At 56.0% G+C, this 57,671-nt stretch carries 45 protein-coding genes and 3 tRNA genes; 13 read left to right on the forward strand and 35 right to left on the reverse strand.

The genetic code is table 11. From position 1 onward, the window contains the following. Window positions 1–542 precede the first annotated feature (542 nt). The 3 genes from HZS80_RS14285 (at window position 543) to HZS80_RS14295 (ending at window position 3,100) form a co-directional block, all read left to right on the forward strand. A complete protein-coding gene (locus tag HZS80_RS14285) occupies window positions 543–1,397 on the forward strand; it encodes an SDR family oxidoreductase (protein ID WP_035564383.1) in 855 nt (284 codons plus the stop codon). A 202-nt stretch (window positions 1,398–1,599) separates the two neighbouring features. Beyond that, window positions 1,600–1,848, forward strand: coding sequence for a helix-turn-helix domain-containing protein (locus HZS80_RS14290; protein WP_035564802.1), 249 nt, complete (start codon window positions 1,600–1,602; stop codon window positions 1,846–1,848). Then, window positions 1,841–3,100, forward strand: a complete 1,260-nt coding sequence (locus HZS80_RS14295; RefSeq protein WP_179916471.1) for a type II toxin-antitoxin system HipA family toxin — start codon at window positions 1,841–1,843, stop codon at window positions 3,098–3,100. The genes HZS80_RS14290 and HZS80_RS14295 overlap by 8 nt, the downstream gene beginning before the upstream one ends. Before the next feature lie 66 nt (window positions 3,101–3,166). Here HZS80_RS14295 and argA read toward each other — a convergent pair whose 3' ends face one another. The 3 genes from argA to HZS80_RS14310 all read right to left on the reverse strand — a co-directional run bounded on the left by argA (window position 3,167) and on the right by HZS80_RS14310 (window position 6,652). Continuing rightward, window positions 3,167–4,483: an amino-acid N-acetyltransferase gene (gene argA / locus HZS80_RS14300; protein ID WP_179916472.1), complete on the reverse strand. Its 1,317-nt coding sequence runs from the start codon at window positions 4,481–4,483 to the stop codon at window positions 3,167–3,169. A gap of 212 nt (window positions 4,484–4,695) precedes the next feature. Next, the gene (locus tag HZS80_RS14305; protein ID WP_179916473.1) at window positions 4,696–5,961 is read right to left on the reverse strand and encodes an inorganic phosphate transporter; all 1,266 of its coding nucleotides are present in this window, start codon (window positions 5,959–5,961) and stop codon (window positions 4,696–4,698) included. A 10-nt stretch (window positions 5,962–5,971) separates the two neighbouring features. Beyond that, window positions 5,972–6,652, reverse strand: coding sequence for a TIGR00153 family protein (locus HZS80_RS14310; RefSeq protein ID WP_035564387.1), 681 nt, complete (start codon window positions 6,650–6,652; stop codon window positions 5,972–5,974). Window positions 6,653–6,789: 137 nt separating this feature from the next. Between HZS80_RS14310 and HZS80_RS14315 the strand changes: the two genes are divergently transcribed. After that, window positions 6,790–7,704: a CYTH domain-containing protein gene (locus HZS80_RS14315; RefSeq protein ID WP_179916474.1), complete on the forward strand. Its 915-nt coding sequence runs from the start codon at window positions 6,790–6,792 to the stop codon at window positions 7,702–7,704. Window positions 7,705–7,768: 64 nt separating this feature from the next. Continuing rightward, complete coding sequence (locus HZS80_RS14320; protein WP_035564391.1) at window positions 7,769–8,653, forward strand: ion transporter; 885 nt, start codon at window positions 7,769–7,771, stop codon at window positions 8,651–8,653. A gap of 13 nt (window positions 8,654–8,666) precedes the next feature. Here the strand turns inward: HZS80_RS14320 and HZS80_RS14325 are convergent, their stop codons facing one another. Next, on the reverse strand, window positions 8,667–9,290 hold the full coding sequence (locus tag HZS80_RS14325) for an L-threonylcarbamoyladenylate synthase (protein ID WP_035564393.1): 624 nt from the start codon (window positions 9,288–9,290) through the stop codon (window positions 8,667–8,669). A gap of 102 nt (window positions 9,291–9,392) precedes the next feature. After that, a complete protein-coding gene (locus tag HZS80_RS14330; RefSeq protein WP_179916475.1) occupies window positions 9,393–10,307 on the reverse strand; it encodes a PHP domain-containing protein in 915 nt (304 codons plus the stop codon). Window positions 10,308–10,457: 150 nt separating this feature from the next. Here HZS80_RS14330 and HZS80_RS14335 point away from each other — a divergent pair, with 150 nt between their 5' ends. Together HZS80_RS14335 and mnmC are read left to right on the forward strand one after the other, a co-directional pair. Further along, window positions 10,458–10,757 carry a YciI family protein gene (locus HZS80_RS14335; protein ID WP_035564396.1) on the forward strand — a complete coding sequence of 100 codons (300 nt, stop codon included), beginning with the start codon at window positions 10,458–10,460 and terminating at the stop codon, window positions 10,755–10,757. A gap of 157 nt (window positions 10,758–10,914) precedes the next feature. Further along, window positions 10,915–12,942 (forward strand): bifunctional tRNA (5-methylaminomethyl-2-thiouridine)(34)-methyltransferase MnmC2/FAD-dependent 5-carboxymethylaminomethyl-2-thiouridine(34) oxidoreductase MnmC1, encoded by a 2,028-nt coding sequence (gene mnmC, locus HZS80_RS14340; protein WP_179916476.1) that lies wholly within the window; start codon window positions 10,915–10,917, stop codon window positions 12,940–12,942. Window positions 12,943–13,228: 286 nt separating this feature from the next. Here mnmC and HZS80_RS14345 read toward each other — a convergent pair whose 3' ends face one another. The 13 genes from HZS80_RS14345 to ccmA all read right to left on the reverse strand — a co-directional run bounded on the left by HZS80_RS14345 (window position 13,229) and on the right by ccmA (window position 28,932). Continuing rightward, on the reverse strand, window positions 13,229–13,504 hold the full coding sequence (locus tag HZS80_RS14345; protein ID WP_035564400.1) for a YheU family protein: 276 nt from the start codon (window positions 13,502–13,504) through the stop codon (window positions 13,229–13,231). Continuing rightward, window positions 13,504–15,537 (reverse strand): NAD-dependent DNA ligase LigA, encoded by a 2,034-nt coding sequence (gene ligA, locus HZS80_RS14350; protein WP_179916477.1) that lies wholly within the window; start codon window positions 15,535–15,537, stop codon window positions 13,504–13,506. Before ligA ends, HZS80_RS14345 begins: the two co-directional genes overlap by 1 nt. Before the next feature lie 155 nt (window positions 15,538–15,692). Next, entirely contained in the window at window positions 15,693–17,555 is a 1,863-nt protein-coding gene (zipA, locus tag HZS80_RS14355) for a cell division protein ZipA (RefSeq protein ID WP_179916478.1), read from the reverse strand. 649 nt (window positions 17,556–18,204) lie between these two features. Further along, on the reverse strand, window positions 18,205–21,699 hold the full coding sequence (smc, locus tag HZS80_RS14360; protein WP_179916479.1) for a chromosome segregation protein SMC: 3,495 nt from the start codon (window positions 21,697–21,699) through the stop codon (window positions 18,205–18,207). Between the two features lie 24 nt (window positions 21,700–21,723). Further along, on the reverse strand, window positions 21,724–22,962 hold the full coding sequence (ccmI, locus tag HZS80_RS14365; protein WP_179916480.1) for a c-type cytochrome biogenesis protein CcmI: 1,239 nt from the start codon (window positions 22,960–22,962) through the stop codon (window positions 21,724–21,726). Next, window positions 22,959–23,429: a cytochrome c-type biogenesis protein gene (locus tag HZS80_RS14370; RefSeq protein WP_179916481.1), complete on the reverse strand. Its 471-nt coding sequence runs from the start codon at window positions 23,427–23,429 to the stop codon at window positions 22,959–22,961. The genes ccmI and HZS80_RS14370 overlap by 4 nt, the downstream gene beginning before the upstream one ends. Continuing rightward, window positions 23,420–23,947, reverse strand: a complete 528-nt coding sequence (locus HZS80_RS14375) for a DsbE family thiol:disulfide interchange protein (RefSeq protein ID WP_179916482.1) — start codon at window positions 23,945–23,947, stop codon at window positions 23,420–23,422. Before HZS80_RS14375 ends, HZS80_RS14370 begins: the two co-directional genes overlap by 10 nt. After that, window positions 23,944–25,953, reverse strand: a complete 2,010-nt coding sequence (locus HZS80_RS14380; protein WP_281372598.1) for a heme lyase CcmF/NrfE family subunit — start codon at window positions 25,951–25,953, stop codon at window positions 23,944–23,946. The genes HZS80_RS14375 and HZS80_RS14380 overlap by 4 nt, the downstream gene beginning before the upstream one ends. 52 nt (window positions 25,954–26,005) lie before the next feature. Continuing rightward, window positions 26,006–26,515, reverse strand: a complete 510-nt coding sequence (gene ccmE, locus HZS80_RS14385) for a cytochrome c maturation protein CcmE (protein WP_179916483.1) — start codon at window positions 26,513–26,515, stop codon at window positions 26,006–26,008. Beyond that, complete coding sequence (gene ccmD, locus HZS80_RS14390; RefSeq protein WP_179916484.1) at window positions 26,512–26,703, reverse strand: heme exporter protein CcmD; 192 nt, start codon at window positions 26,701–26,703, stop codon at window positions 26,512–26,514. The genes ccmE and ccmD overlap by 4 nt, the downstream gene beginning before the upstream one ends. After that, window positions 26,703–27,470: a heme ABC transporter permease gene (locus HZS80_RS14395; protein WP_008957502.1), complete on the reverse strand. Its 768-nt coding sequence runs from the start codon at window positions 27,468–27,470 to the stop codon at window positions 26,703–26,705. Before HZS80_RS14395 ends, ccmD begins: the two co-directional genes overlap by 1 nt. Before the next feature lie 14 nt (window positions 27,471–27,484). Beyond that, window positions 27,485–28,198: a heme exporter protein CcmB gene (gene ccmB, locus HZS80_RS14400; RefSeq protein WP_179916521.1), complete on the reverse strand. Its 714-nt coding sequence runs from the start codon at window positions 28,196–28,198 to the stop codon at window positions 27,485–27,487. Window positions 28,199–28,284: 86 nt separating this feature from the next. After that, window positions 28,285–28,932 carry a cytochrome c biogenesis heme-transporting ATPase CcmA gene (ccmA, locus tag HZS80_RS14405; protein WP_035564414.1) on the reverse strand — a complete coding sequence of 216 codons (648 nt, stop codon included), beginning with the start codon at window positions 28,930–28,932 and terminating at the stop codon, window positions 28,285–28,287. 196 nt (window positions 28,933–29,128) lie between these two features. Here ccmA and HZS80_RS14410 point away from each other — a divergent pair, with 196 nt between their 5' ends. The 3 genes from HZS80_RS14410 (at window position 29,129) to HZS80_RS14420 (ending at window position 31,392) form a co-directional block, all read left to right on the forward strand. After that, the gene (locus HZS80_RS14410; protein WP_035564416.1) at window positions 29,129–29,533 is read left to right on the forward strand and encodes a LexA family protein; all 405 of its coding nucleotides are present in this window, start codon (window positions 29,129–29,131) and stop codon (window positions 29,531–29,533) included. Next, on the forward strand, window positions 29,533–30,159 hold the full coding sequence (locus HZS80_RS14415; protein WP_179916485.1) for an IMPACT family protein: 627 nt from the start codon (window positions 29,533–29,535) through the stop codon (window positions 30,157–30,159). The genes HZS80_RS14410 and HZS80_RS14415 overlap by 1 nt, the downstream gene beginning before the upstream one ends. Before the next feature lie 183 nt (window positions 30,160–30,342). After that, complete coding sequence (locus tag HZS80_RS14420; RefSeq protein WP_179916486.1) at window positions 30,343–31,392, forward strand: IS110 family RNA-guided transposase; 1,050 nt, start codon at window positions 30,343–30,345, stop codon at window positions 31,390–31,392. Between the two features lie 279 nt (window positions 31,393–31,671). On the opposite strand, the gene HZS80_RS14425 is transcribed toward HZS80_RS14420, so the two are convergent. From HZS80_RS14425 to HZS80_RS14435, 3 genes are all read right to left on the reverse strand, one after another. Further along, window positions 31,672–32,994 carry a sodium ion-translocating decarboxylase subunit beta gene (locus HZS80_RS14425; RefSeq protein ID WP_035564418.1) on the reverse strand — a complete coding sequence of 441 codons (1,323 nt, stop codon included), beginning with the start codon at window positions 32,992–32,994 and terminating at the stop codon, window positions 31,672–31,674. A gap of 10 nt (window positions 32,995–33,004) precedes the next feature. After that, entirely contained in the window at window positions 33,005–34,825 is a 1,821-nt protein-coding gene (gene oadA / locus HZS80_RS14430; RefSeq protein WP_179916487.1) for a sodium-extruding oxaloacetate decarboxylase subunit alpha, read from the reverse strand. A gap of 91 nt (window positions 34,826–34,916) precedes the next feature. Then, window positions 34,917–35,174, reverse strand: coding sequence for an OadG family protein (locus HZS80_RS14435; protein ID WP_035564423.1), 258 nt, complete (start codon window positions 35,172–35,174; stop codon window positions 34,917–34,919). Between the two features lie 138 nt (window positions 35,175–35,312). On the opposite strand from HZS80_RS14435, the gene HZS80_RS14440 reads away from it, so the two are divergent. Next, a complete protein-coding gene (locus HZS80_RS14440) occupies window positions 35,313–36,308 on the forward strand; it encodes a tRNA dihydrouridine synthase (protein ID WP_246362105.1) in 996 nt (331 codons plus the stop codon). 198 nt (window positions 36,309–36,506) lie between these two features. On the opposite strand, the gene HZS80_RS14445 is transcribed toward HZS80_RS14440, so the two are convergent. From HZS80_RS14445 to HZS80_RS14485, 9 genes are all read right to left on the reverse strand, one after another. Beyond that, window positions 36,507–36,583, reverse strand: a tRNA-Arg gene (locus HZS80_RS14445). A 50-nt stretch (window positions 36,584–36,633) separates the two neighbouring features. Then, window positions 36,634–36,710, reverse strand: a tRNA-Arg gene (locus tag HZS80_RS14450). A gap of 63 nt (window positions 36,711–36,773) precedes the next feature. After that, window positions 36,774–36,866, reverse strand: a tRNA-Ser gene (locus HZS80_RS14455). A gap of 121 nt (window positions 36,867–36,987) precedes the next feature. Then, the gene (gene csrA / locus HZS80_RS14460) at window positions 36,988–37,176 is read right to left on the reverse strand and encodes a carbon storage regulator CsrA (protein ID WP_007111501.1); all 189 of its coding nucleotides are present in this window, start codon (window positions 37,174–37,176) and stop codon (window positions 36,988–36,990) included. A gap of 193 nt (window positions 37,177–37,369) precedes the next feature. Continuing rightward, on the reverse strand, window positions 37,370–38,620 hold the full coding sequence (locus tag HZS80_RS14465) for an aspartate kinase (RefSeq protein WP_179916488.1): 1,251 nt from the start codon (window positions 38,618–38,620) through the stop codon (window positions 37,370–37,372). 96 nt (window positions 38,621–38,716) lie between these two features. Continuing rightward, a complete protein-coding gene (gene alaS / locus HZS80_RS14470) occupies window positions 38,717–41,326 on the reverse strand; it encodes an alanine--tRNA ligase (protein ID WP_179916489.1) in 2,610 nt (869 codons plus the stop codon). 224 nt (window positions 41,327–41,550) lie between these two features. After that, the gene (locus HZS80_RS14475; protein ID WP_179916490.1) at window positions 41,551–42,015 is read right to left on the reverse strand and encodes a regulatory protein RecX; all 465 of its coding nucleotides are present in this window, start codon (window positions 42,013–42,015) and stop codon (window positions 41,551–41,553) included. A gap of 24 nt (window positions 42,016–42,039) precedes the next feature. After that, complete coding sequence (gene recA / locus HZS80_RS14480; RefSeq protein ID WP_035564432.1) at window positions 42,040–43,113, reverse strand: recombinase RecA; 1,074 nt, start codon at window positions 43,111–43,113, stop codon at window positions 42,040–42,042. Between the two features lie 110 nt (window positions 43,114–43,223). After that, window positions 43,224–43,751 carry a CinA family protein gene (locus HZS80_RS14485; protein ID WP_035564434.1) on the reverse strand — a complete coding sequence of 176 codons (528 nt, stop codon included), beginning with the start codon at window positions 43,749–43,751 and terminating at the stop codon, window positions 43,224–43,226. 83 nt (window positions 43,752–43,834) lie between these two features. On the opposite strand from HZS80_RS14485, the gene mutS reads away from it, so the two are divergent. Together mutS and fdxA are read left to right on the forward strand one after the other, a co-directional pair. Continuing rightward, complete coding sequence (gene mutS, locus HZS80_RS14490; RefSeq protein ID WP_179916491.1) at window positions 43,835–46,396, forward strand: DNA mismatch repair protein MutS; 2,562 nt, start codon at window positions 43,835–43,837, stop codon at window positions 46,394–46,396. A 166-nt stretch (window positions 46,397–46,562) separates the two neighbouring features. Beyond that, window positions 46,563–46,886 (forward strand): ferredoxin FdxA, encoded by a 324-nt coding sequence (gene fdxA, locus HZS80_RS14495; RefSeq protein WP_007111508.1) that lies wholly within the window; start codon window positions 46,563–46,565, stop codon window positions 46,884–46,886. 506 nt (window positions 46,887–47,392) lie between these two features. On the opposite strand, the gene eno is transcribed toward fdxA, so the two are convergent. From eno to gltB, 5 genes are all read right to left on the reverse strand, one after another. Further along, window positions 47,393–48,682 (reverse strand): phosphopyruvate hydratase, encoded by a 1,290-nt coding sequence (eno, locus tag HZS80_RS14500; protein WP_035564438.1) that lies wholly within the window; start codon window positions 48,680–48,682, stop codon window positions 47,393–47,395. 81 nt (window positions 48,683–48,763) lie between these two features. After that, window positions 48,764–49,615, reverse strand: a complete 852-nt coding sequence (kdsA, locus tag HZS80_RS14505) for a 3-deoxy-8-phosphooctulonate synthase (RefSeq protein WP_179916492.1) — start codon at window positions 49,613–49,615, stop codon at window positions 48,764–48,766. Between the two features lie 12 nt (window positions 49,616–49,627). Then, entirely contained in the window at window positions 49,628–51,283 is a 1,656-nt protein-coding gene (locus HZS80_RS14510) for a CTP synthase (RefSeq protein WP_035564441.1), read from the reverse strand. Window positions 51,284–51,546: 263 nt separating this feature from the next. Next, window positions 51,547–52,965, reverse strand: a complete 1,419-nt coding sequence (locus HZS80_RS14515; RefSeq protein ID WP_179916493.1) for an FAD-dependent oxidoreductase — start codon at window positions 52,963–52,965, stop codon at window positions 51,547–51,549. Window positions 52,966–53,001: 36 nt separating this feature from the next. Beyond that, entirely contained in the window at window positions 53,002–57,444 is a 4,443-nt protein-coding gene (gene gltB / locus HZS80_RS14520; protein ID WP_179916494.1) for a glutamate synthase large subunit, read from the reverse strand. Window positions 57,445–57,671 lie beyond the last annotated feature (227 nt).

Raw genomic sequence — 57,671 nt, forward strand, 5'->3', positions numbered from 1 at the left:
CAGCACGGTGGGTTTTGGCAATAACGGGCTTGCGAAAGCCAACTTGCACGGGGCGAATGATCAAAAAGTGCTCGCTGGCGGTGATAGGGAAAGTGTCGGCGCCGGCTTCACGGATTCAGGTGCTTGATATAGCGCTTATAAAAGTTAGTGCTTTTAAAGCCTAGCTCTTTTAAAATCGAGCACCTCTAAAACCGAGCACCTTTAAAACATAGCGCTCTTTCTATTATTGTCAATTTATGCGCGCCGCCATTTAAAAACCCAACCATTTACTTAACATAGGTTATTTATTTATCAGAATTGGCTTATTACCTTAACGCTTTTTATCGAAACTCAGCTAAATCCCTGAAATCAATAAAAGACCATTCATTAGCGTGGCTTGCTTGTTTCTACGCCTTTGGTCTACGTTAAATATTGGTGAGTATTCGAGGAGTGAATATTCGCTGTTTGCCTTAGGTGTTAACCATCAATGTTAACCATCAGTCATAAGTAGTAACCATCCGTTTGAACGACACACATCCGTGCTAACAATGGAGTGACCGCACATGAGTGATCATAAGCAACCTCCCCAGCATCAAGATAAGCAGCCGGGCGATGAGTACGCGATGCACCCGGAGCCTGAGTACATTCGCGAAAGCTACCGCGGCACTGACAAGCTGTTAGACAAAGTCGCGATTATTACCGGCGGCGACAGCGGCATTGGTCGTGCCGTGGCCGTTCACTATGCCCGCGAGGGCGCGGACTGTACGATTGCCTATTTAGACGAAGATAAAGATGCCGAAGAGACCAAACGGTTAGTCGAAGCGGAAGGCCGCCGCTGCTTGGTATTAAAAGGCGATGTCGCTGAACCAGAATTTTGCCGCGATATTGTTAAGCGCACGCTCGATCACTTCGGCAAGATTAATATTGTGATCAATAATGCCGCGGAGCAGTACGATTGGGGGGATATTACCGAGATCCCCGATGATCAGCTGCTGCGTACGTTTCAGACCAACATTTTCAGCCATTTCTATCTCACTAAATCTGCCCTGCCGCATCTCGACAAGGGCGATACGATCATCTGCACGTCCTCTATCAATGCCTTTAAGGGCAACGATACGCTGATTGATTACACCGCTACCAAAGGCGCTATTCAGGGGTTGGTGCGCTCGCTGGCGATGTCGCTAATGGATCGCGGCATTCGTGTTAATACCGTGGCACCGGGGCCGGTTTGGACACCGCTGATTCCGGCAAGCTTTGACGAGGAGAAGGTAGCGTCCTTTGGCGGCCAAGTGCCGATGAAACGCGCCGGGCAGCCCAGTGAAATGGGGCCTGCTTATGTTTATCTGGCAAGCGAGGAGTCGTCCTACATGAGCGGCCAGACCATGCACTTGAATGGTGGCGTGATTCTTAACACGTAAGTGCTTACCTCAGAGCCAATCTACCAAGGGCGGCTTCGTCGCCCTTACAGACGTATCTTAGCCCCTCTAACTTCCCGTTCGGGAATATTTTCTTCTTCAGCACTACTCCCAAGGCTAAAAATTACCGGACGGGAATAATTACTGGGTTTTGTCCCCAGGCATGGTCTATGATTACCGTACGGTAATTTATTGGACTATTGCTATGACCGCGCCTGTAGAAAATGCTAAACGTATACGCAGCAGTGAAGAGTTAGGCAAGCTGGTTCAACAAGCTCGGCGCGAGCAGTCATTGCTGCAAAGTGATATCGCCGGGCTTGCGGGTACCGGCAACCGCTTTATTGTCGATCTTGAGCGCGGAAAACCCACATTACAACTGCAAAAAGTGCTCGATGTGCTAGATCTAATGGGGTTGGAGGTAGTTATACGTCGTAAGGGTAGTCACCATGACTGACCATAGCGAAGCGCTCGACCTGTTCTGGGGGAAGCTGCATATAGGGCGTTTGCATAATACCCGGCCGCTGCGGTTTGAATATACCCATGAGTGGCTAACTAATAGCCAAGCGAATAGCCTCTCCCCCCAATTACCGCTGACTCAACAGCAACATAGCGGTGATAGTGTGTTGGCGTACTTCGAGAATTTACTGCCTGAGGGTGAGCTACGCCGCTATATTGAGCTACGCCATCACACCACCACTATTTTTGGTCTTTTAAGGTCGATTGGGGGCGATACAGCAAGTGGCTACACCCTGCTCCCGCAAGGTGAAATACCCCAACCCGCTAGCTATCGCGAGACCCACTGGGAAGCGATCAACGACTTTCTGCATAACGAAAGCCAGGGGGAATTAACGGGACAGCTTGCACCTCAAGCGCGAATTTCATTAGCGGGCGCCCAAAGTAAATTGCTGTTAATGATACTCGCCGATGGCAGCCCGGCGCTTCCTGAAGGAGCCGCTCCTTCAAGTCATATTTTGAAACCTGATATTCGTGGTTTGAAAGGGGTTTGGTGCTCGGCACTTAATGAAACGTTCTGCATGCAGTTAGCGTCCACGCTAGAGCTCGGGGTGGCCGAAGCCACTTTCCAACCTGAAACACGCGCTTGTTTGGTCAAGCGCTATGACCGTTTTTACGATAGCCATGGCAACTTACAGCGTTATCACCAGTTAGACGTTTGCCAGTTAGCAGGTACGCCTTCCACCCTTAAGTACGAAAGCGACGGTGGACCCAACCTCATAGAGTGCCGACAGTTACTTCAGGAGGCGGGCGTCCCAGCAAAGGATTTACTGCTTTTCGTTCAGTGGTTTTTTTTCAATTTGTTTATTGGCAATAACGATAGTCATGCTAAAAATCTTTCTATACTACAGACGCCACAGGGCATTCAATTAGCGCCTTTTTATGACTTAATGTGCACAACGCTCTATAGCGGTCTCTCAAATCGCTTTGCATTTCAGGTGGCAGGCATTGATAAGCCGGGTAGCATTGAACGCCAGCATCTGGCGTCTCTCGCCCAGACGTTGGGATTTAAACCTGCTTACTTCATGCGTATAGGAGCGCGTATCGCCGATGAAATGATCAGCGTTTTGCCTTCTGTCGTAAGAGCACTGCAGGAGGTCGCGATGCCAGGGACTGAGCATGTTTTGTTGGAGCGCCTGTCTCAGCGCATTAAGCAAAACTGCCAAAAAATGACCAAACGCTGGATGACTTAAGCACTCGGGCACTCCAACCACTCATTATCTACTACTCATCTTCTACTACTTACTATTCACCGCGTCCTACCCCGTCAACGTTTTCACCAATACCTTCGATTTACGGGCGTGGTTATAGGTTTCGCGTTTCAGCGGGGGCAGGTCTTCCAGGCTGGCCGCTCGGAAGCCGCGCTCTACAAACCAGTGGGCGGTGTGGGTGGTCAGCACGAACATTTCGTTTAAGCCGCGCTGGCGGGCACGGCGCTCCATGGCTTCCACCAAGCGCTCGCCGCGCTCGCCGCCACGGTAGCTGTCGTGCACGGCTACGCAGGCGAGTTCGGCAATACTGGTATCGGGGAAGACATGCAGCGCGGCGCAGCCGATTACCATGCCGTCGCGCTCGATCACCATGTAATCATCGATTTCGTGCTCCAGGCGCTCCCGGGAGCGGGCAACCAGCATGCCCCGCCGCTCTAGCGGCTCCAGCAGTTCCAGCAGGCCGGCCACATCGTTGAGCGTCGCCGGACGCAGCTGTTCGTAGCGGTGCTGGGTAATCATGGTACCCACGCCATCACGGGTGAACAGCTCACCCAGTAAGGCGTCATGGTTGTGCCAGGAGAGCAGGTGCGTGCGCGCCACGCCTTCCCGTGCGGCGGTGCAGGCGGCCTGTAAATGGCGGGCTAACTCACTGCCAGGAACGGCATTGGTTAAACGCGGCTCGGCTTCTGCTGGCGAGAGTTGGCGCAGCAGTGCGCCGTGCTCATCTTCTAACCCTTCCGACTCACCGAGCAGAATCAGCTTGTCGGCTTTCAGCGCCACGGCGGCGTGCTGGGCGACTTCAGAGGCGTCCAGATCGAACACTTCGCCGGTACTGGAGAAGCCCAGCGGCGGCAGCAGCACCAGCGAGCCTTTTTCCAGCAGGCCTTGAATCGCGCTGGCGCGCACCCGGCGTACTTCACCGCTGTGGTCGAAGTCGATGCCTTCACGCACGCCAAGCGGCTTGGCGGTGACCAGGTTGCCAGAGATGACGCTCAGCTCTACACCGTGTAGCGGCGTGCTGGGTAGGCCTAATGAAAGCCGCGCTTCCAGCCATAGCCGCTGATGGGCGGCGACCTGCTCTACGTGGGCCATCACGGCGCGATCCGCTACCCAGCGACCGTCGATTCGCGTGGGCTCGACGCCCGCAGCGGTTAGCGAGTCATTCACCTGGGGGCGAATACCAAACACCACGACTAAGCGTACACCTAGGGTATGTAGCAGCGCCAAGTCTTGAATCAGCTGCTCCCCGCGGCCAGATGCCATCGCTTCGCCTTCAATTAAGATGACAAAGGTTCGCCCCCGGTGAGCATTAATGTAGGGGGAGGCATTACGAAACCAATCAACAAAGGGGAAGCGCGTATCCAAGGGCCGCTCTCCGGCAGCAGGTGAAAGAAAAATCCGACGTTTAACATATCTAGTCGGGTTACTTTACCAGAGCACCAAAAACAGCGGCACCTTCTAATGCAAATCTGCTCAATCTAATGCAGATAAACATGAAGATGCCGCTGTTATTTTATTGCTTGGGTGGTTCTTAATGCGTTCGAGCGTTGGCGTACTGCTTGGTTGCTAGCTATTTATTAGCCGAACATGCCTTTGAACATAAAGAAGAACAGAATCGCGAGACCTGCCCCTGCGGGCAGTGTAATCAGCCACGACGCTGCAATTGTACCGATAACACGCAGGTTGAGGGCTGCCATGCCACGGGCAAGACCAACACCTAAAATCGCACCCACCAGCGTGTGGGTGGTGGAAATAGGTAGGCCAGTGCCCGAGGCCAGCACCACCGTAGTAGCGGCTGCCAGGGTAGCGGCAAAGCCACGGCTGGGAGTCAGCTCCGTAATCCCAGTGCCCACGGTCGCGATGACCTTATGACCGTAGGTGACCAAACCCACCACGATGCCGCTGCCGCCAAGTACCAGCACCCACCAAGGCACCAGGGCAGAGCCACCAATTTCACCGCCGGTTTGCACCACGCTGATGACAGCAGCCAGCGGGCCAACCGCATTCGCTACGTCGTTTGAGCCGTGGGCAAAGGCCATGGCACAGGCGGTGAAGATCATCAGCACGCCGAACACACGCTCAACGTTGGCATAGCCAAAATGATCATTGGTGTTGTGTTCGAACTTGATACGCCGTTGCAAAATCAAGCCGATGCCCATAATCACCAGGCCCAGCAGTATCGACAATAGCAGGCTCTGGTTGAAGGTTAGATCCAGCCCCACATGGGATAACCCTTTGGTCAGCGTGACCATCGCAACGATGAAACCGACCAGAAATACATAGCCGGGCACGTAGCGTTTGGCGGCCGTGAACGGGTTGGCATCCTCGAAGATCAGGTGGTGTACCGATTTGAACAGGACGAAACCAATGGTGCCTGCCAACAAGGGGGAGACCACCCAGCTAGCCGCAATCGTGCCCACGGCGCCCCAATCCACAGTGGCTGGGCCTAGACCTGCTACCGCAAAGCCCACAATCGCGCCGACAATCGAGTGCGTCGTGGAAACCGGCCAACCTTTCATAGACGCGGCAAGCAGCCATGTTCCCGCCGCCAGCAGTGCCGCCAGCATGCCGTATACCAACAGCTGCGGATCATCTTGCAGTAGTTCGGGGTCGATAATACCTTTACGAATCGTATTGGTAACCTCGCCACCGGCTAACCAGGCGCCGAGAAATTCAAAAACAACAGCGATCAAGATCGCTTGTTTGATGGTGATCGCTTTCGACCCCACCGAGGTTCCCATCGCATTGGCGACATCATTCGCACCAACGCCCCAGGCCATAAAGAAGCCAAACAAACAGGCCAGGATAATGAAGATTTCACCGTACTGGGCAATAATCAGCATGAAGATCCCCTTAGCGGGCGGTCAGTATCTGCAGACGGCTACCCACACGCTCAGCGCGATCGGATAGTTCGCCAACCCATTCAATGATTTTGTAGAGGAAGATCACGTCCACAGGCGGTAACTGGCTCTCAAGCGAGAACAGTTGGCGACGGATCGTCACTTGTTGATCGTCGGCTTGGTGCTCAAGGGTGTGCAGTTCACGGATCATGTTCTGCATGACGTCGGAGACGTTTTTTCCAAAGCCGGACTCAAGCAGATCCTTGAGTTCTTCCAGTGCCTGGCGGGCTTGGGCAACACAAGCAACACTGGTACGGATGTAATCGCGCATTGCATCGGCCAGTTCATCCGGCACGCGCATTTTACGCCCTAACATAATGCCGGTAATGTCACGCACCTTGTTGGCGATCTTGTCCTGCACGCTGATCAAATCAAGCAGATCGGAGCGCGACACCGGAAGAAACATGGTGTTAGGCAGGTTCAACCGCAGCTCTGTTTTCAGCGTATCGGCGTCATGCTCTAAGCGGGTGACGTTTTCGCGCAGTTCAGCCGCTTTGTCCCAGTCATCAGCCAGCGTTGCTTCAAAAAACGGCAACAGCTGATCGGCACATTCATTGGCCTTGACGATATGGGCCAATAACGGCTGGAATGGCGAGCGGCCAAACATCGAAGAAAAAGGATTGGAGGTAACCATAATGCCTTTTAGCCTGTTTTCGGGAAGCCTGGAAATGGCGGCGCCAGTATAAAGAGTGCGCCCGCCGCCGTCATGAAAAGTTCATAAATGTAATCAAATATTCATTTAAATGTCACGATAACGAGGTGGCGAGCGTCATGAAAAACCTAAACCCCATGGAAGTGGAACTTAAACTGGCCCTTGCCCCTGCAGGGCCTGCGGCGCTTACGCAACACCCGCATCTCGCCTCATACCCTGCGCGTAAACAGTCGCTGACTAACACCTACTTTGATACCCCCCAGGGCGACCTGGCCAAAGCACGTATTGCGCTGCGCTTGCGTCAGGTAGACGGCCAAGTGCTACAAACGGTGAAAACCGCAGGCCAGGGCGGCGGCGGATTATCTCAACGACAGGAGTGGGAGTGGCAAGTTCCTGACCACGAACTGGATCTGGTAGCTCTTGCCGACCTGCTCCCCTTTCAGGGCCAGCTTAGCAGCGTGCTACATGCCCTCGCCCCCCAACTCAGCACCGATTTTACGCGGCGCAGCTGGCAGCTAACCGATGGCTTAGTAAACCCAGGCGCAATAGGCCAGCGCAGTCATATCGAGCTGGTGCTGGATGAGGGCGAAATTATCAGCGGTGGCTACCGCACGCCCATCCGCGAGGCAGAACTGGAATTAAAGGACGGCGACCCGGAAGCGCTGTGGGCATTGGCACTGACACTTTCAGAACAGGTGCCGCTGCGCCCTTCAGATAGCAGCAAAGCATCTCGTGGCAATGCACTTAGCAACCAGCACTGGCCACTTCCCGAAGCGCACTCCCCGGCTGAGTGGCTACACCGCGCAACGCTGGCGCTGGATGCCTACCACGACAGCCAGCAGGCAAGCTTTCTAAGCGATGCCCAACAGGCGTTAGCCACTCTCGCTGACCACCCAGCGCTGGATGCCGATGCCCGCGTGTACGCTCAGGCGTTACCCGGCGGCTTAGATGCCCATGGACAGCCCAGCACGGCTTACGGTAACGCTGCGTTGGCACTGGCCCATCGCTTGGCGTACCAAACCGAGCTACGCTAACGGCTTAATGCCATTTCAGGACTGTTTTTAAGGACCGAATTGAGGCCCACTTCAGGATGATGCGATGAATTTAAACTTAACCCCCGGTGCGGAAGGCCTACGCGCTCAACTGTTTCATATTATTTTCGAATCCGACACACCGGGCGCTAAAGCCTTTGATATTGCCTTGATCGGGGCTATTTTGTTGAGTGTCGCGGTCATCCTGTTGGGTAGTATCGAGATTTACGCCGAACGCTACGGGCCCATTTTCTTCTACATCGAGTGGGCATTAACGATACTGTTCAGCTTAGAGTTGTTAGTTCGCATTTACTGCCTTGAGCGCCCCTTGCTCTATCTAAAAAGCTTTTATGGAATCGTCGACTTAATCGCTATTTTACCCACTTGGCTAGTGCTACTGGTCCCTGGCGCTCATGGCCTGGTGATTGTTCGCTTGCTGCGAGTGCTGCGTATTTTCCGTATTTTGCGACTCATGGAATTTGTTGGCGAAGCCAGCCTGCTACTCGACGCGTTAAAACGCAGCCTGCGTCAAATACTGCTGTTTTTCTCTGCCATTTTCATGGTGGTCACGCTGTTCGCGGCGTTGATGTACACCATTGAATCACCGGAAGCGGGCTTCACCAGTATTCCTATGTCGATGTACTGGGCGATCGTTAGCATGACCACCGTGGGCTACGGCGACATCGTCCCCGCCACTGCGTTGGGTAAAGCGATTACCATGATCCTGATGCTGCTGGGCTACTCGATTATTGCTGTGCCCACCGGGGTATTCTCCGCTCAGGTGATCCGCTCAATACGCGAGGATCGTTACTCGGAGGAAGCCTGCCCCGGCTGCGGTTACGACCGCCATGAGAAGCGGGCCCGTTACTGCCTGCGCTGCGGCACTTGGCTAGACGAAGACAGCGAAGACCCGCGTAAAAAAGACGATAAAGATGAGTCCGCTTCTGACTAGCTTGCGCCTAACGCTAAGCCTGGAAGGGCGTGATATCACCGCGTCCTTCGCGAATGATTTTAGGCGGCAGCTCGCGCAGGTCGATAACGCTGGTGGGGTCTAGATGGCAAGCGCCGCCATCGATAATGGCATCCAGATGCGCGCCAAAACGCTCGCGGATCTCCTCCGGGTCGTTCATGGGAAAATCATCGCCCACCGGAATGAGCGTCACGCTCATCAACGGCTCCCCCAAGGCTGCCAGCAACGCATGCGTAATGCGGTGATCCGGCACGCGTACACCAATGGAGCGGCGTTTGGGGTGCAACAATAGCCGCGGCACTTCTGAAGTAGCATCCAAGATATAGGTGTACGGCCCCGGCGTATGCGCTTTCAACAACCGGAAAACGTCGTTATCCACCTTAGCGTAGGTGCCGATCTCTGATAAATCGGAGCACACCAAAGTGAAGTTGTGTTTATCGTCCAGTGAACGCAGCCATTTAATCTTCTCAATGGCTTTCTTCTCACCCAGGTGGCAGCCCAAGGCATAGCCTGAATCGGTGGGGTAAGCCACTACGCCGCCTTTACGAATGATTGCAATCGCCTGATCAATCAGCCGCTTTTGCGGGTTTTCCGGGTGAATCTGGAAATATTGGCTCATAAAACTACTCCTTTCATAGCTCACTGTCTTAGCGGTTCCTACAGCATAGCTGACCTTAGCTGGTGATAACTTAAGCTGACGAGAACTTAAGCTAACGAAAACTTAGCCATTCGCTAACAGACCGGGGGCGGCATCGCGTAGATGCACCAAGCGCGGATGCTGCCATATCGGGGGCGCTGCCGTGCGCGGTACCAAGCTCATACTGCCGGGTGCTGCATGGCTGCCGGGAAAGTGAAAGTCGCTGCCCAAGGAAGCGTATAACTCACGCTCGACCAGCTGGCGCGCCAAGTCACGGGTGCTATCCGGGTTCTGCTGGCCGCTAACCAGCTCAACCGCTTGGCCGCCCGCCGCCTGGAAGGTATCCATCAACAGCCCACGCTTGCGTCGAGTGAGGCCATGGCGCAATGGATGGGCGATCACGGCAACGCCGCCTGATTCCACAATCCAGCTCACGGCTTCGCTGATTTCTGGCCAGTGGGCTTTGACATCGCCCTTCTTGCCGCTGCCTAGGTAGCGCTTAAAGGCACTTGCCCAGTCGGGCACCACTCCTTCAGCTACCAAGGCACGGGCAAAATCCGGGCGGCCTAGGGGGCGGTCGCTGCCTGCGTGAAGGCGCGCTTTTTCTAGGGCGTCGGGTAAACCTACTTTTTCCAGTCGTTCGGCAATGACTTCCGCACGCTGGATACGCGCCTCACGCTGCTGAATCAAGCCTTCCACCATCGGCCCCTGCAAGCCGCCGGGCATCAGCGCCACGACATGAATATTGACTCCTTGCCAGCGTGTGGATAACTCACAGCCAGGGATAAGACATAGCCCTGCTTGCTCGGCGGCGCGGCCCGCTTCTTCAATGCCGTCCATGGTATCGTGATCGGTAAGCGACATATGCGTCAGCCCGCGCTCGGCGCACAGTGTTACCAGCTCAGTGGGCGATAGCGCGCCATCAGAAGCGGTGGAGTGCATGTGCAAATCAACCGGGTAACGCTGATCGGCATCAAAGGTATAAGGAAGTCGAGACATAAGCATGACGCCGTGTGAGCAGTTTGTCAGAATGCGCTTTTCAGCTGTGAATAAATCGTTCGCAATGGGTAAGATATGGTGCGCGCATCTGTCTGCGCGGTCAATGAACGCTCACTTTTCATCCCCTTCTTTTCAAGGAGTTATATCCACATGCTGTACGCCATTATGAGTGAAGACGTGCCCAATAGCTTAGAGCGTCGTTTAGCGGCTCGCCCTGATCACCTCGCCCGCTTGGAAGCGCTGCGTGACGAAGGCCGGATAGTTTTAGCTGGCCCTCACCCTGCCATCGACGCTGAAAATCCCGGCGATGCTGGCTTTTCCGGCAGCTTGGTCGTGGCGGAGTTTGAGAGCCTGGAAGAGGCTAATGCATGGGCGGATGCCGACCCATACATGATTGCGGGGGTCTATGCCAAGGTAATTGTTAAGCCGTTCAAGAAAGTTTTGCCTTGACCCCAATAGTCGAGTGTGGAGGGTCCGCCCGCTTTTTCACAGAGCCTGTGGAAAACTCTGTGCAAACCCGGCGGACGCTTTGCGCTAAGCCAGAGCCAGCGCCGACGGCGACAAATTGATCATTTTTTAACCACTTCTTCATTAAACGGATATCTGCGTGACCCAACGTTCCAATGCTTTGCCTGCCCTCGCGGCGTTAACCACGCCTCTACTTACCTGGAACGAGGGAGCACCCCACGCAACCGCATTTGATGACATCTATTTCACCCGTGGCGATGGGCGCGCTGAAACCGAACATGTTTTTCTGGGTGCCAACCATCTTCCCCAGCGCTTTGCTGAGTGGAAAGCAGCAAGGCCGTTCGTCATTGGTGAAACCGGCTTTGGTACCGGGCTGAACATACTCTGCGCTTGGGCTTGTTTTGAGCAGCATGCAGCGCCCAATGCGCGGCTGCACCTGTTATCCACAGAGAAGTTTCCTCTTGAGCATGAGGCGCTGGAACAGGCGCTTAGTGCTTGGCCTTCGCTAGCGGCTTATGCACAGGTGCTATGCGCCCAGTGGCCCGCTGCCGTGAGCGGCATTCACCGCCTGCACTTAACCGAGCGCGTCACGCTTGACCTGCATTTCGGCGATACCACAGAGCGCCTGGAGCAGCTAGATGGCCAAGTCGACGCCTGGTTTTTAGACGGTTTTGCGCCTTCTAAAAACCCCGATATGTGGCAGCCAGCGCTATTTAACGCCATGGCCGCCCGTTCACGCCCCGGCGCGACATTCGCCACCTTTACCTGCGCAGGTATCGTTAAACGGGGATTAAAAGCCGCAGGCTTTAGCTGGAAGAAAGTGCCAGGCTATGGTCGCAAGCGGGAAATGCTCGCGGGCAGTATCGAAACGCCGCCTGAGGAGCAGCGCCGCCAGGCAACGCCCTGGTTTACCCCACCGCCCGTGGCAGCCGTAAAGCACGTTGCGATAGTCGGTGCTGGGCTGGCGGGCAGCACGATGGCGGCAGCGTTAGCGCGGCGCGGTATTCAGGTAACGGTTGTTGAGCGCGAAGCCCCCGGCGCGGGCGGCTCAGGCAATCGCCAGGGCGCGCTGTATGTAAAGCTGGCTGCCGAGACTAATCACCAGAGCCGTGTTTACCTTGCCGGGCTGCTGTACAGCCAGCGCTGGCTTACCCAACAGCTATCCACACAGTCGTTGTCCACATCCCCTTTATGGCAGCCCTGCGGCGTGGTGCAGTTGGCGAGTAGTGATAAAGAAGCGCGCCGCCAGCAGCGTTTTATTGAACAACACCCGCTGCCCAGCGACGTTGTCACTGCGCTAAACAACCCGGCGCTAAGCGAAGCAACGGCCATGCCCATTGACGCACCCCATGGGCTGTTTTACCCACAGGCGGGATGGGTTCAGCCCAAGGCACTATGTGAGCACTTACTTAGTCAGCCAGGAGTGACTTTCCAGCAGGGTGACGTTAGCTCCCTTACCCGCACAGCCGCCGGGTGGCAGCTCAATCTAGATGATGCCAGCACGCTTAATGTCGATCAGGTGGTGATTGCCAGTGCGCATTTGGCTGACCGCTTTGCGCAAACCAGCGAACTGCCGCTGCAGTCGGTCCGCGGCCAGATTAGCGAGCTAAAACTACCCGATGGGGTAGCAGGCCCAACCCGTGTGGTATGCGCCGGAGGCTATGTAGCGCCTGCTCTGGATGGCGTGCTGACGTTTGGCGCCAGCTTTGTACCCAATAACGCAACCACCGATGTAACCGCCGACGATCATCAACGCAATATTGATGAGCTGCGTCAGACATTGCCCAACTTAGTCGCCGAGCTGGAAAAAGCCGGTAGTGAATTAACGCCTGAACACCTTCAAGGTCGCGCGGCGGTGCGTGCGGCCAGCCCTGACAAAACCCCTTATGCAGGGCCTGTGCCGTTAGCAGAGGCGTGGCAGGCCGACTATGCGCGGCTAGCTAAAGATGCTACTCGGGTGCCAGAGACGCCAGGCGAGCACTACCCAGGCCTGTGGATATCGACGGCTCATGGCTCACGCGGGCTAGCCAGCGCGCCGCTATGCGCCGAGGTGATTGCTTCAAGAATGTGCGATGAACCGATGCCGCTGGAAGCGCCCCTGGTCGATCACCTGCACCCAGGGCGACGCATTATCAGCGCAATTATTCGGAGCGAGAACGCTCAATAGGCAAGCTTGAGATTGCCGCGTCGCTACGCTCCTCACAATGACAGGACTCGATGCTTCAGCTAAATGTCATCGCGAGCGAAGCGCGGCGATCTCGGATTTGCCTGCCACTGCCAGCAAAGTTCGCCGCGTCGCTACGCTCCTCGCAACGACAGGACTCGATGCTTCAGCTAAATGTCATCGCGAGCGAAGCGCGGCGATCTCGGATTTGCCTGCCACTGCCAGCAAAGTTCGCCGCGTCGCTACGCTCCTCGCAACGACATACCGGGAGGCTTTTCGCAAGATGCGTCTAAAAATCACCCTCTTCCTCGTCATCGGCGATATCTCGGCCAAACGAGCGCCACCGTGCTAGGGTCATGACTTCGGTCATCTCCAGCTCAAGGTCATGGGCGATGATCAGTTCGTTACGCTCAAGCTGCTTTTTGAGCTCGGCTACCCAGCCATGCATGCCCTCGCCCGTGGTATCGGTCGTGTCGTAACCCTGGCGGGTCACAAACGCCTCAAGCAGGGCATCGAGGGTTTCCGGTGGCAGCATTCTTGCGGGTACTTCAATAAAACGGCTCATTAACTCTGCTCCCACTCTGCCAAACGTTCCATAAAGGTCGCTTCATCGATCACTTCTACACCCATCTGCTCGGCTTTGGTTAGCTTACTGCCTGCGGCTTCGCCAGCGACGAGACAGGTAGTCTTCTTCGACACGCTGCCCGCTACCTTCGCCCCTAATGCCTGCAAGCGTGCCTTGCCCTCATCGCGGGTCATACTTTCAAGCGAGCCCGTCAATACCCAGGTCTGTCCTTCCAGCGGCGTTGGGCCTTGGGTAACGACGGCTTCCTGCCAGGTAACTCCGGCATCAATCAGCGCGGCAATGGTTTCCTGGTTGTGTGGCTGGCGGAAAAAAGTATGCACGTGGGCGGCGACAATCGGGCCGACATCGTTGACTGCTTCCAGCGCTGCCAGTTCCGCCGTTTGGACGGTTTCAAGCGTGCCAAAGTGATTAGCAAGGTTGGCCGCTGTGGCTTCGCCTACTTCACGGATCCCCAGCGCGTAAATAAACCGCGCCAGGGTGGTCGATTTGGCTTTTTCAAGCGAGTTGACCAAATTATTGGCTGACTTCTCTCCCATCCGCGGCAGGCTTTTTAGCTGCTCAACACTCAAATGAAACAGGTCCGCCGGGGTTTTGACCCAATCCAAGTCGACCAGTTGCACAATCAGTTTCTCGCCCAGGCCGTCGATATCCAGCGCCTTGCGGCTGGCGAAGTGCTTCAACGCCTCTTTGCGCTGGGCGGCGCAGTAGAGGCCGCCGGAACAGCGCGCCACCGCTTCGCCATCAACGCGCTCAATATCCGACCCACATACCGGGCAGTGTTCAGGAAAAACAATGGCCCTGGCATCCGCAGGCCGCTGTTCAACATGCACTCTAACTACCTGAGGGATAACGTCGCCAGCTCGGCGGATGGAGACTGTATCACCAATCATCACGTCCAGGCGGGTGATTTCATCGGCGTTATGCAGCGTGGCATTGGAGACCGTCACGCCTGCCACGGTGACCGGTTCAAGCCGCGCCACCGGCGTGATTGCCCCGGTACGGCCAACCTGGAACTCGACATCGTTAAGCGTGGTGACCTCTTCCTGAGCAGGATACTTAAACGCCACCGCCCAACGTGGCGCGCGGGCGACAAAGCCCAGCTCACGCTGGTAGCGCAGGTCATTCACCTTGATCACCACGCCGTCGATATCAAAGCCAAGCGCATCGCGTTTTTCGCCCAACTGCTCGCAGTAGTCGGCGACAGCTTGTGGGCCTTTGACAACTTTTAGCTCTGCACTGGCGCGAAATCCTAACGTGGATAACCGTGCCATTAGTTCGCTGTGGGTGGTATCGCCTAAATCAGGTTCCAAGCGGGCGGCCTGATAGGCGTGAAATTCAAGTGGACGTTTCGCGGTAATACGCGGGTCGAGCTGACGCAGGCTGCCTGCCGCCGCATTGCGCGGATTGGCAAATACCTTGTTGCCCTCTTCCCGAGCGCGCTCGTTCAACGCCTCAAACCCTGCATGGCGCATAATCACTTCACCACGCACTTCTAGCAGCTCGGGTACGTTTTTGCCCATCAGCTTTAACGGCACCGAACGCAAAGTGCGCAGGTTAGAGGTGATGCCTTCACCGGTACGCCCATCTCCCCGGGTGGCGCCGCTCACCAGCACGCCCTGCTCAAAAACCAGCGACACCGCCGCGCCATCCAGCTTAGGCTCGCAGGTAAACTCAACCTCGTCTGCACTGCACTCCAAGCGTTCCGCCACTCGCTCGGCAAAGGCATGGATATCCTCGCGGCTAAAGGCATTATCCAACGACAGCATAGGGATTGCGTGCGCCACTGATGGAAAGCCATCGGCTGGGGCGGCGCCTACGCGCTGGGTGGGTGAATCGCTGGTGATCAGTTCTGGATGGCTGGCTTCCAATTGCTGTAAACGTTGCAGCTGACGGTCGTAGTCGGCATCGGTAAGGGTGGGATCATCCAGCACGTAATAGCGGTAGTTTGCCTCATCCAGGGCGGCCCGCAGCTGGGTAATCTCTTCCAACGGTTGAGAATCAGACTTGCTCATTAGAATGGGTTCCAGTACTCGGCAGCGACAACGCAAAACCTAAGCAATTTAAAAATTGAACGAACGTGAAAACTGAACGACTGTAAAATTAGCGTTTATTGAACAAAAACACCCGCCTTCTGGCAAGAAGGCGGGTGTTGAACAGCCAGTGTGATTTAGCGGACTTGCATGTGCCGATGCAGACGATGGCGACGCTCAAATTCACGCACCCGCTGACGGGCAAACTCGATCGTTTGTGCGGTCATCACACTGCGGTTTTCATCTTTCAGTTCGCCGCCCATATGACGTACCACGACCATGGCGGTTTCGACCATCGCCTCGAACGCGGCAGCGCTATCGAGTGCACCCGGCAGTGGCATCAGTAAGGTGATGCCTGGGGTCATGAACTCGCCCATCTCTTCAATGGGGAAGGTGCCTGGCTTAACGACATTGACCATGGAGAACTGCAGTTCGCTGTCATCACTTTCCGTTTCAAAGCGGTGGAAAATGCCCATTTCACGGCTATAGCGCAAGCCACACACCATCATGAGTTCCAGCAGCTTGCTACCATCAAAACCTTCTGGGTCACGGGAGAGAACGCTGATAACAACCACTTCTTCAGCGCTGGAAAGCGTCTCTTTGGCGTGTTCGCCGCTCACATCGTGACGTAGGGCTTTTTCTAATGTGGGATGAATACGGACGCTATCATTCCCCCCGCGCTCATCAGCAGCGCGGTCGTCATAAGCAGTATCGCTGGCATAATCGGCGTTTTCGTCAAAGTCAGCAGAGTAGCCCTCTTCATAAAGCGGTTCTTCATACCGAGACGCTTCACGAGCTTGATCATCCGCTCGCTGCTGAGCAGCCAGTCTATCCGCGGCCGCTGCATTGGCTGCTGCCTCTTCACGTGCCTGCGCCTGCTCTTGGGCTACGCGAGCACGCTCAGCATCGGCGGCTTCTTTCGCTTCACGCCGCTGTTCCGCTTCCACTGCTTTACGCTCAGCTTTCTGCTTGGCCAGCGCCTTATCTCGCAGCGCTTTCTCAGCCTTTTTGCGTTGTTTCTCTTTACGACGCTCGATCAACCGGCGCTTCAATGAGCGGCCCATGCCTTCAAAGTCGACTAACCGGTATTCATCCACTTCGTCATCGTCAAGCTCGTCGTGGTCACCGGCGGTATCGGAGCGCAACTGACGACGTTTAGGAGAGTGATCATTAGCATGTTTTGCAAATACGGCATCTTCTGGCTCAGCACGTAGTACCGGTTCAGCGTCATAATCAGGCTGAACAGAGGCTTCCGTATCCGTTTCGCTTGCGCGAATAGACATGTCATCAGGCGAAGCAGCTGCCTCACGGGTCGTTGAGCCTTCTTTTATAGCGGCCTGTGGAGCAGGCTCAGTTGCTTCAGCGTTCACGTTAGAAGCGGTTGCGTTAGCCATTGCAGCAGAATCAGCGGCCGCCGTTGGCTCGGCTTCATATTGCGATACAGCCTCTTTGTCCTGGGGAACCTCAGCAGCCTTTAGGGTACTGGCCTTTGAAGTGCTGTTCATTGAAGTGTTTGCCATAGAAATACTGGGCTCAAGGCGCTCATGCTCAGTCGGCATGGAGGGTGAAGTCGTCGCAGTATTTGCTTTAGCGACGACTGGGCGCTCCGTTTTTTCTGCTGCTATTGATTGGGAATTAGCGATGGATTCCGCTTTTGCAGCTTTGCGTTTGGCTGCTTTAGCTGACGCCGAACGCCTAAACTCAGAAAGCACTCTGGAAGGGCCAGGATGCTCTTGACGCTCTAATTTTGGTTTATGACCTAAGCCACTATAGTCAGCGGGCTTAACGACTCGTGCACCGCCATTGGGTAGTTCCCAATTGATCTCTGCTGCTTTAGCAGCTTCATCGGGATCATCTTCTAGCTGACTAGCTGAAAGATCCTTTTCCGCCTGATCCAGACGGGGTACACGACGCTGACGTTGAAGTCTTCGCGCACCGTCTATAACGATGAGCGATACCAACGCCAGCCCTAAAATGATTAGCCACTCTCTTAGTTCCATGTCGAACGTTCCATGGTCATCTTGCCGGTTGCTAAGGCACCATGCCTAAATATGGGTAACTGCTATTTAATAAGTACTTGCCACCAAGCATAGCGCGATTGCTATGAAAAGGGCCAATTTTTGCTGATAATTACGCTATTTTCACGCTTTTGAAACTGTTATTGAAGCCGGTTAAGGCAAAAGTCCGACCTTAACTTCAGCCGAAAGTGTCACGAGCCTTTGATCTAATCGTTATACATAGCCTTATAAAGGAAGCTCGAAAGCTAGAAAAGCCATTTTGACCGTTGGGAAGTGCATAACCGTTTCAGCCTTTTGCTTACTAATGTGCTAATCATCCCCATTGGCAAGATCTATTTATAAGCTGCTTAACGTTCTCATACCAAACATTAATAGAGGTAATATAGTTAACTTGAGCGCGTTAGGACACTTTTTTGCGTATTTGCATAATGTTTATCACTCCATGATTAACAAACTGCTGTTTATAGTTACAGTCTCTTCCAAAATTCTTCTGCTGTCGCACTGATGGGGCGGCCGGTCGGGTTAGATGTATATGCACCGTCATATCCCAACGCTCATCCAGTACACGCACTAAACGGCTATCGTGAATGTCTTGCTCAGCAAGACATTTGAAGGTGAAGGAAGAAGGCGGTTAATCGACCAGCGCTGCCGCTTCTTCAATACCCACCGAGACTAACCTAGATACGCCGGGCTCTTGCATGGTCACCCCCATCAAGCGCTCGGCGGCTTCCATGGCAATCTTGTTGTGAGTGATGTAGATAAACTGTACGTTCTCAGACATCTCTTTCACCAACCGGGCGTAACGGCCCACGTTGGCGTCATCCAGCGGCGCATCCACTTCATCCAGCATACAGAACGGCGCAGGATTGAGCTGAAAGATAGCGAATACCAACGATAGTGCGGTCAGCGCTTTTTCACCGCCCGATAGCAGATGAATGGTGCTGTTCTTCTTACCCGGCGGGCGGGCCATAATCGCCACGCCGGTTTCCAGCAGGTCATCGCCGGTTAGCGTTAACCATGCTGCACCGCCGCCGAATACGCGGGGGAACAGCGCCTGCAATCCGGCATTGACCTGATCAAAGGTCTCACGGAAGCGCACCCGGGTTTCTTGGTCAATACGCTTAATCGCCCGTTCAAGGGTTTCCAGCGCTTCGGTCAGTTCGGCGTGCTGCGCTTCCAGATAATTTCGCCGCTCGGCCTGTTGATCATACTCCTCAATGGCGGCGAGGTTGATCGCCCCCAAGCGGCGAATCTTGTCCGTGGTACTTTCCAGAAGTTCCTGCCAACGGGTTTCCGTCGCTTCATGGGGCAACTGTTCAGCGAGGGTCTCGACGTTATGGCCAAGCTCAGTTAGCTGCTCATCCTGGGTGGCGGCTTTAAGTGCCAACGCCTGAACGTCCATACGCCGCTGCTGGAGCTGTTCGCGACTCTGCTCCAGGTTACGTTCATGCTGCTGGCGGGCAAGTTCGTCATTGCGTAACTGTTCAGCCAGCGCCTGGGCCTGCTGACGCGTCGCGTTTAAGCGCCCCTCCTGCTGCTCACGCTGGTGAAGCAACTCTTCAAGCTCTTCCCCAGCCAGCTCGTCGGGCTCGACCAACATCTCCCGCGACTCTTCAAGCTCGGCAATACGCAGCGAGAGGCGCTCTTCAGAGTCGTTCGAGCGCGCCTGCTGAGAGCGCAGACTATCCCGCTCAGCGCTTAAACGTTCACGCTCAAGTGCCAACGCCTGCTGCTGGGCTTTGAGCGGCGCATGCTGCTGGGTCAACTGATCACGCGCCTCGCGCTGCCGGTTGCGCTGCTCTGCGCTGGTTTCCCGTGCTTCGGCGGTGCTCTCCAGCTGCTCCATTGCTACATGCCAGCGGGCGCGCTGCTCATCAAGAGTAAGCGCTAACTCTGCTTCATCCTGTTGTAGCTGGGCAAGCTCTTCATCGAGCTCCGTTGCACGACCTTCAAGGTGTTCCAAGCGCTGGGCCAAACTACGCTCTTTCACCGCCAACTGCTGCAGGGTGGTGGCGTGAGCACGCTCCTGTTCGGCCTGCTGCTCCCGAGCCTGCTCCAGCGCTTCAATCGTCTCTCTGGCCGCCTCACACTGCTCCTCTGCCAGCGCCAAGGCCTCTTCTTCACTTTCGCGCTGAGCGGAAAGCTCGTCGTAGCGGCGGCGGGTCAATAGCAGCCCGTCGATGCCTTCACCGTTGGCCTGCTGATGCAGCCAGCCACGGCCCAACCAAACCCCATCCTGGCTCACCACGCTTTCGCCAGGCGCCAAATGCGCTACCTGCGCCTCTGCCTCTTCGGCCGTTTGCGTACAGTGAATGCTTGCTAACCACTCGCCCAGCGCGCCTGCGCCTTTGACCAAACTATCTAATCGCTGACCCGAGGTGGAGGGAGCTGGCGAGGTTTGATCAATCAAACGCCAATCGGTGGCTAAGGCCTCGGGCAAGGCCGCCAACTGATGGCGAGTGACTAAACGTGCATTGAGCCACGGCGCAAGCAACCAGGAAGTAAGCGCTTCCCAACCTGGTGCTACTTGCAGTACTTCGCCCAGCTGGGGAGCCTCTGCCAAGCCATGCGCTGCCAGGGTCGTGCCTATCGCAGGGTCGTGATCCACCAGTGCAGCATCAATCAACGCTTGCAGGGAGGCCAGCTCCCCCTGACGTTGGCTCAGTTCAGCGCGTTGATGATCGCGCGTTTGAGTCACCTGCTGATAGGCCGCCTTGGCATCGCTATAACGCTGCTGCCATTGATCCCGCTGGGCCTGAAAGCCTTCCGCCTGCTGCTGGGCATCCGCTAACTGCTCTTCGCATACGGCATGCTCCTCGCGTAGCCCTGTAAGGTCAGCGACCTCACTGCGCTGCTGGCGGCGGCGCTGATTTTCGGCTTGCAGCCGCTGAATGCGCTGCTCCAGGTCGCGCAGTAGATCCTGGCTACGATCAGCGTCGCGGCTGGCATCCCGCCAGCGGGTTTCGGCATCGGTCCACTGCTGTTCAGCGGCTTCCAGGGCGGGAGATGCGTCGGCTAGGGACTGCTCCAGGCTTTCGAGCCGCTCCTCTAAGGCTTCGTGCTCGGGAAGCAAGTCGTCAAAGCGCTCATCAATCGCGGCTAAACGTTCCTGATCGCCTTCGCTAACCCGGCGCTGCTCGTCCAGGTCACGCCGGGCGGTAGCAATATCGCTGGCCAGTTGAGTTTCACGGCTGCGGCGATGGGCCTGATCCTGTTCCAGACGGGCAATGCGCGTGGTGGTTTCAAAAAACTGCTGTTGGTGACGGTCGAGCACTTCAGAGAGTTCGTCATGCTGTTCGCGGGCTTGTTCCAAGCGGGTTTCGCACTGACGAACGCCGAAGACATCTTTTTCGACCGCGATTTCCAACTCGCGAACGCGGCTCTCCTGATGGGACTGCTCCGCCCGCAGGGTGCGGCCGCGCAGTAGCGCCAGCTCACCCTTGAGCCGATACTCCTGCTCCTTGAGATCCTGATAGCGCTTGGCGGCTTCGGCCTGACGTTTGAGGCGCTCTAGCTGTTTATCCAGCTCTTCGCGAATATCGTCCAGACGCTCCAGGTTTTCCTGGGTGCGCCGCATGCGGTTTTCGGTTTCCCGGCGGCGCTCTTTGTACTTGGAGATACCCGCGGCCTCTTCCAGCGTCGAGCGCAGGTCGTCGGGGCGAGCCTCGATCAACCGCGAAATCATGCCTTGGCCGATGATGGCATAGGAGCGCGGCCCCAGGCCGGTGCCCATAAACAGGTCGGCGATATCGCGCCGACGGCACTTTTGACCGTTGAAGAAGTAGTTGGATTGCCCATCCCGCGTGACCAAGCGCCTAACGACGATTTCGGCATACTGCGCATAAACGCCGCCCATACCGCCGTCGCGGTTGTCGAACTTGAGCTCTATGGAGGCTTGGCTGATCGGTTTACGACCAGTGGAGCCGTTGAAAATAACGTCAGCCATGGACTCGCCGCGCAGGGTTTTAGCGGAGGACTCCCCCATGACCCAGCGCACGGCGTCAATAATGTTGGATTTACCGCAGCCGTTGGGGCCCACGATGGCGGTCATATTGCCATCGAAGGGCACCGTGACGGGGTCCACAAAGGACTTAAAACCGACTAAGCGAATCGAGGTTAAGCGCATACCGAGACGACGTTCCCGTTGCGATTATTCAAAAACACGGTTAATCACCACTTCAACCGCCTCCGCGTCTTCAATAGGCTCGACGCTGACGCTCTCAAGGTCACCGAACAGATCTCCCGGCTGGGGCATTGCTTGGCCAGAGGGCGAAACACGCACCACTAAACGGGCTTCCTGCACCTGGGAGATTTGCGCCTGTGGCGACATCGCAGCAGTGTTATCTAGCGTCACGGTCATGGGCAGCTCGGATACCTGCGCCCGCACCACGGCCAGGGGTGGTAACTCACCCTCAATATCGCGGGCAGTGATAAACACAGTGTCGTCATCGTCAACGCGCCCGGCGAGCTCTTCGTCTAACGCAACGCGAACCCTAATGCCGTTACCTTCGCCGACGGTTTCTTCAGGCTCAATACCCATGCGCTCCTGGGCCACGCGAATACCCTCGCGCAGCGAGTCAACGGTGTCGGGATCCTCGATATTGGCAATCGCCCGGCGCCAGTGGTCAATGGCCTGTTCGTAATCACCTTTATCAAAGGCATTAACCCCTAGCAAACCCAGCACGGTTGGCTGGCGGGGATCCTGCTCCAACGTCTCATCGACCAATGCCTGCACTTCATCGGTGAGTTCGCGCTCGGCCATAAAGAAACGAATTTGCGCTAGTTGAGCCAGCAGCGGTGGAATTCGGCCTTCAATCTCAATCAGGCGTTCAAGCGCATCGACGGCCTGGGGCATCTGTCCTGTTTCGCGATAGACCGGAAACAGCGCGCTCCATACGTTTGGGTTATCCGGCTGACGCTCGGCCTGCTCTTCCATGCGCTCGATATACATGCTCAGCGAGCCTTCAGGGTCATTCTGTACTTCTTGCTGAACGGCGAGTAACACAAGGTCGCCCTCGGCGCCCTGCTGTTGATACCAAAGCACGCTGACCACTACCACGGCCACCATAACGACAGGCACCACCAGACGACCCGCCCCTGCCGGCTTGAGCGGCCGGCGCGCGCGCACGGCGGTGTCTTCCAGCAGGCTACGCTCAAGCTCCAACCGATCTTCTTCAAAGCGCTCGGCATCAATGTCGCCACGCTCTCGCGCCGCTTCTAGTGACGTTAAGCGACGCTGAAAAATCGCCACATTCTGCTCGGCAGAGGTGTCATTGGTTTCAAACGCGTGTTGTTGATCATGTAATCGACGCGCGTTTCTTAGCGGCGCTACCAGCAGCCACAGCGCGGGGAGCAGTAAAACGGCAATCGCAATCCAGAGCAGCGTCATGAAGACCTCTTACGGTTAATCAGCGCATCTATACGCTGGCGCTCTTCGGCGCTCAGCGCTTTAGCAGAGGCATTTCGGCGGGCACGAATCATTAACACAACCACCAGCGCGCCTAGCAGCACCAGTGCAATAGGCAGCCCCCAAAGCAGGTAGGTGCGGCTCTCTAATCGCGGGTTATAGAGAATATATTCACCAAACCGCTGCACCATATGGTTAACAATTTCGATATCCGACTGCCCGTCTTGCAGCAGTTGGTAGACACGCTCGCGCATGTCCCCTGAAATAGGGGCATCGGAATCGTTTATAGCTTGGTTTTCACACAGCGGGCAGCGCATCGAGGCGGTTAAATCGTGATAGCGTTTTTCCATGACCGGATCGTCAAATTCGCGTAGTTCGATCCCCCCCGCCGCTGCACCAAACGCTATAACCAGCAGTAGTAGCGCTACCATGGTTCGCATTAGCGCCATTTTTCCACCTCCGGCAAGATTCGTTCGCGGACGTCTTGTGGCGATACGTAGCCTTTATGGTGATAGCGAATAACGCCGTCGGCATCGACCAGAAAGGTTTCCGGCGCGCCGTAAACGCCAAGGTCAAAACCCAGCTCGCCTTCTGGATCAAAAATATTCACTTCAAACGGATCGCCAAACTCGCTGAGAAACTCCATGCCTTTTTCGCGGGTATCCCGGTAGTTAACCCCAACCATCCGAATGTCCTGATCGGCCAGCTCCAGCAGTTGAGGCATCTCCTGCTTACACGCGGGGCACCACTCGCCCCATACGTTAACCAGGGTGACGTCGCCCTGGAGCAGCGATTGGTCCACGCGCTGATTTTTATCGCGCAGCGTGGTGGCTTCAAAGGCCGGGAACTCGCGCGCCATCAGCGCGGAATCGCGCTGGGAAGGGTCCAGCGATAGGCCCTGGAAAAAGAACAGCGCCAAGCCTAAAAAGCAAACCGGCAGCAGTAATAGCAATAACCGACGCTTCATACAGTGGCCTCCTGCGCAGTATCGCCTTTGCCGATCGCTTTCGGTGCCTCACGAGTGACCGTCGCGCGGCGGTAACGCTTATCGAGCACCGCCAGTACACCACCAAATGCCATAAACAGGGCGCCCAGCCATAGCCAGCGTACAAAGGGTTTGTATTGGACACGCATCGCCCAACTGCCGTCGCCAAGGTCTTCGCCCATGGCCACATAGAGATCACGGAACAGCCCCGGCCGCAGAGCCACCTGGGTCATCGGCATACCGGTCGCGAGATAAAGGCGTTTTTCAGGACGCATGGTGAAACTGCTACCGGTGTCGCCACGCTGTACCTGAAGGATCGTAGTGTCTGCCAAAAAGTTTGGCCCGCGACGCTCGGCTAACTCCGTCATGGTGAACTGATAGCCCGCCACTTCGACCGTGGTGCCCGGCGACATGCGCACGTTGCGCTCGATGTTGTAGTTGGACACCACCGCAACACCCACAATCGTGACCGCCACACCAATGTGCCCTAACACCATGCCCCAGTAAGAGAGTGAAAGCTTGCGTAACCCGGCGATGAACGAGCTGGCGTGACGGGTTTTATCAAACACATCGCGCACCATCGGCAGCACAATCCATAGCGCAGAGACGATCCCCAGGGAGACAAACAGATTCCACTCACCGCGATACAGCAGCGGCATCAGTATGCCCAGCACCAGCGCAGCAACGCCCGCCAACCAGAGCTTACGGACTAGGTCGCGCACCGCCATGCCTTTCCAGCGCGTTACCGAGCCTAGTCCCATAAAGATGCACATCATCACGGTGAGCGGTACAAACAGCGCATTGAAGTAAGGCGGGCCCACGCTGATTTTACCCAGCCCCAGGGAGTCAAGAATCAGCGGGTAGACGGTGCCAAGTAAAACGGTGACCGTCATGATGACCAGGAAGATATTATTGACCAGCAGCAGCGCATCCCGAGAGAGCCAGTTAAAGCCCACTTTGTGGCTGACCCGCGGGGCTCGCAGTGCGAATACCAGCAGCGAGAGCGTCACCGTAATCGCCAGCAGCATCAGGATAAAGAAGCCACGGGCAGGGTCGTTGGCAAACGCATGTACCGAGGTGAGCACGCCGGAGCGCACCAGGAAGGTTCCCATCAGCGACAGCGAAAAGGTCGAGATCGCCAATAGCACGGTCCAGCTCTTAAACGAGCCGCGCTTTTCGGTCACCGCCAGCGAGTGCACCAGCGCGGTTCCCGTTAACCAGGGCAGCAGCGACGCGTTTTCGACCGGGTCCCAGAACCACCAGCCGCCCCAGCCAAGCTCGTAATAGGCCCACCAACTGCCGAGGGCGATCCCCACGGTCAAAAACGCCCAGGCCAGATTCGTCCAGGGACGTGCCCAGCGCGTCCAGGCGGCGTCTAGGCGCCCTCCCATGAGAGCAGCAATCGCAAAGGCAAAGACCACGGAAAAACCCACATAGCCCATGTAAAGCATCGGCGGATGCACCACTAGCCCGAAGTCTTGCAGCAGCGGGTTGAGGTCGGCACCGTCTTGAGGCATGTCGGGGAGCAAGCGTTCAAAAGGGTTAGAGGTGATCAGGATGAATAGTAAGAAACCGACACATACCATGCCCATGACGCCCATCACCCGAGCGACCATATCCCGCGGCAAGTTGCCGGTGAACACGCTCGCCGCAAAGCCCCAACCTGCCAGCATTAGGCTCCATAGCAGGACAGAGCCCTCATGGTTGCCCCACACCGCGCTGAATTTGTAGTACCACGGCAGCAGCGAATTGGAGTTATTCGCTACGTTCGCCACGCTAAAGTCATCCAGCATATAGCTCGCGGTCAAACAGGCGTAGGCGATGGCAATAAACAGAAACTGCCCGGCCGCCATGGGCTGACCATAGGCCATCCACAGTGGGCGGCGGGTCGCTGCACCGGCCAGCGGCATCACTGCCTGCACCATCGCCATCAACAGCGCGATGATGAGGGCGAAGTGGCCAATTTCAGGAATCATTTTAATCAGCATGTGCGCTCCGAATTAGCACTGGCGGTAGGGCAAGTCGGTGAAACGATGGGGGTTAATACTCGCTTGCTTGGGGGACGCCCTCTTCATCAAGCCGCTTACCCACTTCGGCAGCCTTGGCCTGATAGTCGGCCGGCGAATAGCCCGCCTCTTCAAGTGCCTGCGCTACTTCAGGCGGCATGTAGTTCTCATCGTGACGCGCCAGCACTTTATCGGCATACAAACGGCCATCTGCTTGAAGCTCCCCGACCACCACTACACCTTGGCCCTCGCGGAACAGATCGGGAAGGATGCCGCTGTAGTAGACCTCTAGGTCATCAACGTAATCGGTCACGGTAAACGCGACGTCCAGGCTGTCGGGGTCACGGGACACCGAGCCCTCTTTCACCATGCCGCCCGCGCGAATCTGGCGTTCCATGGGCGCATCGCCCTGAGCGATCTGCACCGGGCTAAAAAACAGATTAATGTTGGCACGTAGCGCATACAGCGTTAGCCCGACAGCAATCGCGGTTAACGACACCAAACCCAAAATGACGAAGAGTTTCTGTTTACGTTTGGGGGTCATTGGGCGTTCCCTCTCAAGCTATTTGCGCGCCGCGCCCGACGCTTTATGCCATTCAATAGCTGACGCTGTTCAACGCGCGCATGCCAAACGGTGGCCACCAGCAGCAGCGCCGTTACCCCCCAGGCAGACCATACATAAGGTGCATGGCCGCCCATGGCGAGAAATTCGGAAAATGAGGCAAATGCCATTAGCGCGTCTCCTCTGCCTGTGCATTCACTACCTGGCCGTTAACGAGCTCCTGTACCCAGCGCTTGCTCGACTCTCGGCGTAGGATCTCGCTGCGCGTGCGCATCAGCGTCAAGGCAATAAAAAAGCTGTAGAACCCTAGCACCATAATGACCAGCGGCAGCCACATTTCGGTGGGCATCGTCGGGCGCGAGGTTAACGTAAACGAGGCTGGCTGGTGCAGGGTGTACCACCAATCCACTGAGTATTTGATGATGGGAATGTTGATGACGCCCACCATGGCCAGCACCGAGGCTGCCCGTGAGGCACTATCGCGGCTGGTAAACGCACCACGCAGAGCAATCACGCCTAAATAGAGGAAGAGCAGAATCAGCATGGAGGTAAGCCGGGCATCCCACATCCACCAGGTACCCCAGGTCGGCACACCCCATACAGCACCGGAAAATAGCGCGACAAAGGTCATCGCAGCGCCCAGCGGTGCCATAACTGCCGCCGCCATATCGGCGACTTTAATTTTCCAGACCATAAACACCAGCCCAGACACCGCCATGGAGATAAAAATCGATTGAGCTAAAAAAGCCGCGGGCACGTGAACATAAATGATCCGGAAACTATTGCCCTGCTGATAATCCGCTGGGGCAAACGCCAGCCCCCACAGCGAGCCAGTGACCAGCAACAGCACCGCTGCGGCCCAAAACCAGGGCTGTAATTTGGCACTAATGCCATAGAACCACTTGGGTGATCCCAGCTTGTGTATAAACGCCCACATAGCGTGTCCTGTCCTTAACCGTTAATACTGATACGCAGCGATGCGGCAATCGCCCACGGCGCTAACATAAGTGAGGCCGCCAGCAGCGCGCCTAAGATAGCCAAGTGCGCAGAGACACCGTCGCCCAAAATAGCCGCCTGGACCGCACCTGCGCCAAAAATGAGTACCGGAATATACAGCGGCAGCACGAGTAGCGAGAGCAGGACGCCGCCCCGCGCCAAGCCGACGGTTAACGCCGCACCAATGGCACCAATCAGGCTCAAGCTCGCCGTGCCCAGCGCCAGCGATAGCGCCAACACCGCATAGCTACCCGCAGGCAGTGCGAGCATAATGCCCAGCAGTGGTGCCATCAGTGCCAACGGCAGCCCGGCCAGCAGCCAATGCACGGCCACTTTCGCCACGCTTAATGCCGCCAGCGGCTGCGGAGCGAGTAACAGCTGTTCAAGGCTGCCGTCGTCGTAATCGCTGCGAAACAGGCTATCTAGCGACAGCAGCGCGGCTAACAGTGCCGCCACCCATAGCAACCCCGGCGCAATCGTCGCCAACAGCTCCGGGTCGGGTGAAATAGCGATCGGAAACAGGGTGATCACCAGGGCAAAAAACACCAGCGGATTGAGCACTTCACCGCGACGTCTCAGCAGTAGCGTCAAATCACGCACCAACGTGGCCTTCACCGCGATCATCAGCCCGCCCTGGTGCTCAAGCAGTGGCACTGAAGGGGCATCCATGGCGGTGTCTGATCCATGTAGAGAGCTATCTGAAGAGCTGTGCAGCTCTGTTTTCTGCCACCCTGTTTCCTGCAATCCGGCCTCCTTCACCCCAGCGCTATGCGTCTTAACAGCGATGACGCGGCTAACTCATGGTGGGTTGTTACTAGCACGCAGCCGCCCGCCTGAGCATGCCTAATAAGTTGCCTTTCAAGGGCTGCAACGCCGTGGCGATCAATGGCGGTGAAGGGCTCGTCTAGCACCCACAGCGCGCGGGGGGTCAGCGTCAATCGCGCCAGCGCCACACGGCGCTGCTGGCCTGCCGAGAGTTGACCGGCGGGCACATCTTCAAAGCCTGCCAGGCCAACCTGTTCAAGGGCATCCAGGCGCTGCTGCTCACCCTCTTGTGCCCCGCTGCCCTGTCCTCCACTGCTTTCGCCACTCAGCGCCTGATACCACGCTAAATTTTCTAACGGAGAGAGCCCCGACTTGATGCCCGGGGCATGTCCTAAATAGAGCAAATTAGCGAGAAAATGTTCACGGACACTCTGCATCGCAGCGCCATTCCAGAACAGCTCGCCTTCATAGTCGCGTAGCTGCCCGGAGAGAATTTTAAGCAGGCTTGTTTTACCACTGCCATTAGGCCCTTCAATTCGCACGATTTCACCGCTGCGAATATCGAGATCCAGCCCCTTAAACAGTGAGCGATCATCACGTTCGCAGGACAGCTGTCGGGCTTGTAGACACAGGCTCAAGAGTCTCTCCAGGCACATTGATTTCGCGTCGAACTCTACACGGAAAGCCCGTTTCTCGCCACTCACTCTATGCGGCGCTGGGTCGCAGCATGACCTCAATCAATATGGCGTAAGACCAATTACTGCTAGCACTGTATGCAAAAACAGTTCTATACTGAAACCACTGTATGAAAGAACATGCAATGGAGATTTCTCAATGACCATATCGATGGCAGCACCTACCGTTAAGCCTAACCACTTACACTCGGTTCCGCGTACCTATGCGCCGACGCCTAGCATTACTCGTCGCAATACTTATGCGCTTAAAGTGCGTGGTAACGCAATGCGTGATTGCAACTTGTTCGATGGCGATGTCATTATTATTCGGCGTTATCAGCATGATGCCCAAACAGAAACCGCCGTTGCCGAAATCAACCAGCAAAAAATCGCCTTGAAGCAGCTCTCAATCAGCCGCTTTGGCGTAGAGCTATGGCCTGAGGATACGTTGCAGCCAGCGCTATTTTTGCATAACCGTGATATTCAGGTGCTCGGCATGGTGATGGGTGTTGAATCTCATCCAAGGACTGGCCTGCAAAACAAGCCTACTATCACGGAGCATTAATGCGCTACCGGGTGCCGGAACTCCCCCTTTCGTCTTGGCAGACAACTGACATCGAAGTCGAAAAGAGTCACTTTATTACCTGGATCTGCCACGCCTTAGACATCGATGCATTCACTCGCATGCTGGCGGCGGCTAAAGCCGAGCATCCCAATGCGAGCCATCACTGCACTGCCTATATTGCTGGCCCACCCGGCGAGCAAAATTTGATTGGCTTCTCTGATGATGGCGAGCCTGGCGGCACCGCAGGTCGCCCAATGTATCAAGTTCTGCAGGGCAGCCAATTAGGTCAAATTGGTTGCGTGGTGATCCGCTATTTTGGCGGCACGAAGCTAGGCACCGGCGGTTTGGCCCGCGCTTACGCCCAGGCGGTTAGCCATGCTTTGGAGACGCTACCTACCCGAGAAGTGGTCGAGCGCGATCTTTATACCCTGCGGCTCGGCTTTGCCAGCGAAGCGATTGCCCGCGCCTGGTGCGAAGAGCAGGCTATCCCCATTGAGCAAGCGGATTACGATGGCGACGGTGTTCGTCTGACCATTGGTTGGCCAAGGGACAACCCACTTGACCTTTCCCCGCTAGAAAACCGCTTGAAGAGCGCTGTTGAGATTCTCTCTACACCAAAGGCATGATGCAGCAGGGCTACAGAGCCCCGTATGTCGTTGCAAGGAGCTTGCGACGCGGCAATCTCGTCCTGCGGTAGCACATAAAACCGAGATCGCCGCGCTTCGCTCAATGAAAGGGACTCCTCCCCTCTCGAAGCTTCAGAGAGCTACATTGATAGTTGAACCACTTCAATGCGGAGGGGAAGAGTCATGAACAAGCATAAGACAATAGGGTTGGATCTGGCAAAGCGTGTTTTCCAAGTGTGTGTTGTCGACACTCGCCGCCCGCGTGTTCAGGTCAACAAAGAGCTTAAACGGCATCAGGTCTTGGATTTTATGCGCCGCCAACCGGCCTGTCGGGTGTTCATGGAGGCGTGCGGTGGATCGCATTATTGGGCGCGACAGCTGCAGGCCCTCGGCCATACCGTTGCCCTCATTTCGCCCCAGTTTGTGACGCCTTTTCGCAAGGGGCACAAGACAGATGCCAATGACGCTCTCGCTATTGTAGAGGCGGGTTTGCGCCCAGACATGCGCTTTGTACCGCTCAAAAGCGTCGAGCAGCAGGATATTCAGAGCCTGCACCGCATTCGGGAAAGGTACATTCATCAGCGCACCCAGTTGATCAACCAGGTTCATGGCTTATTACAGGAGTACGGGATTATCAGCGGTCGTGGTCAGAAGGCATTAAAGCAACGTGTCTGGCTCGCCCTAGAAGATGCCGATAACGAGCTTTCGATGCTGATGCGTGACTTGATTGCCGAGCAAATGGCGGAGCTGGATCGACTCAACGAGCGCATTCAGTCACTGGATAAGCGCGTGGAGCAGATGAGCCGTGCGGTGATGCCTTGTCGCCAACTGTTGGCGATTGAGGGAGTGGGGCCGGTGGTCGCCACCCAGCTCTATAGCGCCCTCGGTAACGGCGACGCGTTCAAGAAAGGTCGCCAAGCGTCAGCCTATCTGGGGTTAACGCCGACACAACACAGCAGTGGTGGCATCGCGAAGATCAAGGGCATTGGCCGAACGGGGCAAATCTCGCTGAAAGCCGCCCTGATACGTGGCGCACACTCGGTCATCAACACCGTGGGTGACAAACAGGATGCTAAAAGTCGTTGGCTACGATCCCTGGTCGCTCGCGTTGGCAAGAACAAAGCGGCTGTCGCGTTAGCGAACAAGACAGTGCGAACCGCCTGGGCGGTTCTGCACAGCGGACAGTCCTATTGTAGAGAGTTTAACGACGGTTCCGCGCTGATGGTGAGCTAAGCGGTAGCACCATCAGCGGCTAAGCGCCGACAGGCGGCTACCTTGTTGCCGGGCAACGATCGATGAAAAACAGGTCAGACCGACCTTCTCAAAACCTGCTCATTGCGATGGCTGAAAAAGCCTACGCCTCGTTGAGGAGAGAAGGTGCGCGACGTTCATCAGGGTCAGGGGATAGCGTCCCCATTAAGAGACCGACTATACGCACGCATCGGCTTATGTTGTTCATCATCGGAGCTTGCAACCGGGGAGGAGTCCCTATACGCAATGACAGAGGACTAGTTAACCAAGATACTTGATCATCACACCCGCAGCCACAGCAGAGCCAATAACCCCTGCCACATTGGGCCCCATGGCATGCATCAGCAGGAAGTTATGCGGGTTAGACTCCAGCCCCACCTTGTTGGCCACCCGGGCAGCCATCGGCACCGCAGAAACACCCGCGGCGCCAATTAAGGGGTTGATGGGCATTTTGCTGACTAAATTCATCAGCTTGGCCATTAACACCCCAGCGGCCGTGCCGATCCCGAAGGCGACAATCCCCAGCCCGAGAATGCCTAACGTTTCAAACGTCAGGAAGCTATCGGCCATTAACTTGGAGCCGACGGACAGCCCCAGAATAATGGTTACAATGTTGATCAGAGAATTCTGCGCAGTATCCGATAAACGTTCGACCACACCACACTCACGCATCAAGTTACCAAAGCAAAACATACCGAGTAGCGGAGCGGCATCGGGCAAAAACAGTGCGACCAGAATCAACAACATCAGCGGGAAAACCACTTTCTCCAGCTTGGAGACCGGGCGCAGTTGGGTCATCTTGATCTCACGCTCTTTCTGGGTGGTCAACAGACGCATAATCGGCGGCTGAATCAGTGGCACCAACGCCATGTAGGCGTAAGCGGCCACGGCAATCGCACCCAGCAATTCAGGCGCCAGTACGCTGGAGACGTAGATGGAGGTCGGGCCATCCGCACCGCCGATAATACCAATCGCGGCCGCCTGATTGAGAGAGAAGTCCATGACGCCCATCGAGGTCAGCGCCACGGCGCCAAACAGCGTCGCAAAAATACCAAACTGAGCGGCGGCACCTAAAAACAGCGTGCGCGGGTTCGCCAGCAGCGGGCCAAAGTCGGTCATTGCCCCAACGCCCATAAAGATAATCAGCGGGGCGATACCCGAGCCGATTGCGACTTTATAGAAGTTATAAAGCATGCCGTCGCTGTAGCCAACGCCCACGGCGATGTCTCGCGCAGCACGCAGCTGGTCGGGTGCGACGCCATCATGGGCGATCATCTGCAGCGACTCCCGCCATGCGTCTAAGTTCGCCAGTGGGTCAAGGGACGCACCCAGCGCTGCTGCCATCTGCTGTAGCACCGCCGGCTTGGCCACCTCAATCGCCTGGTCGAGCGCAGAAATGGCTAGCCCGGCTTCAGGGATATTGGCCAGAATGCCGCCAAAACCAATCGGCACCAGTAGCAACGGCTCAAACTTCTTATAAATGGCAAGGTAAAGCAGCAGAAGACCCACCATGATCATCGCCGCTTGACCGAGCTCAAGGTTATATAGCCCCGAGCCTTCCCATAACGTTACTAATTTATCCATTACTGGGCCCTTAGAGCTCGATCAACGTATCGCCTACGGCTACGCTGTCGCCCTCGCTGACGTTGACCTTAGACACTGTACCTGCGCTGCTGGCACGCACTTCGGTTTCCATTTTCATCGCTTCAAGAATGATGACGACATCACCTTCAGCGACTTGCTCACCAGGGCGTACATTGACCTTGAAGATATTGCCCGCCAGCGGCGCATCGATGCTTTCACCGCTGGGGGCCGGAGCTTCCTCTTTGGGTGCAGTAGTACTGGCTGCCGTTTGCTCTTGCACCTCGCCCAGTTCACCGCCTTCAGAAACCTCGACCACAAAGGATTTGCCGTTGAGCTTAACCGTGTAGGTTTCTGGGCCACTGGCAGCTACTGGTGGTTTACTTTCAGCCTTAGCCTTAGCAGGGGCATTGGCAGCACTCGCCTCAGCCGCCTGGGGAGCGGGCTCAAAGGCGTCGGGATTGTCACGATTTTTAAGGAACTTCAAACCAATCTGTGGGAATAGCGCATAGGTCAGCACATCATCGACTTCACGCTTGCCTTCAGCCAAGCGAATACCGTCAGCGCTGGCTTTCTCTTTCAGTTCGGTGGCGAGCCTGTCCATTTCAGGCGAAAGGTTGTCCGCCGGGCGACAGGTAATCGGCTCACCGCCTTCCAGCACACGCTTCTGAAGCTCGGCATTAAAGGGTGCCGGCGCGGCGCCATATTCACCTTTGAGCAGCGCCTGAACTTCCTTGGAGATCGACTTATAGCGCTCGCCCATCATCGCGTTCATCACCGCCTGGGTGCCGACGATTTGCGACGTGGGCGTTACCAGCGGGATAAAGCCAAGGTCTTCGCGTACGCGAGGAATCTCGTTCAGCACATCGTCAAGCTTATCGCCCGCGCCCTGCTCTTTGAGCTGGCCTTCCATGTTGGTCAGCATGCCGCCGGGCACCTGAGCAATCAGAATGCGTGAATCAATACCGCGCAGCGAGCCTTCAAAGGCGGCGTACTTCTTGCGCACTTCGCGGAAATAACCGGCAATATCTTCCAGCAGCTCAAGATCCAAACCGGTATCACGGCCGGTGTCTTTGAGCATTGCCACCACTGACTCGGTCGGACTGTGGCCGTAGGTCATCGACATGGAGGAGATCGAGGTATCAACGTTATCAATGCCCGCCTCTACCGCTTTCAAAATAGTCGAGGTAGAAAGGCCGGTCGTGGCGTGACAGTGCAGATGCACTGGAATCGACAGCTCTTTCTTGAGCCGCGTCACCAAGTCGAACGCCGTGTAGGGCGTCAGCAGCCCCGCCATATCCTTGATAGCCAATGAATCTGCGCCCAAACCGGCAATGGTTTTGGCGAGATCGACCCAGCTATCCAGGGTATGTACCGGGCTCACGGTATAAGAGATGGTACCTTGGGCATGGCCTTCTACGTTACGCACCGCCTGAATGGCACGCTCCAAATTACGCGGATCATTCATGGCGTCAAAGACCCGGAAGACATCAACACCGTTGGTTTTCGCCCGTTCGACAAATTTATCGACAACGTCATCGGCGTAGTGGCGGTAGCCCAGCAGGTTTTGACCACGTAGTAACATCGCTTGGGGCGTATTGGGCATGGCCTCTTTCAGGGCACGAATACGCTCCCACGGGTCTTCGCCCAAATAGCGGATACAGGCGTCATAGGTCGCCCCACCCCAGGTTTCCAGCGACCAATAGCCAACGCGATCCAGCTTTTCAGCGATCGGCAGCATATCGTCCAAGCGCATACGCGTGGCAAATAGTGATTGATGGGCATCGCGCAGCACGACATCGGTAATGCCTAAGGGACGTTTTGTTTCGTTCATGGTCTTAGCTCACCGTAGAAAATTGTCAGTTTGTAGTAAAAATAACAAAAAAACAGCCTAGAGAGGGCTGAGATAGAAAAAATTGAGAAAGTTAACGACGTCGCGTTGAACGATAACGGTGCACTGCAGCACTGATCACCGCCAACATCTCGTCATTTTGACTCACGGGAGCCGGAGACGACGGCGACTTCTTACTCGCATCAACCGCGATGGGAGCAGGCTGAAAACGGTCTATCAGCTTCGACATTAGCGTAACGCTAATAACTAAAATAGTAAGAAAAACAAACACAACACCCATACCAAGCGCCATTAACGCCAACCCGTCCTGCAATAGTTCATAATCCTGCATAAGGCGCTCCTACCTCTCGAAGTAAGTTGCTAGACACGTTATTTCACCAGCGGCTGTGTAAAGCCTCTTGGCGCAGTGAGGGGAATACTCTAACCTGCCACACCCAGAATAGAATGCAATGGCGCGATAGTGGAAGTCATGGTTGTTAATTTACTACAAAACGGCAGAATTGGCCTAGCCCCGATGGAAGGCGTGATCGACGCCTTAACGCGGGACTTGCTAACACGCCACGCGGGCTTCGATTGGACGGTGACCGAATTTGTCCGCGTCGTCGATGCGCGCCTGCCGCCAAGAGTGTTTTATAAGCATTGCCCGGAGCTTATGCAACCGCCCGTGGCAACCCCAAGCGGCATTCCCGTGCATTTACAGCTTTTGGGCTCGGACCCTGCTGCCCTAGCGGCCAATGCGCGCCAGGCGCTCAAGCTTGGCGCAGTCAGCGTTGACCTTAATTTCGGCTGCCCAGCCAAACTGGTTAATCGCCACGATGGCGGCGCTTCACTGCTCCGCCAGCCAGACCGCGTGTACAAAGCAGTTAAGGCGGTTCACGATGCCCTGGAAGGCGAAATCCCGGTGACCGCAAAGATTCGTCTCGGTTTCGCCAATCGCCGCTTAGCGGTTGCCTGCGGCCAAGCTACCGAAGCGGGCGGTGCAGCGCAGCTAGTGGTACATGCCCGCACCCGCGATGAGGGCTACCGCCCACCGGCGCACTGGGAATGGATTGGCAAGATTCGCCGTCAGATGGGCATACCCGTGGTCGCCAATGGCGATATCTGGACGTTAGAGGATTACTGGAAAGCTCGCACGCTTTCTGGTTGCCAAGATGTGATGCTAGGGCGCAGTGCCTTGGCAGACCCCTGGCTTGCCCCACGCATCCGCCACTGGCTCAAGACCGGCGAACGATTGCCTGAGAGCAGTTGGTCGATGCGCGCCAATGTGCTTAAAGAGTACGCCGCTCTACAGCGCCAACAGCTGCCTGACCGCGTGGTAGTCTCTCTGGTAAAACAGTGGCTTGCCCAAATGCGCCAAGGCAGCACCGAAGCCGAGCAGAATTTTCAGCGGGTGAAGCGCATTACCGAATTGGATCTTCTGCTCGATAGTCTGGTGGTTGACGAGCAGTACGCCACCCTGGCTTAACGCACCTTCTGCAACGCTTAATTAGTTTATAGCCAAAAAAAAGCGCCCTACCGCAAAACGGGGGCGCTACACACGATCGCAAGACCGGAGCGCGAGCATATACCGGTCAGGCTGGAAAGAGACAGTCAGGCTAGATAAAGCGCTTATCAGACTAGAAACAGAAAACCCGCTCTCATATTGAGAGCGGGTTTAGAAATCTGGCGCGCCCGGGAGGATTCGAACCTCCGACCCCCTGATTCGTAGTCAGGTACTCTATCCAGCTGAGCTACGGGCGCGTAATGGTGCAACTAACGTTTACTCATACTACTAAAAGCTACTTAGCAGGTGGCGCGCCCGGGAGGATTCGAACCTCCGACCCCCTGATTCGTAGTCAGGTACTCTATCCAGCTGAGCTACGGGCGCATACCTTGTGACCATGCACTTCTCAGTGCAGCACTTATTAAAAGTACTTAATGGCCATGCTATTGGCGGAGAGAGAGGGATTCGAACCCTCGATAGGGCTATAAACCCTATACTCCCTTAGCAGGGGAGCGCCTTCAGCCACTCGGCCACCTCTCCTCAACGGCACGGCGCGAATATTACCGATTTGGGGATCTTGTGTCTAGTCCTCTGCCGATTTTTTTCGCGCCGACCATAGCTTACGTCTTGAACATCGAATCATCATACAAGCCCGTAAGTTTTATTCCACTTCGTTTTCACTGTTCCGTTCGCGCTGAATACGCTGGTAAATCTCTTCACGGTGAACCGCAACATCTTTGGGCGCATTAACACCAATTCGCACTTGATTGCCTTTTACACCGAGTACGGTGACGGTGATTTCATCACCGATCATCAGGGTTTCGCCAACACGGCGAGTTAGGATGAGCATGGCTGATCTCCTTTTCAGACGTTTTATGCAACGGGATATGTCAGCCGGAGGCAACACCACGCCATTATGCGGCATAGGGTTGCCTGCCACCAACGGCTCCGGCTCCATGACACCTTAACCTCCCGTTGAAAGAAAGCTCACCACCACACGGCAGCAAGTACCCCTTCAGCGTAGAAGGTTTAAGGCATTAATGTTATTCAGATTCGATATCTGTCTTATCTAAACCAAAAGCTTTGTGCAGTGCATTAACCGCGAGTTCCATATGTTTCTCATCAATGACGACTGAGATTTTAATTTCAGAGGTGGAAACCATACGGATATTGATGTTTTCATCGGCTAAAACGCGGAACATTTTTGATGCTACGCCCGCGTGAGAACGCATGCCAACACCCACCAACGAAACTTTGGCAATATTGTCGTCGCCACGCAGCTCGCCACCACCTAAATCCGGGATCACCGTCTCTTCAAGCAGTTTCTTGGTTGCTTTGTAATCGCCTTTAGCAACCGTAAAGGTGAAGTCGGTATAGTCACCAGCCGGGGCAACGTTCTGTACGATCATATCGACTTCGATATTGGCATCGGCAATCGGGCCAAGAATGCGTGACGCCACACCGGGCACATCCGGCGTGTTGAGCAGCGTCAGTTTGGCTTCATTCTTGGTAAAGGCGATACCGGAGATCAGTGGTTCTTCCATAGCGTCCTCGTCTTTGTCTGCTTCTGCAACAATTAGGGTACCGGGGCCGTCTTCAAAGCTCGACAGCACCCGCAGGGGCACATTGTATTTACCGGCAAACTCTACCGCGCGGATCTGCAGCACTTTAGAGCCGAGACTGGCGAGTTCCAGCATCTCTTCTACCGTAATGCTCTCTAAGCGCTGAGCCTTCGAGCATACGCGGGGGTCAGTGGTGTATACCCCATCGACATCGGTATAAATCTGACACTCATCTGCACCGAGCGCGGCGGCCAGGGCCACACCCGTGGTATCAGAACCACCGCGGCCCAAGGTGGTGATATTGCCGTCTTCATCGACCCCTTGGAAGCCCGCTACAACGACCACCTGCCCTGCTTCAAGGTCAGCTTTCAAGTCGTCGGTTTCGATACGCTGAATACGCGCCTTGGTATAAGCGCTGTCAGTATGAATACCTACCTGAGCACCAGTGTGTGAAGTGGCTGGCACGCCAATTTGCTGCAGCGCCATGGCGAGTAGTGAGATCGTCACCTGCTCGCCGGTCGACAGCAGCATATCCATCTCGCGCGGTGCGGGATCGTCATTAAGTGCCTGAGCCATATCCGTGAGGCGGTTGGTTTCGCCGCTCATAGCGGAGACCACGACGACCACCTGATGGCCTTGATCGCGGAAGCCCTTAACCTTTTCCGCTACGGCCTTGATACGCTCGACAGAGCCCACCGAAGTGCCGCCGAACTTCTGTACGTATAGTGCCATATGCCGTTTTTCCTATGCGTTCGGGAATGGAGGGTGAAATTGTAGTTAGGTTTAAATAAATAAGGCCGGTGACAATAATGCCACCGGCCTTTGGGTTTAGCTAAGTGCGTTTTCCAACCATGCCGGTACGCTCTTCAACGCACCCGGCAGGGCATCGGGCTGGCTACCTCCTGCCTGAGCCATATCCGCGCGGCCACCACCTTTACCTCCCACTTGAGAGGCAACATGGTTAACCAGCTCACCGGCTTTCACTTGGCCGGTCAAGTCTTGGGTTACCCCAGCAATCAGGCTCACTTTGCCTGCCGCCTGATCGGCAACCCCAAGGATAATAACCCCGGAACTGAGCTTGTTCTTAAGTTGGTCAAGAATGCCGCGTAAATCTTTACCAGAGACACCTTCCAACTGTGTTGCCAATAGCTTAACGCCGTTGATCTCTTGCACCTGGTTCAGCATATCGCTCCCCGCAGCGCTGGCGAGCTTGGCTTTAAGCTGCTCAAGCTCTTTTTCCAGACTGCGGTTACGCTCAACCAGTGACTCTACCCGCGCTTCTACTTGCTCAGGCTTGGTCTTCAAGCGTTCGCCCAAGCGCTCAAGGCGGGCTTCCTGCTCCCGGAAGTAAGCTAGTGCGTTTTCGCCGGTAATCGCTTCGATACGCCGTACACCAGAGGCAATGCCCACTTCACTCATGACATGACAGCAGCCGATATCGCCACTGCGTGTCACGTGGGTACCACCGCACAACTCGATAGAGAAGTCGTCGGCACCAATCGTCAGTACCCGCACGTTCTCGGCGTATTTGGCCTCAAACAGCGCCGCCGCCCCTTTGGCTTTGGCTTGATCCAGGCTCATTTGCTCGATTTTAGTCGGCGCATTAGCCAGTATCTGCTCATTGACCAACCGTTCGACTTCCGCCAACTGCTCGGCAGTCATCGGCTCAAAATGGCTAAAGTCGAAGCGCAGCCGCTCAGCATTAACCAGCGAGCCTTTTTGCTGCACGTGATCGCCTAGCACCATACGCAGCGCTTTATGCAGCAAGTGAGTCGCCGAGTGGTTACGGATGGTGGCTGCACGTAGGCTGGCATCCACTTCGCCGCGTACGCTAGCACCGACACTCAGCGAACCTTCCACCATGATGCCCTGGTGTAAGTGATGGCCGCTCTGCTTTTGGGTATCCGTCACCAGGAAACGACCGCCGCCCACATACAGGTAGCCGGTATCGCCCACCTGGCCGCCGGACTCACCGTAAAATGGCGTGCGATCTAGCACCACAACGCCCTTCTGCCCGGCTTCCAGCGCAGCCAGTGCATTGCCTTCGCTGTCGACCAGTGCCGTTACCTTGGCTTGATCTTCCAGGCGATCATAGCCAGTAAAGGCCGTCTCACCTTCCAATTCGATGGAGGCGCTGTAGTCGGCGCCGAACTGGCTAGCCGCCCGGGCACGCTCGCGCTGGGCCTCTAAGGCCTGCTGAAAGCCCTCTTCATCGAGTGTAACGCCGCGCTCGCGGCATACATCGGCGGTGAGATCAAACGGAAAGCCGTAGGTGTCGTAAAGCTTAAATACCGTTTCACCCGGCAGCACTTTACCATCCAGCTCGGCCAAGGCCGCATTCAAGAGTCCCATGCCGTGGTCCAGGGTGCGAGCAAACTGCTCTTCTTCTTTCAACAGCACCCGGGTGATTTGGTCATTCGCCTCGCGAAGCTCTGGATACGCATCACCCATTTCGGCATCCAGCGCGTCCACCAGCTTGTGGAAGAACGGCTCTACGGCGCCCAGTTTGTGGCCATGACGGATCGCGCGGCGAATGATGCGACGCAGGACGTAGCCACGCCCTTCGTTAGAAGGCAGGACACCGTCGGCAATCAGGAAGGCACAAGAGCGGATGTGGTCGGCAATTACGCGCAGCGAAGGTGTGGCGGTATCAGGGTGCCCGGTCGCTTTAGCGGCCGCCTGCAGCAGGCTCTGGAACAGATCAATTTCGTAGTTGGAATGCACGCCCTGCATGACGGCGGCCACGCGCTCTAAGCCCATACCGGTATCGATAGAGGGCTTGGGCAGCGGATTAAGCGTGCCTTGGGCATCGCGATCAAACTGCATGAACACCAGGTTCCAGATTTCGATGTAGCGATCGCCATCTTCTTCCGGGCTACCGGGAGGGCCGCCCCATACTTCTGGACCGTGATCAAAAAAGATTTCCGAACTTGGGCCACAGGGGCCGGTGTCGCCCATTTGCCAGAAGTTATCTTCGTCTAATTTGGAAAAGCGCTCGGGGTCAATACCGATCTCGTCTTTCCAGATACGTTCAGCTTCGTCATCGCTAACATGTACCGTGACCCACAGCTTCTCTTTAGGCAAACCCAGCGTTTCGGTCAGAAACACCCAGGCAAAGCGTATGGCGTCTTGCTTGAAGTAGTCGCCAAAACTGAAGTTACCCAGCATTTCAAAAAACGTGTGGTGACGTGCGGTATAGCCGACATTGTCTAAATCATTATGCTTACCGCCTGCTCGTACGCAGCGCTGCGCAGATGTTGCACGCACGTATGGGCGTGGGTCGCGACCCAGAAATACATCTTTGAAAGGCACCATGCCGGCATTGGTAAACAGCAGCGTCGGGTCATTGCCCGGCACTAAAGAGCTGGTGGGTACAATCGTATGTCCCTGCTTTTCAAAGAAGGTAAGAAAGGCCTGTCTGATTTCTGCGCTTTTCATAGGGTATCCGTAACAAGAAAGCGTGGTGTCCCAGGGCGCTGTCGACGCTACCCTCAGGGGTCGCAAAGGGGCCATTATAGCGCAGTTGTCAAACGACTAAAGCCGCACTTAGTGGCACAAAGGCAAACAATCAGAGGAAGTAGCGTATTAGAGCGCTAGCAGAAAGGTAAGAGGCGTCGTTTTTACAGGCAGGAAAGTCAGTATTACAAGTAAGAGAAAACGTATTACAGACAGGATAGCGCGTAGCGGATTTGCTCAAAATCGAAGCCACGACTAGCCAGAAAGCGCTCGCGTCGAGCGCGCTCTTTAGGCGTCTCACCAGGGCTATCGTAGCGTCGCGCCAACGCTTCCCGGGCTAACTCGAACCAGTCAACCTGCTCCCTCTCCTCCACCTCTTCAAAAGCAGTGTTGAGGGTTTCCTGGTCGACGCCGCGTTGGCGTAATTCACCTTTAATACGAATAACACCCTGACCGCGTAGAATGCGCGAGCGTATGAAACTAGCCGCAAAACGCGCATCAGACTGCAGGTCTTGCTCGGCCAGAACGTCTAAACACTCGTTGATAGCGGTATCTTCGAAGGCTTTTTTCTTCAAGCGCTGGGCTAGCTCGGCGCGAGAGTATTCGCGCCGAGCCAGTAAGCCAATCGCGATGTCACGGGGCGTGGCATCGCGCTGAGACATAAAGGCCATCAGCGGGTCTCGGTTAGAACAGACTTAGAGCAGATCGTCATCGTTGGCATCCACTTCAGCCGCTGCTTCGGCAGGGGCACCCTCCTTCTCCTTTTTAGGATCAGGCTTGGCCAAGAGCTGCTCACGAATCTGCGTTTCAATTTCGAGCATAATGTCTGGATGCTCTTCCAGATAAAGCGCGGAGTTTGCTTTACCCTGGCCGATTTTCTTGCCTTTATAGCTGTACCAGGCACCGGCTTTATCGACCAGATTGCACTGCACGCCCAGGTCAATAACCTCGCCAGCATGGTAGATACCCTTGCCGTAAAGAATCTGGAATTCAGCTTGGCGGAATGGTGGTGCCACCTTATTTTTGACCACTTTCACGCGGGTTTCGTTACCGGTGACTTCATCACCTACTTTCACCGAGCCGGTGCGGCGAATATCCAGACGCACGCTGGCGTAGAACTTAAGCGCGTTACCACCGGTAGTGGTTTCGGGTGAACCAAACATCACGCCGATCTTCATGCGAATCTGGTTGATAAAGATCACCAGGCAGTTGGCGTTTTTGATATTACCGGTGATCTTACGCAGCGCTTGAGACATCAAACGTGCCTGTAGGCCAACATGGGTATCGCCCATTTCGCCTTCGATTTCAGCGCGCGGGGTCAACGCAGCGACAGAGTCGATAACAATCACGTCAACACCGCCGGAGCGCACCAGCATGTCGGTAATTTCTAACGCCTGCTCGCCAGTGTCTGGCTGGGAAATCAGTAGATCATCCAGGTTGACGCCTAGCTTTTCGGCATAGCTCGGATCCAGAGCGTGCTCGGCATCCACGAACGCACACACTTTGCCTTGCTTTTGCGCTTGCGCAATCACCGAAAGGGTCAGCGTTGTCTTACCCGAGGACTCCGGACCAAAAATTTCAGCCACGCGGCCAAACGGCAGCCCGCCGATGCCAAGTGCGATATCCAGACCCAACGAACCCGTGGAAACCGACGGCATGACCACACGCGGTGCGTCGCCTAGACGCATGACGGTGCCCTTGCCGAACTGACGGTCGATTTGGGTGAGTGCAGCGTTTAGCGCTTTAGTGCGGTTGTCATCCTGAGCCATTCAGAGATTCCTCATAACAAGCTGTATAATTACCCAGTAGTATGCCAAAGATTGTGCCGTAAACAAATCCTTGATCACGCTTTCTCTTAACTATTTTCCTACCCCTACTCCTACTTGCCTGCCTTCACCCGCGCATCCAGGCGTGCCACCAACCCTGCCAGCGCCTGCCGCACCGCCTGCTCGCGCACTGCTTGGCGATCCCCAGGGAAGTGAAAACACTCGGCTTGCTGCTCGGCAGTATCACCCCAGGCAAGCCAAACGGTACCCACCGGCTTTTCAGCACTACCACCATCCGGCCCGGCCACCCCACTAACGGCAACGCCCAAGCCTGCACCGCTTTCCCGGCAGGCGCCTTGCACCATCGCTTTCACTACTTCTTCGCTCACCGCCCCGTGTTCTGCCAGTATAGCGTCTGGCACGCCGAGCAGGCGGGTCTTAGCCGCGTTCGCATAGGTCACATAGCCCGTTGTAAAGTAAGCAGAGCTACCCGCCGTACTGGTAATCGCACTGGCAATACCACCGCCCGTGCAGGACTCAGCGGCGGTCACTTCAACCTTCAACTGCTGACAAAGCCGGCCTAGGCGCTGAGCTAGCAGCGTCAAATCAAGATTTTTCAGGCTAGATACGCTGGGCACTATGGTCGCTCCTTCAAGTGAGTCGTCTGTTCAGCGTAGAATACTGTGTTTAGCTTTCTCAAAGAAATTGCTCAATCAGGACGCCCATGTCACAGGCCATTCCCCCTAACACGCCAATGATCACGCAGTATTTAAAGATCAAACGCGAACACCCCGAGGTTCTGCTGTTTTACCGAATGGGGGATTTTTACGAGCTGTTTTTCGACGACGCCAAGCGCGCCGCCGCACTGCTGGACATTACCCTTACCCAGCGCGGCCAGTCGGGGGGGAAGCCGATCCCGATGGCGGGTGTACCTTACCATAGCGCTGAAGGCTATTTGGCGCGTCTGGTCGCTGGCGGTGAATCGGTAGCGATCTGCGAACAGATAGGCGACCCCGCGACCAGCAAAGGGCCCGTTGACCGCCAAGTAGTACGTATCGTCACCCCCGGCACGCTCCACGATGAAGCGCTGCTCGATGCCCGCCGCGACAACGTATTGGTATCAGTCTCCCCCGGTAAAGATAGCTGGGGCCTTGCCTGGCTGGAACTCTCTAGCGGCCGCTTCAATGTATTGGAAGTGGAGAGCGAAGCCGAAATGCTCGCCGAGCTTACCCGCCTCTCCCCTGCTGAGTTGCTGGTGCCCGAAAGCCTGACGCTACCCGATGCGTGGTCGCAAAAGCGCAGCCTGCGTCGCCAGGGCGAGTGGCTGTTTGATTTGGAGAGCGCCACCCGCAGCCTGTGCGATCAGTTTGAAGTGCAGGATTTACGCGGCTTTGGCTGCGCGCACTTAACCACCGCACTGATTGCCGCCGGAGTGCTGATCGATTACGCCCGCGACACTCAGCGCTCGCGCTTGCCCCACGTGACCGCCATCAGCGTTGAGAATCGCGACGATGCAGTGGTGATCGACGCCGCCAGCCGACGTAATCTGGAAATCGATATTAACCTGGGTGGCAATAGCGACAACACCCTGGCGAGCGTGCTCGACACCTGCACCACCGCCATGGGCTCGCGGCTACTCAAACGCTGGCTGAACCGCCCGCTGCGCCAACGAGAGATTGTCCAGAACCGCCATGCAGGCGTGGCGTTGCTAAGCCTAGATGCCGCCTACATGGCGCTGCGCGAGACGTTGAGCGATGTGGGCGATGTGGAGCGCATTCTGGCCCGGGTCGCGCTGTACAGCGCCCGGCCACGGGATTTGGCGCGCCTGCGTGACGCCCTGGTCACTCTGCCTACCCTTGAACAGCAGTTGGGCGAGGTAGAGAACGGCAGCGCGCTGGATAGCCTGCGCCCGCATATCCGCCCCTACCCTGAAATGGCTGACATGCTCAGCCGCGCGCTGGTTGAGAACCCGCCGGTGGTGATCCGTGATGGCGGGGTAATCGCCAACGGCTTTGATGCCGAGCTCGACGAGCACCGAGGCATGGCCGAGAATGCGGGCGACTACCTTGTTCGGCTGGAAACCCGCGAACGCGAGCGTACCGGGCTTGCCAATCTCAAAGTCGGCTATAACCGCGTACACGGCTACTTTATCGAGCTGCCGCGCTCCCAGGCGCAGCAGGCACCCGCTGACTATATTCGCCGCCAAACGCTTAAAAACGCCGAGCGGTTTATTATCCCCGAGCTCAAAGAGTTTGAGGATAAGGCGCTGTCGGCTAAATCCCGCGCCCTGACCCGTGAAAAATGGCTTTATGACCGCCTGCTGGGTGAACTGAATAACAGTCTTCACGCGCTACAAAGCACCTCTCAAGCGTTAGCGGAGCTGGATGTGCTGTGCGCCTTTGCCGAACGCGCCGAGGCGTTAAGCTGGGTGCGCCCAACGCTGAGCGAGGCCACCGGCATTCGTATCGAGGCGGGACGGCACCCTGTGGTTGAACAGGTTAGCGAAACGCCCTTTGTGCCCAATGACGTTACGCTTAACCCCGACCAGCATATGCTGATTATTACTGGCCCTAATATGGGTGGTAAATCGACCTATATGCGGCAAACAGCGTTGATTGCTCTGCTCGCCCACTGCGGCAGCTTTGTGCCCGCCGATGCCGCAGAGATCGGCCCGCTGGATCGGATATTTACCCGCATTGGTTCGTCGGATGACCTCGCGGGCGGGCGCTCCACCTTTATGGTCGAAATGACCGAAACGGCCAATATTTTGCACAATGCCACCCAGCAAAGCTTGATTTTGATGGATGAAATTGGCCGCGGCACTAGCACCTTTGACGGGTTATCGCTGGCCTGGGCGAGTGCGGAACATCTTGCCAAGGGGCGTGCACTAACGCTGTTTGCCACGCACTATTTTGAGATGACCGCCCTACCTGAACACATGGAAGGCGTGGCCAATATTCACCTAACGGCGACCGAGCATGGCGACAGCATCGTGTTCATGCACCGCATTGAAGCAGGCCCGGCTAGCCAGAGTTACGGTTTGCAGGTCGCTCAATTAGCGGGCGTACCTGGCCATGTGATTAAACGGGCCCGTGAGAAGCTGATGAGTCTGGAGCAGCGCGATGTAGATAACACAGCGCAAGCGCCGCGAACGGCTCCCCAGCAAAACGACCTGTTTGCAGCCGTGCCACACCCGGTGGTTGAAGCATTGGAAAATGTCGATATGGATGACTTAACGCCGCGGGAAGCGCTGTCGCTGTTGTATCAGTGGCGAGACCTGATCTAATGGTAAATATAGTAGGTTATACAGAAGCCCATAAGGCGCTTGCCGCGAGGTAGGCGCACCTCTAGAATGTCGCTCAAACTTTTAGCTTATAAAAAACGGCTGATTTATAACCATTCACGATTGACCATGGCTGAGAGACTCTCGGCCCTGCAAGAGGGATAGCAAGATGACGTTTGTCGTTACCGAGAACTGCATCCAGTGCAAATACACCGACTGTGTGGAAGTCTGCCCGGTCGACTGTTTCTACGAGGGCCCAAACTTCCTGGTCATTCATCCTGACGAGTGTATCGATTGCGCGCTGTGTGAGCCCGAGTGCCCCGCCGAGGCGATATTCTCCGAGGATGAGCTGCCGGACGGGCAAGAGGCATTTATTGAGATTAACGCCGAGATGGCCGAAGTCTGGCCGAACATAGCCGAGCGAAAAGATCCGCTGCCTGACGCCGAAGAGTGGGACGGCAAGCCCGGTAAGCTTGAGAAGTTAGAGCGTTAAGCGTTCCTCACGCCTGCTCTATTTTACTTTAAAACCAGCGCTTTTTTGAAAAAGCGCTGGTTTTTTATGGCGTTACCAAGCGTTTATTGCCAAATACGAGGCAAAAAAAGGCGACCCGTAGGCCGCCCGCTCCAAGCACTTCCTCTGACCACTCCCTGTATCAACTTCCTCAGATGACTTCCCTGCCGGGGCTCACCTCACTGTATCACCCGGCGCATCCGTCCTACATCCCGTTGCATCCTGTCTGAAGCATCCTTGCCTCCCCTTGTCCTGCGTATATTGTGGCAGATCACGTAGGCTTCTCAACAATGCCAAAATGCAAAAAGGCGAGTCTTAGCGACTCGCCCTAATTTCACAATTATGTTTAAAAACAAAATCTTAAATTTGAATTAGTGGAAATTTTCGTTTTATCTTACCCCAAACCAAGCGATTCTCGTCGACATTTGTAAGACATCTCTTACAAAATCTTGAGATATTACTTACAAACCTCGCTCAATATTGGCACTTTACTGACCTTTGATCGCTTTCAGGCCAGGATACGTGACATCTTCAAGCTCGGCCTCAATCACCAGCAAACGGTTGTACTTAGCAACGCGATCAGAACGGCACAGTGAACCCGTTTTAATCTGACCGGCGCAGGTACCTACCGCCAAATCGGCAATAGTGGTGTCTTCCGTTTCACCAGAGCGGTGCGAAATTACCGCTGTAAAGCCTGCATCCTGGGCCATCTTGATGGCATCCAGCGTCTCGGAGAGCGAGCCGATCTGGTTGAACTTGATCAGGATAGAGTTACCGATCTGCTCATCAATACCGCGCTTAAGAATCTTGGTATTGGTCACAAACAAGTCATCACCTACCAGCTGTACTTTAGCGCCCAGCTTGTCGGTCAGCGTTTTCCAGCCTGCCCAGTCGGACTCGTCCATGCCATCTTCGATGGACACGATTGGGTAATCGGCGCACAGGCCTGCCAGGTAATCAGTAAAGCCTTGGGCGTCGTAGCTTTTGCCTTCACCGGAAAGGTTATACTGACCGTCTTTGTAGAATTCTGAAGAAGCACAGTCCAGCGCAAGCGTGACGTCTTTACCCAGCTCGTAGCCAGCATCGGCAACGGCTTGCTTGATGACTGCCAGCGCATCAGCGTTAGACGACAGGTTCGGCGCAAAGCCGCCCTCGTCGCCAACGGAGGTGGAAAGGCCTTTTGCTGAAAGCACTTTTTTCAGGGCATGGAAAATTTCCGCGCCCATGCGCAGCCCTTCACGGAAGTTAGGCGCACCTACCGGCTGAACCATAAACTCTTGGATATCAACGTTATTGTCCGCGTGCTCACCACCGTTGATGATATTCATCATCGGCACCGGCATGCTGTACTGACCCGGCTGGCCGTAAAGCTCGGCAATGTGGGCATATAGCGGTACGCCTTTAGCGTTAGCAGCGGCTTTAGCCGCCGCCAGGGAAACGGCCAAAATCGCGTTCGCGCCCAAGTTCGCTTTATTCTCCGTGCCGTCCAATGCCAGCATGGCATCGTCTAAGCCGCGCTGATCACGCGCATCCATACCCAGCAACGCATCACGGATCTTGCCATTAACCGCCTCGACTGCTTTCAGCACGCCTTTGCCCAGATAGCGTGACTTGTCACCGTCGCGCAGCTCTAATGCTTCACGTGAACCGGTAGACGCACCGCTGGGCGCGCAGGCTTCACCAACAGCGCCGCTGGCAAGACGTACGTTCGCCTGTACGGTGGGGTTACCACGCGAATCCAGCACTTCCAACGCACTGATAGCAACAATTTTGGTCATGGCAGTTTCCTTAACGGTAAGTCAGATAAAATTATTAATATAACGCCCTAATCAGCAAAACACGGCCTATCAAGCCACACGCTAACGAATGGTTAGCGGCTCAAACCCTTTTATCAGCGCATCCAGTTGAGCAAGCTGAGTTAAAAACGGCTCCAACTGATCCAGCGGGAGTGCACAAGGGCCATCGCATTTGGCGTTATCAGGGTCAGGGTGGGCTTCTAAAAACAGCCCTGCAAGCCCAACAGCCACGCCTGCGCGCGCTAATTCAGCCACCTGAGCCCGACGACCGTCAGCACTGTCGGCACGCCCACCCGGGCGCTGCAGCGCGTGGGTCACATCAAAAAATACCGGATACCCGGTTTGCTTCATATCGCCAAAGCCCAGCATATCAACAATCAGGTTGTTGTAACCAAAGCTTGAACCGCGCTCGCAGAGCATCAGCTGGTCGTTACCCGCTTCCTGAAACTTACTCAGGATATGACGCATTTCATGGGGCGCCAAAAACTGCGGCTTCTTGATATTAATGACCGCGCCGGTTTTGGCCATGGCGACTACCAAATCAGTTTGGCGGGCCAAAAAAGCCGGCAGTTGGATAATGTCGGCCACTTCCGCCGCTGCTTCAGCCTGCCAGGGCTCGTGCACGTCGGTGATGATCGGCACGTTATGGCGGGCTTTGATATCGGCCAGAATTTGCAGCCCTTTCTCGATACCCGGGCCGCGGTAGGAGTGAACCGAACTGCGATTAGCTTTATCAAAGCTGGCCTTGAAAACGTAGGGCATCCCCAGTTTCTGGGTCACCGTGACGTAGGCTTGGGCAACTTCGTCGGCAAGCTCAGCAGATTCCAGCACGTTCATGCCGCCCAGCAGCATTAGCGGCAAGGAATTGCCGGCGGTTAAACCGGCTACGTTAATATGACGCTCTTGAGAAGCCATGCTGTTGCCCTCTTATTCCTGCGAATGCGCATGGGCGCGATTACGCGCAGTTTTATGCTCCAACGCGGCGTTCACAAAACCCGAGAAGAGCGGGTGACCATCACGCGGCGTGGAAGTGAACTCCGGGTGGAACTGACAGGCCACATACCAAGGGTGATCCGCCAGCTCGATAACCTCGACCAGTGATTGGTCAACACTCTTCCCCGAAATAACCAAACCTGCCTTTTCAAGTTCATCAATAAACTGGTTATTGACCTCGAAACGGTGACGATGGCGCTCAACAATCTCTTCAGACCCGTAGGCTTCGCGCGCTTTGGTGCCGGATGCCAGATGACAGACCTGACCGCCCAAACGCATGGTGCCGCCTAAATCAGACGCTGCATCACGTAACTCGATTTTGCCTTCCGGATTCAGCCACTCTGTGATCAGCCCCACCACCGGGTGCTGGGTATCGTGGGTGAATTCGGTGGAGTTGGCGTCTTTCCAACCCGCCACGTTGCGAGCGAACTCAATCACCGCTACCTGCATGCCCAGGCAAATACCTAGATAGGGAACGTTATTTTCACGCGCGAATTGGGCGGTCATAATCTTGCCCTCCACACCGCGCTCACCAAAACCGCCTGGCACCAGAATGGCGTCTTTGCCCGCCAAACGCTCGGTGCCGTGGCGTTCAATGTCTTCGGAGTCAATATAATCGACGTTGACCTTAATGCGACCTTGGATGCCGGCGTGAATCAGTGCTTCGTTGAGCGACTTGTAGGCATCCAGCAGCTCCATGTACTTACCGACCATGGCGATGCTGACCGACTTGAGCGGGTTGAGCTTGGCATCGAGCACCTTCACCCACTCGGATAAATCTGCTTCCGGGGCTTCCAGGCGCAGCTTATCGCAAACGATTTCGTCCAGGCCGTGCTCGTGGAGCATCAACGGAATGCGGTAGATCGTATCGGCATCCTGAAGCGGCACTACGGCCCGCTCTTCGACGTTGGTGAACAGGGCGATTTTGCGACGCTCGCTCTCTTCCAGCTCAACTTCGCTGCGGCAAATCAGAATATCCGGCTGGATACCGATAGAGCGCAGCTCTTTAACGCTGTGCTGGGTCGGTTTGGTTTTGGTCTCACCCGCCGTTTTGATGTAGGGCACCAGGGTCAGGTGCATAAACAGCGCGCGGTTAGCGCCCTGTTCACTACGGATTTGGCGAATCGACTCCAGGAAAGGCAGTGATTCGATATCACCGACCGTGCCGCCAATTTCCACCAGCGCCACATCAAAACCTTCACCGCCCGCGTAAACGCGCTCTTTAATCTCGTCGGTGATATGCGGAATCACCTGAACGGTGCCGCCTAGATAGTCGCCCCGGCGCTCTTTACGCAGTACGTGCTCGTAAACACGACCAGTCGTAAAGTTGTTGCGCTGGGTCATTTTGGTGCGAATAAAGCGCTCGTAATGCCCGAGATCAAGGTCGGTTTCGGCACCATCTTCTGTGACGAACACCTCACCGTGCTGGAAGGGGCTCATGGTGCCCGGATCCACGTTGATGTACGGGTCGAGCTTGAGCATGGTGACCTTAAGGCCGCGGGCCTCTAAAATCGCCGCAAGCGAGGCGGAGGCGATGCCCTTGCCAAGAGAGGACACAACGCCGCCGGTCACGAAGATATATCGTGTCATGGATAACCTGTCGAAACGTGATCAGAAGGCACGGCAGAAAGCCACGCCAGGATGGGTCGACAGACTAGCAGATTACGACCTAAGGCTCAATTTGAACTGAGCAGTCAAAACCTACTTAACCTAATCACTCTTGTGCAACCGCCCCAGCGATAGGTCTACGCGAGGGCGCTGTGAACCCTTCCCTGGGCGCTACTTTCGCCATCCCTGGCGAAAGACCCTCGCTACGACCTATCCCTGGAGCTGCTCTATGCATCAGGCGTGCTCTACACGCCCAGGTAATCCAGAATACCTTCGGCTGCTTGGCGGCCTTCGTAAATCGCCGTGACCACCAAATCAGAGCCGCGCACCATGTCGCCACCGGCAAAGATTTTTTCATTGCTGGTTTGGAAGGCGTACTGGCCGTGCTCCGGGGCGGTGACGCGGTCGCGCTCGTCAACTTGGATATTAGAGCTATCGAACCACGGCGCCGGGCTTGCCTGGAAGCCGAAAGCGATCACCACGGCATCCGCCGCGATGATCTCTTCAGAGCCGGGCACTACTTCAGGACGTTGACGGCCATTTTCGTCTGGCTCCCCCAAGCGTGTGCGCACCACCTTCACGCCCTCGACCTTCTCTTCACCGACGACCGCCACCGGCTGACGATTGAACAGAAACTCCACGCCCTCTTCACGGGCATTGGAGACCTCACGGCGCGACCCCGGCATGTTGCCCTCGTCACGACGATAGGCACAGGTCACGCTGGTGGCATTTTGACGAATGGAAGTACGGTTGCAGTCCATCGCCGTATCGCCGCCGCCCAGCACCACCACGCGCTTGCCTTCCATGGAGATATAGTCGTTAGGATCTTTTTCAAAGCCCAGGCAGCGGTTGACGTTGGCAATCAGGAAATCCAAGGCCTTGTACACGCCCGGCAGATCTTCACCGGGGAAGCCGCCTTCCATGTACTTATAGGTACCCATGCCCAGGAAGACCGCGTCGTACTCCTGCATCAAGGTCTCAAATTCGATATCGGAGCCGATTTCGGTGTTAAGACGGAACTCGACACCCATCTCCTCAAAGACTGCCCGGCGGCGTTCCATCACGCTTTTTTCCAGCTTGAACTCAGGAATACCAAAGGTCAGCAGGCCGCCAATTTCCGGGTACTTATCGAACACCACCGGCTTAACGCCGTTGCGGGCCAAAATATCCGCACAGCCCAAGCCCGCCGGGCCTGCACCAATGATGGCGACTTTTTTATCCGTCCAGGTCACATGGGACATGTCCGGGCGCCAGCCCATGGCAAACGCCGTATCGGTGATGTACTTCTCCACCGAGCCGATGGTGACCGCACCAAAGCCATCATTTAGCGTGCAGTCGCCTTCGCACAGACGATCCTGCGGGCACACGCGGCCACACACCTCGGGCAGCGAGTTGGTTTTGTGCGAAAGCTCTGCAGCTTCAATAATGTTGCCTTCCACCACCAGCTGCAGCCAGTTAGGAATGTAGTTATGCACCGGGCACTTCCACTCGCAGTACGGGTTACCGCAGTGCAGACAGCGATGCGCCTGACTGGCCGCATCGGTGGGTTTGAACGGTTCGTAGATCTCCGCGAACTCTTTGGCACGGGCACGGGCATCTTTCTTTTGTGGGTCCTTACGACCCACATCGACAAACTGAAAATCGTTATTTAAACGGTTAGCCATGATCTCTCTCCTGTCAGCGTGAGGGGCATAAGCGAGTTATTGCGGCTGACGCCGAGACTGATCCAGCAAACTACCTAAGCTTGCCGCTTTTGGCTTCACCAGCCAGAAGTGGCGCGCATAGTCGCTGAAGTCTTCCAAAATAGCCGCCCCGCGCGCGGAACCCGTCGCGGCCACATAGGCTTCGATCATTTCACGCAGGTGACGACGATACGCCTCCATGGCCTCTGTGTTGACACGATGAATCTCGACCAGCTCGTGGTTGTACTTGTCCACGAAGGTGCGTTCCTCATCCAACACATAGGCAAACCCACCGGTCATCCCCGCGCCGAAGTTCACGCCGGTTTCGCCAAGTACGCAGACCAAGCCGCCGGTCATATATTCGCAGCAGTGGTCGCCTGCGCCTTCAATGACTGCAGAAGCACCGGAATTACGCACCCCGAAGCGCTCACCCGCCGTACCGGCTGCAAACAATGTACCGCCGGTGGCCCCGTACAGGCAGGTATTACCGATAATCGCCGTTTTATGGCTCTCAAACTGGCTGACTTTGGGCGGCACAATCACAATACTGCCACCGTTCATGCCCTTGCCGACGTAATCGTTGGCGTCGCCTTCGAGATACAAATTCAAGCCACGCGCATTCCACACCCCAAAGCTCTGGCCTGCTACGCCAGTAAAGCGAGCGGTGATCGGTGCCGTTTCCAGGCCCTCTTCGCCATAGCGCTTGGCAATCGCGCCAGAGGTTAGCGCTGCCACACTGCGGTCACAGTTGGTGATGGTGAAATCGAACTCACCGCCCGAGCGATTTTCAATGGCGTCTTTCAGCGCTGCCAGCACTTCCTGGTTTTTAGCACCGGGGTCGTGCGGCACGTTACGGCTGACCTTACAGAACTGCGGTGCATCTTTAGGCACAAAGTCATTCGCTAGCAGCGGCGTCAGATCAAGCTTACGCTGGGAAGCCGTGTTGCCTTCCAACACTTCAAGCAAATCGGTACGCCCGATTAGATCGGTCAGCTTGCGCACACCCAATACCGCCATCAGCTCACGCACTTCTTCGGCAATAAAGCGGAAGTAGTTTTTAACCATATCAACGGTGCCACGGAAATGCTCGCCCCGCAGGAAATCATCCTGAGTGGCGACACCGGTGGCGCAGTTGTTGAGGTGACAAATACGCAGGTACTTGCAACCCAACGCGACCATCGGCGCAGTGCCAAAACCAAAGCTCTCAGCACCCAGAATCGCGGCTTTAACCACATCCAGGCCGGTTTTCAGGCCGCCGTCGGTCTGCAGGCGAATTTTGTCGCGCAGGCCGTTGATACGTAGCGCTTGATGCACTTCAGGAAGCCCCAGCTCCCAAGGAGAACCGGCATGTTTGATCGAGGTCAGCGGGCTGGCCGCCGTGCCGCCATCGTAGCCGGACACGGTAATCAAATCCGCGTAGGCCTTGGCCACCCCGGTGGCGATCGTGCCGATCCCCGGTTCCGATACCAGCTTCACCGACACCTGGGCATCCGGATTGACCTGTTTGAGGTCAAAAATCAGCTGGGCCAAATCTTCGATAGAATAAATATCGTGGTGCGGCGGCGGTGAAATCAGCGTGACGCCGGGTACCGCGTAGCGCAGCCGGGCAATCAGTTCGTTCACTTTGCCGCCAGGCAGCTGCCCGCCCTCACCGGGTTTGGCGCCCTGGGCGACCTTGATCTGCAGTACTTCTGCGTTGACCAGATAATGGGGCGTCACGCCAAAACGGCCGGAGGCGATCTGCTTGATTTTCGAGCTACGGATAGTGCCGTAGCGCGCCGGGTCTTCACCGCCTTCGCCAGAGTTGGAGCGGCCGCCCGCTTCGTTCATGGCCTGGGCCAGCGCTTCGTGAGCTTCCGGCGAGAGCGCGCCCAACGACATACCGGCGCTATCAAAGCGCGGCAGCAGCTCTTCAACCGGCTCTACTTCCTCCAGCGCAATCGGCGTTTCTGCCGGCTTGAGCTTGAGCAAGTCACGAATGGTGGCCACCGGACGCTCGTTCACCAGCTGGGCAAACTTCTTCCACTTAGTATAGCTGCCTTCCTGAACCGCCGCCTGCAGCGACATCACTACATCGGGGTTATAGGCGTGGTACTCGTGGCCGTGGACATACTTGAACATGCCGCCCTGGGAGATACCTTTACGCGGAATCCAGGCATCTTTCGCCAGCAGCGCCTGCTGCATCTGCAGCTCGGCAAAACCGGCGCCTTGGATGCGCGACGCCATACCGACAAAGCACAGATCCATTACTTCGTCCGCCAAACCCACGGCTTCAAACAGCATTGAGCCGCGGTAGGAGGCCAGCGTCGAGATACCCATTTTAGACAGGATCTTGAACAGGCCTTTCTGCAGACCTTTACGGTAATTCTCGCGGCCATCGGCAGGGTTACCGGTTAGCTCGCCGGTACGGTGCATATCCGCCATGACCTGATAAGCGAGCCACGGATAAACCGCCGTGGCACCCACGCCAAACAGCACTGCCATTTGATGAGCATCGCGGGCGTAGCCGGTTTCCACCACGATATTGGCGTTGGGACGCAGCGCCAAACGGCCTAAGTGAGAGTGCACGGCACCCACGGCCAGGGCGGCCTGTATGGGAATCAGCCCTTTCGCCAGCTCGGCATCGGTGAGTACCAGAATGACTTTACCAGCGCGCACCTGTGCTTCGGCCTCTTCACATAGTGCCTTGAGCGCTTGATGAAGGCTCTGCTGTTCAGGATCGTAACCCAACGACAGTGTATAGCTGGCAAACGCCGGATCATCCTGGCTCACCAGCGCGGTAAATTTACGCGGCGATAGCACCGGCGTGGTCAAGATCAAGCGGTGAGCGTGCTCAGGCGTCGCTTTAAAGACGTTGAGCTCCGCGCCACAGCAGGTTTCCAGCGACATCACGATCGCTTCGCGCAGCGGGTCGATGGGCGGGTTGGTGACCTGGGCAAACTTCTGACGGAAGAAATCCGTCAGCAGGCGCGGACGACTGGAGAGCACCGCCATCGGTGTATCGTCGCCCATAGAGCCAACGGCTTCCTGACCACTTTCCGCCAGCGGACGCAGCACCTGGTCGCGCTCTTCAAAGCTCACTTGGAACAGTTTCTGCTGAACGTTGAGCGAATCGGTATCCATGCTCTGGAAACGCGCAAGCTCAGTTAGCGCCGACTCTAAATAATTGGCTTCCTGCTTTAACCAACGCTTATAAGGGTAGGCGGATTTCAGGCGCTCATCGATATCGGTGGTATGCAGCACTTCGCCGGTCTGGGTGTCTACGGCAAGCATTTGACCGGGGCCAACACGGCCTTTGGCCACCACGTCTTCCGGCTTATAGCCGTAGGTGCCCGTTTCCGATGCCAGCGTGATATAACCGTTTTTAGTAATCACCCAGCGCGCCGGGCGCAGGCCGTTACGGTCCAGCATACACACCGCTTGGCGACCGTCGGTCATCACTACGCCCGCCGGACCGTCCCACGGCTCCATGTGCATGGAATTGTATTCGTAGAAAGCACGCAGTTCAGCGTCCATGGTTTCTACGTTCTGCCAGGCGGGCGGCACCATCATACGTACCGCGCGGTGCAGTTCCATGCCACCGGTCAGCAATACTTCCAGCATGTTATCCATACTGGAGGAGTCAGAGCCGGTGGTATTAACGATCTCGTCCAGCTCGGCGATATCCGGCAGGCGATCGTTAACGAAGTTGGCTTTACGCGAGTTCGCCCAGCCGCGATTGGCTTCAATCGTATTGATCTCACCATTGTGCGCCAACAGGCGAAACGGCTGTGCCAGTGGCCAACGCGGCGCGGTATTGGTCGAGAAGCGCTGGTGGAAAACGCAAATGGCAGTTTCCAGGCGCGGGTCATTCAAGTCGTGATAAAAGGCCGGCAGATCTTCCGGCATCACCAGGCCTTTATAGGAGATGACTTCTGACGATAGCGAGGCAACATAGAAGTCTTCTTCGTCGCGCAGCGCCTGCTCGGCGCGGCGACGAGCCATAAAGAGGTCAACATCGAAGTGCTCACCCAGGCCCGGCTGTACAAAAAGCTGACGAATACGCGGCAGGCAGTCCAGCGCCATGGGGCCACAAACGCTGGGGTCGGTAGGCACATCGCGCCAGCCCAATACGTTGAGGCCGCGCGCTTCAAGCTCACGCGTTAAGGTATCGCGGGCATTTGCTTCACGGGCGTCATCGTTGGGCAGAAACACCACGCCCACGGCAAAGCGTTCGCCAAGCTCAGCATCAAACGCCTCTTTGGCCAGCGCCTGCATAAAGGGAGTGGGCATTTTAAGTAGCAAGCCACAACCGTCGCCGGTCTTTCCGTCGGCAGCGATACCACCCCGGTGGGTCATACAGGTCAGTGATTCAATGGCAGTTTTCAGCAAATCGTGGCTAGCCTGGCCTTCCATATGGGCAATCAGGCCAAAACCACAGTTATCGCGAAACTCGCCAGGCTGGTGAAGACCTCTATTCATGGGCGTGCCTCTACTAGTCAACGTATTTTTTTAGCAGCGTGCTTATGGTATAAAGGACGGTTTTGCTTTTTTTATGATGCTTATAACCTGCCCAGAATGGGGTGTTTCCCACGTTCGCTGCCGCAAGAAAATGGCCGGTCAGCATAGCGATTAGCGCCCACGTTGCGCAATCGCTTGGTGCTTATAACGTTAGAGAAACTCTTTTCAAATCCTGTATTTGCACTCTC

It is taken from the genome of Vreelandella glaciei (assembly GCF_013415125.1).
Lineage (GTDB): Bacteria > Pseudomonadota > Gammaproteobacteria > Pseudomonadales > Halomonadaceae > Vreelandella > Vreelandella glaciei.

Coding starts and splice junctions, on each gene's coding strand:
- HZS80_RS14380 (WP_281372598.1), bottom strand. CDS start 25,953: ATGCTGATTAAAATGATTCCTGAAATTGGCCACTTCGCCCTCATCATC.
- smc (WP_179916479.1), bottom strand. CDS start 21,699: ATGCGCTTAACCTCGATTCGCTTAGTCGGTTTTAAGTCCTTTGTGGAC.
- recA (WP_035564432.1), bottom strand. CDS start 43,113: ATGGCTCAGGATGACAACCGCACTAAAGCGCTAAACGCTGCACTCACC.
- HZS80_RS14290 (WP_035564802.1), top strand. CDS start 1,600: ATGACCGCGCCTGTAGAAAATGCTAAACGTATACGCAGCAGTGAAGAG.
- csrA (WP_007111501.1), bottom strand. CDS start 37,176: ATGCTCATCCTAACTCGCCGTGTTGGCGAAACCCTGATGATCGGTGAT.
- HZS80_RS14510 (WP_035564441.1), bottom strand. CDS start 51,283: ATGACACGATATATCTTCGTGACCGGCGGCGTTGTGTCCTCTCTTGGC.
- HZS80_RS14295 (WP_179916471.1), top strand. CDS start 1,841: ATGACTGACCATAGCGAAGCGCTCGACCTGTTCTGGGGGAAGCTGCAT.
- HZS80_RS14375 (WP_179916482.1), bottom strand. CDS start 23,947: ATGAAGCGTCGGTTATTGCTATTACTGCTGCCGGTTTGCTTTTTAGGC.
- ccmD (WP_179916484.1), bottom strand. CDS start 26,703: ATGGCATTTGCCTCATTTTCCGAATTTCTCGCCATGGGCGGCCATGCA.
- HZS80_RS14425 (WP_035564418.1), bottom strand. CDS start 32,994: ATGGATAAATTAGTAACGTTATGGGAAGGCTCGGGGCTATATAACCTT.
- HZS80_RS14305 (WP_179916473.1), bottom strand. CDS start 5,961: ATGCTGATTATTGCCCAGTACGGTGAAATCTTCATTATCCTGGCCTGT.
- fdxA (WP_007111508.1), top strand. CDS start 46,563: ATGACGTTTGTCGTTACCGAGAACTGCATCCAGTGCAAATACACCGAC.
- ligA (WP_179916477.1), bottom strand. CDS start 15,537: ATGAGCAAGTCTGATTCTCAACCGTTGGAAGAGATTACCCAGCTGCGG.
- HZS80_RS14515 (WP_179916493.1), bottom strand. CDS start 52,965: ATGGCTAACCGTTTAAATAACGATTTTCAGTTTGTCGATGTGGGTCGT.
- eno (WP_035564438.1), bottom strand. CDS start 48,682: ATGACCAAAATTGTTGCTATCAGTGCGTTGGAAGTGCTGGATTCGCGT.
- HZS80_RS14415 (WP_179916485.1), top strand. CDS start 29,533: ATGCGCTACCGGGTGCCGGAACTCCCCCTTTCGTCTTGGCAGACAACT.
- HZS80_RS14325 (WP_035564393.1), bottom strand. CDS start 9,290: ATGAGCCAATATTTCCAGATTCACCCGGAAAACCCGCAAAAGCGGCTG.
- ccmI (WP_179916480.1), bottom strand. CDS start 22,962: ATGACGCTGCTCTGGATTGCGATTGCCGTTTTACTGCTCCCCGCGCTG.
- oadA (WP_179916487.1), bottom strand. CDS start 34,825: ATGAACGAAACAAAACGTCCCTTAGGCATTACCGATGTCGTGCTGCGC.
- HZS80_RS14285 (WP_035564383.1), top strand. CDS start 543: ATGAGTGATCATAAGCAACCTCCCCAGCATCAAGATAAGCAGCCGGGC.
- HZS80_RS14410 (WP_035564416.1), top strand. CDS start 29,129: ATGACCATATCGATGGCAGCACCTACCGTTAAGCCTAACCACTTACAC.
- HZS80_RS14420 (WP_179916486.1), top strand. CDS start 30,343: ATGAACAAGCATAAGACAATAGGGTTGGATCTGGCAAAGCGTGTTTTC.
- gltB (WP_179916494.1), bottom strand. CDS start 57,444: ATGAATAGAGGTCTTCACCAGCCTGGCGAGTTTCGCGATAACTGTGGT.
- HZS80_RS14435 (WP_035564423.1), bottom strand. CDS start 35,174: ATGCAGGATTATGAACTATTGCAGGACGGGTTGGCGTTAATGGCGCTT.
- zipA (WP_179916478.1), bottom strand. CDS start 17,555: ATGGAACTAAGAGAGTGGCTAATCATTTTAGGGCTGGCGTTGGTATCG.
- ccmE (WP_179916483.1), bottom strand. CDS start 26,515: ATGACCCCCAAACGTAAACAGAAACTCTTCGTCATTTTGGGTTTGGTG.
- mutS (WP_179916491.1), top strand. CDS start 43,835: ATGTCACAGGCCATTCCCCCTAACACGCCAATGATCACGCAGTATTTA.
- HZS80_RS14310 (WP_035564387.1), bottom strand. CDS start 6,652: ATGGTTACCTCCAATCCTTTTTCTTCGATGTTTGGCCGCTCGCCATTC.
- HZS80_RS14345 (WP_035564400.1), bottom strand. CDS start 13,504: ATGAGCCGTTTTATTGAAGTACCCGCAAGAATGCTGCCACCGGAAACC.
- HZS80_RS14440 (WP_246362105.1), top strand. CDS start 35,313: ATGGTTGTTAATTTACTACAAAACGGCAGAATTGGCCTAGCCCCGATG.
- HZS80_RS14465 (WP_179916488.1), bottom strand. CDS start 38,620: ATGGCACTATACGTACAGAAGTTCGGCGGCACTTCGGTGGGCTCTGTC.
- HZS80_RS14330 (WP_179916475.1), bottom strand. CDS start 10,307: ATGTCTCGACTTCCTTATACCTTTGATGCCGATCAGCGTTACCCGGTT.
- HZS80_RS14315 (WP_179916474.1), top strand. CDS start 6,790: ATGAAAAACCTAAACCCCATGGAAGTGGAACTTAAACTGGCCCTTGCC.
- ccmB (WP_179916521.1), bottom strand. CDS start 28,198: ATGGATGCCCCTTCAGTGCCACTGCTTGAGCACCAGGGCGGGCTGATG.
- HZS80_RS14320 (WP_035564391.1), top strand. CDS start 7,769: ATGAATTTAAACTTAACCCCCGGTGCGGAAGGCCTACGCGCTCAACTG.
- alaS (WP_179916489.1), bottom strand. CDS start 41,326: ATGAAAAGCGCAGAAATCAGACAGGCCTTTCTTACCTTCTTTGAAAAG.
- HZS80_RS14335 (WP_035564396.1), top strand. CDS start 10,458: ATGCTGTACGCCATTATGAGTGAAGACGTGCCCAATAGCTTAGAGCGT.
- kdsA (WP_179916492.1), bottom strand. CDS start 49,615: ATGGCTTCTCAAGAGCGTCATATTAACGTAGCCGGTTTAACCGCCGGC.
- HZS80_RS14395 (WP_008957502.1), bottom strand. CDS start 27,470: ATGTGGGCGTTTATACACAAGCTGGGATCACCCAAGTGGTTCTATGGC.
- HZS80_RS14370 (WP_179916481.1), bottom strand. CDS start 23,429: ATGGCGCTAATGCGAACCATGGTAGCGCTACTACTGCTGGTTATAGCG.
- HZS80_RS14475 (WP_179916490.1), bottom strand. CDS start 42,015: ATGGCCTTTATGTCTCAGCGCGATGCCACGCCCCGTGACATCGCGATT.